The organism is Paraburkholderia rhynchosiae, from assembly GCF_002879865.1.
GTDB classification, from domain to species: Bacteria; Pseudomonadota; Gammaproteobacteria; order Burkholderiales; family Burkholderiaceae; genus Paraburkholderia; species Paraburkholderia rhynchosiae.
In genome coordinates this window covers 172285-229955 of the sequence record NZ_PNXY01000002.1, presented here as the reverse complement: position 1 = coordinate 229955, position 57671 = coordinate 172285, and the positions used below count along the sequence as shown (strand labels likewise).

General features: G+C 63.2%; 51 protein-coding genes. 10 read left to right on the top strand and 41 right to left on the bottom strand.

What is annotated here, in order from left to right; all coding sequences use genetic code 11:
• The first annotated feature begins 192 nt into the window (after positions 1-192).
• Positions 193-2541 carry a Tex family protein gene (locus C0Z16_RS03340; protein ID WP_102630800.1) on the top strand — a complete coding sequence of 783 codons (2349 nt, stop codon included), beginning with the start codon at positions 193-195 and terminating at the stop codon, positions 2539-2541.
• A gap of 145 nt (positions 2542-2686) precedes the next feature.
• On the opposite strand, the gene C0Z16_RS03335 is transcribed toward C0Z16_RS03340, so the two are convergent.
• The 17 genes from C0Z16_RS03335 to ndk form a co-directional block, all read right to left on the bottom strand.
• Positions 2687-4573: a potassium transporter Kup gene (locus C0Z16_RS03335; RefSeq protein ID WP_102630799.1), complete on the bottom strand. Its 1887-nt coding sequence runs from the start codon at positions 4571-4573 to the stop codon at positions 2687-2689.
• A 312-nt stretch (positions 4574-4885) separates the two neighbouring features.
• The gene (locus tag C0Z16_RS03330) at positions 4886-5476 is read right to left on the bottom strand and encodes a phosphoribosyltransferase (RefSeq protein ID WP_102630798.1); all 591 of its coding nucleotides are present in this window, start codon (positions 5474-5476) and stop codon (positions 4886-4888) included.
• Between the two features lie 3 nt (positions 5477-5479).
• A complete protein-coding gene (locus tag C0Z16_RS03325) occupies positions 5480-6826 on the bottom strand; it encodes an adenylosuccinate synthase (RefSeq protein WP_102630797.1) in 1347 nt (448 codons plus the stop codon).
• Between the two features lie 228 nt (positions 6827-7054).
• Complete coding sequence (locus tag C0Z16_RS03320) at positions 7055-8206, bottom strand: ATP phosphoribosyltransferase regulatory subunit (RefSeq protein ID WP_102630796.1); 1152 nt, start codon at positions 8204-8206, stop codon at positions 7055-7057.
• Between the two features lie 234 nt (positions 8207-8440).
• The gene (locus C0Z16_RS03315) at positions 8441-8632 is read right to left on the bottom strand and encodes a DUF2065 domain-containing protein (protein WP_102630795.1); all 192 of its coding nucleotides are present in this window, start codon (positions 8630-8632) and stop codon (positions 8441-8443) included.
• Between the two features lie 42 nt (positions 8633-8674).
• Positions 8675-9580 carry a protease modulator HflC gene (gene hflC, locus C0Z16_RS03310; RefSeq protein ID WP_102630794.1) on the bottom strand — a complete coding sequence of 302 codons (906 nt, stop codon included), beginning with the start codon at positions 9578-9580 and terminating at the stop codon, positions 8675-8677.
• A gap of 12 nt (positions 9581-9592) precedes the next feature.
• Positions 9593-10966 carry an FtsH protease activity modulator HflK gene (gene hflK / locus C0Z16_RS03305; protein ID WP_102630793.1) on the bottom strand — a complete coding sequence of 458 codons (1374 nt, stop codon included), beginning with the start codon at positions 10964-10966 and terminating at the stop codon, positions 9593-9595.
• Between the two features lie 49 nt (positions 10967-11015).
• Positions 11016-12203 carry a GTPase HflX gene (gene hflX / locus C0Z16_RS03300; protein ID WP_102630995.1) on the bottom strand — a complete coding sequence of 396 codons (1188 nt, stop codon included), beginning with the start codon at positions 12201-12203 and terminating at the stop codon, positions 11016-11018.
• Positions 12204-12260: 57 nt separating this feature from the next.
• On the bottom strand, positions 12261-12497 hold the full coding sequence (gene hfq / locus C0Z16_RS03295; RefSeq protein WP_006051315.1) for an RNA chaperone Hfq: 237 nt from the start codon (positions 12495-12497) through the stop codon (positions 12261-12263).
• 143 nt (positions 12498-12640) lie between these two features.
• Positions 12641-13978 (bottom strand): ribosome biogenesis GTPase Der, encoded by a 1338-nt coding sequence (gene der, locus C0Z16_RS03290; RefSeq protein ID WP_102630994.1) that lies wholly within the window; start codon positions 13976-13978, stop codon positions 12641-12643.
• Between the two features lie 459 nt (positions 13979-14437).
• Complete coding sequence (gene bamB / locus C0Z16_RS03285; RefSeq protein WP_102630792.1) at positions 14438-15583, bottom strand: outer membrane protein assembly factor BamB; 1146 nt, start codon at positions 15581-15583, stop codon at positions 14438-14440.
• Positions 15584-15659: 76 nt separating this feature from the next.
• Positions 15660-16289 carry a YfgM family protein gene (locus C0Z16_RS03280; protein ID WP_102630791.1) on the bottom strand — a complete coding sequence of 210 codons (630 nt, stop codon included), beginning with the start codon at positions 16287-16289 and terminating at the stop codon, positions 15660-15662.
• 66 nt (positions 16290-16355) lie between these two features.
• A complete protein-coding gene (gene hisS, locus C0Z16_RS03275; protein WP_102630790.1) occupies positions 16356-17696 on the bottom strand; it encodes a histidine--tRNA ligase in 1341 nt (446 codons plus the stop codon).
• Between the two features lie 20 nt (positions 17697-17716).
• Complete coding sequence (gene ispG, locus C0Z16_RS03270; RefSeq protein ID WP_102630789.1) at positions 17717-19033, bottom strand: flavodoxin-dependent (E)-4-hydroxy-3-methylbut-2-enyl-diphosphate synthase; 1317 nt, start codon at positions 19031-19033, stop codon at positions 17717-17719.
• Positions 19034-19119: 86 nt separating this feature from the next.
• Entirely contained in the window at positions 19120-20184 is a 1065-nt protein-coding gene (locus C0Z16_RS03265; RefSeq protein WP_102630788.1) for a helix-turn-helix domain-containing protein, read from the bottom strand.
• Positions 20185-20398: 214 nt separating this feature from the next.
• A complete protein-coding gene (gene rlmN, locus C0Z16_RS03260) occupies positions 20399-21550 on the bottom strand; it encodes a 23S rRNA (adenine(2503)-C(2))-methyltransferase RlmN (protein ID WP_102630993.1) in 1152 nt (383 codons plus the stop codon).
• A 160-nt stretch (positions 21551-21710) separates the two neighbouring features.
• Complete coding sequence (gene ndk / locus C0Z16_RS03255) at positions 21711-22136, bottom strand: nucleoside-diphosphate kinase (protein WP_006051306.1); 426 nt, start codon at positions 22134-22136, stop codon at positions 21711-21713.
• A 312-nt stretch (positions 22137-22448) separates the two neighbouring features.
• Between ndk and C0Z16_RS03245 the strand changes: the two genes are divergently transcribed.
• On the top strand, positions 22449-23147 hold the full coding sequence (locus C0Z16_RS03245) for a Bax inhibitor-1/YccA family protein (protein ID WP_027799620.1): 699 nt from the start codon (positions 22449-22451) through the stop codon (positions 23145-23147).
• 134 nt (positions 23148-23281) lie between these two features.
• Here C0Z16_RS03245 and C0Z16_RS03240 read toward each other — a convergent pair whose 3' ends face one another.
• From C0Z16_RS03240 to C0Z16_RS03195, 10 genes are all read right to left on the bottom strand, one after another.
• A complete protein-coding gene (locus tag C0Z16_RS03240) occupies positions 23282-24055 on the bottom strand; it encodes an MBL fold metallo-hydrolase (RefSeq protein WP_102630786.1) in 774 nt (257 codons plus the stop codon).
• 7 nt (positions 24056-24062) lie between these two features.
• Positions 24063-25202 (bottom strand): outer membrane protein assembly factor BamC, encoded by a 1140-nt coding sequence (gene bamC, locus C0Z16_RS03235; protein ID WP_102630785.1) that lies wholly within the window; start codon positions 25200-25202, stop codon positions 24063-24065.
• A gap of 125 nt (positions 25203-25327) precedes the next feature.
• On the bottom strand, positions 25328-26266 hold the full coding sequence (gene dapA / locus C0Z16_RS03230) for a 4-hydroxy-tetrahydrodipicolinate synthase (protein ID WP_102630784.1): 939 nt from the start codon (positions 26264-26266) through the stop codon (positions 25328-25330).
• 43 nt (positions 26267-26309) lie between these two features.
• On the bottom strand, positions 26310-26906 hold the full coding sequence (locus tag C0Z16_RS03225; RefSeq protein ID WP_102630783.1) for a class I SAM-dependent methyltransferase: 597 nt from the start codon (positions 26904-26906) through the stop codon (positions 26310-26312).
• A gap of 26 nt (positions 26907-26932) precedes the next feature.
• Complete coding sequence (locus C0Z16_RS03220; RefSeq protein WP_102630782.1) at positions 26933-28135, bottom strand: tryptophan--tRNA ligase; 1203 nt, start codon at positions 28133-28135, stop codon at positions 26933-26935.
• A gap of 6 nt (positions 28136-28141) precedes the next feature.
• On the bottom strand, positions 28142-28804 hold the full coding sequence (locus C0Z16_RS03215; protein WP_102630781.1) for a site-2 protease family protein: 663 nt from the start codon (positions 28802-28804) through the stop codon (positions 28142-28144).
• A gap of 47 nt (positions 28805-28851) precedes the next feature.
• Positions 28852-29487 (bottom strand): L-threonylcarbamoyladenylate synthase, encoded by a 636-nt coding sequence (locus C0Z16_RS03210; protein WP_102630780.1) that lies wholly within the window; start codon positions 29485-29487, stop codon positions 28852-28854.
• 152 nt (positions 29488-29639) lie between these two features.
• Positions 29640-30470, bottom strand: coding sequence for a 3',5'-nucleoside bisphosphate phosphatase (locus C0Z16_RS03205; protein WP_102630992.1), 831 nt, complete (start codon positions 30468-30470; stop codon positions 29640-29642).
• A gap of 113 nt (positions 30471-30583) precedes the next feature.
• Positions 30584-31468, bottom strand: a complete 885-nt coding sequence (locus tag C0Z16_RS03200) for an alpha/beta fold hydrolase (protein ID WP_102630779.1) — start codon at positions 31466-31468, stop codon at positions 30584-30586.
• Between the two features lie 95 nt (positions 31469-31563).
• A complete protein-coding gene (locus C0Z16_RS03195) occupies positions 31564-32475 on the bottom strand; it encodes a ferritin-like domain-containing protein (RefSeq protein ID WP_102630991.1) in 912 nt (303 codons plus the stop codon).
• A gap of 341 nt (positions 32476-32816) precedes the next feature.
• Between C0Z16_RS03195 and C0Z16_RS03190 the strand changes: the two genes are divergently transcribed.
• The 3 genes from C0Z16_RS03190 (at position 32817) to C0Z16_RS03180 (ending at position 34958) form a co-directional block, all read left to right on the top strand.
• The gene (locus tag C0Z16_RS03190; RefSeq protein WP_102630778.1) at positions 32817-33341 is read left to right on the top strand and encodes a gamma carbonic anhydrase family protein; all 525 of its coding nucleotides are present in this window, start codon (positions 32817-32819) and stop codon (positions 33339-33341) included.
• Between the two features lie 65 nt (positions 33342-33406).
• A complete protein-coding gene (gene hslO, locus C0Z16_RS03185) occupies positions 33407-34357 on the top strand; it encodes an Hsp33 family molecular chaperone HslO (protein WP_102630777.1) in 951 nt (316 codons plus the stop codon).
• A gap of 220 nt (positions 34358-34577) precedes the next feature.
• Positions 34578-34958, top strand: a complete 381-nt coding sequence (locus C0Z16_RS03180) for a hypothetical protein (RefSeq protein ID WP_102630776.1) — start codon at positions 34578-34580, stop codon at positions 34956-34958.
• A gap of 148 nt (positions 34959-35106) precedes the next feature.
• On the opposite strand, the gene ftsB is transcribed toward C0Z16_RS03180, so the two are convergent.
• The 9 genes from ftsB to C0Z16_RS03135 all read right to left on the bottom strand — a co-directional run bounded on the left by ftsB (position 35107) and on the right by C0Z16_RS03135 (position 46457).
• Entirely contained in the window at positions 35107-35538 is a 432-nt protein-coding gene (gene ftsB, locus C0Z16_RS03175; RefSeq protein WP_102630775.1) for a cell division protein FtsB, read from the bottom strand.
• Positions 35539-35655: 117 nt separating this feature from the next.
• Positions 35656-36939 carry a phosphopyruvate hydratase gene (gene eno / locus C0Z16_RS03170; RefSeq protein WP_020065521.1) on the bottom strand — a complete coding sequence of 428 codons (1284 nt, stop codon included), beginning with the start codon at positions 36937-36939 and terminating at the stop codon, positions 35656-35658.
• Between the two features lie 117 nt (positions 36940-37056).
• On the bottom strand, positions 37057-37911 hold the full coding sequence (gene kdsA, locus C0Z16_RS03165) for a 3-deoxy-8-phosphooctulonate synthase (protein ID WP_102630774.1): 855 nt from the start codon (positions 37909-37911) through the stop codon (positions 37057-37059).
• Positions 37908-39581: a CTP synthase gene (locus C0Z16_RS03160; protein WP_102630990.1), complete on the bottom strand. Its 1674-nt coding sequence runs from the start codon at positions 39579-39581 to the stop codon at positions 37908-37910. Before C0Z16_RS03160 ends, kdsA begins: the two co-directional genes overlap by 4 nt.
• 121 nt (positions 39582-39702) lie before the next feature.
• Positions 39703-40506, bottom strand: a complete 804-nt coding sequence (locus C0Z16_RS03155) for an alpha/beta fold hydrolase (protein ID WP_102630773.1) — start codon at positions 40504-40506, stop codon at positions 39703-39705.
• Positions 40507-40736: 230 nt separating this feature from the next.
• Positions 40737-43463 carry a DNA internalization-related competence protein ComEC/Rec2 gene (locus tag C0Z16_RS03150; RefSeq protein ID WP_102630772.1) on the bottom strand — a complete coding sequence of 909 codons (2727 nt, stop codon included), beginning with the start codon at positions 43461-43463 and terminating at the stop codon, positions 40737-40739.
• A 118-nt stretch (positions 43464-43581) separates the two neighbouring features.
• Positions 43582-44370 carry a TatD family hydrolase gene (locus C0Z16_RS03145; protein WP_102630771.1) on the bottom strand — a complete coding sequence of 263 codons (789 nt, stop codon included), beginning with the start codon at positions 44368-44370 and terminating at the stop codon, positions 43582-43584.
• A 97-nt stretch (positions 44371-44467) separates the two neighbouring features.
• On the bottom strand, positions 44468-45211 hold the full coding sequence (gene lolD / locus C0Z16_RS03140) for a lipoprotein-releasing ABC transporter ATP-binding protein LolD (RefSeq protein WP_175130664.1): 744 nt from the start codon (positions 45209-45211) through the stop codon (positions 44468-44470).
• Positions 45204-46457, bottom strand: a complete 1254-nt coding sequence (locus C0Z16_RS03135) for a lipoprotein-releasing ABC transporter permease subunit (protein WP_102630769.1) — start codon at positions 46455-46457, stop codon at positions 45204-45206. The genes lolD and C0Z16_RS03135 overlap by 8 nt, the downstream gene beginning before the upstream one ends.
• A 379-nt stretch (positions 46458-46836) precedes the next feature.
• Between C0Z16_RS03135 and C0Z16_RS03130 the strand changes: the two genes are divergently transcribed.
• From C0Z16_RS03130 to C0Z16_RS03110, 5 genes are all read left to right on the top strand, one after another.
• Positions 46837-48051, top strand: a complete 1215-nt coding sequence (locus C0Z16_RS03130; protein WP_102630768.1) for a regulator — start codon at positions 46837-46839, stop codon at positions 48049-48051.
• A gap of 37 nt (positions 48052-48088) precedes the next feature.
• Positions 48089-49795: a single-stranded-DNA-specific exonuclease RecJ gene (gene recJ, locus C0Z16_RS03125; protein ID WP_102630767.1), complete on the top strand. Its 1707-nt coding sequence runs from the start codon at positions 48089-48091 to the stop codon at positions 49793-49795.
• A gap of 163 nt (positions 49796-49958) precedes the next feature.
• Positions 49959-51063, top strand: a protein-coding gene (gene prfB / locus C0Z16_RS03120; protein WP_102630766.1) for a peptide chain release factor 2 whose coding sequence is annotated in 2 segments (ribosomal slippage) — positions 49959-50039 and positions 50041-51063 — 1104 coding nt in all. Because the reading frame shifts where the segments join, the coding sequence is not laid out codon by codon here.
• Positions 51064-51219: 156 nt separating this feature from the next.
• Positions 51220-52746 carry a lysine--tRNA ligase gene (gene lysS, locus C0Z16_RS03115; RefSeq protein ID WP_102630765.1) on the top strand — a complete coding sequence of 509 codons (1527 nt, stop codon included), beginning with the start codon at positions 51220-51222 and terminating at the stop codon, positions 52744-52746.
• A 243-nt stretch (positions 52747-52989) separates the two neighbouring features.
• Positions 52990-53766 (top strand): glycine zipper 2TM domain-containing protein, encoded by a 777-nt coding sequence (locus tag C0Z16_RS03110; RefSeq protein ID WP_102630764.1) that lies wholly within the window; start codon positions 52990-52992, stop codon positions 53764-53766.
• A gap of 97 nt (positions 53767-53863) precedes the next feature.
• Here the strand turns inward: C0Z16_RS03110 and iscX are convergent, their stop codons facing one another.
• The 5 genes from iscX to iscA all read right to left on the bottom strand — a co-directional run bounded on the left by iscX (position 53864) and on the right by iscA (position 57576).
• Positions 53864-54061 (bottom strand): Fe-S cluster assembly protein IscX, encoded by a 198-nt coding sequence (gene iscX / locus C0Z16_RS03105; RefSeq protein ID WP_007181290.1) that lies wholly within the window; start codon positions 54059-54061, stop codon positions 53864-53866.
• Between the two features lie 15 nt (positions 54062-54076).
• Entirely contained in the window at positions 54077-54418 is a 342-nt protein-coding gene (gene fdx / locus C0Z16_RS03100) for an ISC system 2Fe-2S type ferredoxin (protein WP_102630763.1), read from the bottom strand.
• A 150-nt stretch (positions 54419-54568) separates the two neighbouring features.
• Entirely contained in the window at positions 54569-56440 is a 1872-nt protein-coding gene (gene hscA, locus C0Z16_RS03095; protein ID WP_102630762.1) for a Fe-S protein assembly chaperone HscA, read from the bottom strand.
• A 96-nt stretch (positions 56441-56536) separates the two neighbouring features.
• Positions 56537-57064 carry a Fe-S protein assembly co-chaperone HscB gene (hscB, locus tag C0Z16_RS03090; RefSeq protein ID WP_102630761.1) on the bottom strand — a complete coding sequence of 176 codons (528 nt, stop codon included), beginning with the start codon at positions 57062-57064 and terminating at the stop codon, positions 56537-56539.
• A 188-nt stretch (positions 57065-57252) separates the two neighbouring features.
• Entirely contained in the window at positions 57253-57576 is a 324-nt protein-coding gene (iscA, locus tag C0Z16_RS03085) for an iron-sulfur cluster assembly protein IscA (RefSeq protein ID WP_102630760.1), read from the bottom strand.
• Between the last annotated feature and the right edge of the window lie 95 nt (positions 57577-57671).

The window sequence follows — 57671 nt, the reverse complement described above, 5'->3', positions numbered from 1 at the left end:
TGGCAACGTCGTAGAGGGTCAACGGAACATGCCCGAAATTCTATCACCCCCTGCGGTTGAGCCCTTTGGCATTTGTGGCAAAATGCCCCGCTCTAGCCACCTGGTCGCAGCGCGCACGCACTGCGTGCCCGGCGCCACGAGGCGCCGCCGGCGCACGGCCCTTGACCGAGTCCGCAGGAACCCCAAGACCTTATGACGGAAACCGTAGCACTCAAGATCGTACAGCGCATCGCCGCCGAACTGTCCGTCCAGCCGCGCCAGGTCGCGGCCGCCGTGCAACTCCTCGACGAAGGAGCGACTGTTCCGTTCATCGCCCGCTACCGTAAGGAAGTGACCGACAACCTCGACGACACGCAGTTGCGTAACCTGGAGGAACGCCTGCTGTATCTGCGCGAACTGGAAGACCGGCGCGCGTCGATCATTGCGAGCATCGACGAACAGGGCAAGCTCACCGACGAGCTGCGTACCGCGATCGAGGGCGCCGACAGCAAGCAGGTGCTGGAAGACCTGTATCTCCCGTATAAGCCGAAGCGCCGCACGCGCGCGCAGATCGCTCGCGAAGCCGGTTTGCAGCCGCTCGCCGACGCGCTCTTAGGCAATCCGCTGCTCGACCCGCAAACCGAAGCCGCCGCATACGTGGATGCCGAAAAAGGCGTCGCTGATGTGAAGGCCGCACTCGACGGCGCGCGCGACATCCTCTCCGAGCAGTTCGGCGAAACCGCTGATCTGCTCGGGAAACTGCGCGATTACCTGTTCAATCAGGGCGTGGTGTCGTCGAAAGTGGTCGAAGGCAAAGAAACCGCTGAAGAAGAAAAATTCCGCGATTACTACGACTACGCGGAAACGATCCGCACGGTGCCGTCGCATCGCGCGCTGGCGCTGTTCCGCGGCCGCAATGCCGGGGTGCTGATGGTCAAGCTGGGCCTCGGCGAAGAGCTCGACGCGCAGGTGCCGCATCCGGGCGAAGCACTGATCGCGCGCCACTTCGGCATTGCGAATCAGAACCGTCCCGCCGACAAATGGCTTTCCGACGTCTGCCGCTGGTGCTGGCGCGTGAAGGTGCAGCCGCACATCGAAAACGAACTGCTGACCAACCTGCGCGACGAAGCCGAACATGAAGCGATTCGCGTTTTCGCGCGAAATCTGAAGGATTTGCTGCTGGCCGCGCCGGCCGGTCCGAAGGCCGTGATCGGTCTCGATCCGGGCATGCGCACCGGTGTGAAGGTCGCGGTGGTCGATCGGACCGGCAAGGTGCTTACCACGGATGTGATCTACCCGCACGAGCCGCGCCGCGACTGGGACGGCTCAATCGCGAAGCTCGCGCGAATCTGCGCGCAGACGCAGGCCGAGCTGATCAGCATCGGCAACGGCACGGCGTCGCGTGAAACGGACAAGCTCGCGAGCGAACTGATCGCGCGTCATCCGGAATTCAAGCTGCAAAAAATCGTCGTATCCGAAGCGGGTGCGTCGGTGTACTCCGCTTCGGAACTCGCCGCGAAAGAGTTCCCGGACATGGACGTGTCGCTGCGTGGCGCGGTGTCGATCGCGCGGCGTCTGCAAGACCCGCTTGCCGAACTCGTGAAGATCGAGCCGAAGGCAATCGGCGTCGGCCAGTATCAGCACGACGTGAACCAGCGCGAACTCGCGCGCTCGCTCGACGCGGTGGTCGAAGATTGTGTGAACGCGGTCGGCGTGGACGCGAATACGGCGTCGGTTGCATTGCTCGCGCGCGTGTCCGGATTGAACGCCACGCTGGCTCGCAACATTGTCGATTATCGCGATGCGAACGGTCCGTTCCCGTCGCGCGAACATCTGCGCAAAGTGCCGCGTCTCGGCGACAAGACGTTCGAGCAGGCGGCCGGCTTTCTGCGTATCAACAACGGCGAGAATCCGCTCGACCGCTCGTCCGTGCACCCGGAAGCCTATCCGGTCGTCGAACGGATGCTCGCGAAAATCAGCAAGCATGTCGGCGAAGTGCTCGGCAATCGTGAGGCGCTGCGCGGCCTGTCGCCGAGCGAATTCGTCGACGATCGTTTCGGTCTGCCGACCGTGCGCGACATTCTGCTCGAACTCGAAAAGCCGGGCCGCGATCCGCGTCCGGAGTTCAAGACGGCAACGTTCCGAGAAGGCGTCGAAAAAGTCAGCGATCTGACGCCGGGCATGGTGCTCGAAGGTGTGGTTACGAACGTCGCGGCTTTTGGCGCGTTCATCGACATCGGCGTGCATCAGGACGGTCTGGTGCACGTGTCGGCCATGTCGACGAAGTTCATCAAGGACCCGCACGAAGTCGTCAAGGCCGGACAGATCGTCAAGGTGAAGGTGCTGGAAGTCGATGTGAAGCGCCAACGCATCGCGCTGACCATGCGTCTGGACGACGAGTTCGGCGCGGCCGCGGTGCGCAGCGGCGCCGGTGCGCAGCAGGACCGCGGCAACTTCGGCCGCTCGGGCGGCAATGGACGCGGCGCACCGCAACAGCGTTCGCGCGAGCCGGAAGCGGGCGGCGCAATGGCCGCTGCATTCGCCAAGCTCAAGCAGAAGTAAGCGGCGAGTGCGTTCGGTGCGTGAAGCGCCTATGCACTGAACGCGGGCGCTTGAACACCCGGCAGCAAATAGAAAACCCACGCATTGGCGTGGGTTTTTTTCTGGCCGCGGACCTTGCGATGCGCGAGCCAACCGGCTCGCGCCGTCAGATTTCGATCTTCGTCCCCAACTCCACCACCCGGTTCGCCGGGATGCTGAAGAAGTCCGTCGGTTTCGCGGCGTTCTGATGCATCCATGCGAACACACGTTCACGCCACACCGACATGCCTGGCAATTGTGTCGGCACCACCGTCTCCCGCGCGAGGAAGAACGACGTGTCCATCAACTCGAAGGTCATGTCGTGCGTGCGGCCGATTTCGGTGAGCACGGCCTTCACGTCCGGCGTTTCGTTGAACCCGTAGGCCGCCTTGACGAGATATAGGCCACCGTCGATGTTCCTCACTGTCACCCGCTCCGCGTCGTTCACATACGGAATATCGCGCGTGACAAAGGTCAGGAAGATGGTGCGCTCATGCAGCACCTTGTTGTGCTTCAGGTTATGCAGCAGGCTGACCGGCACGAGCGAATCGCTGCCGGTCAGATAGATCGCGGTACCTGAAACACGATGCGGCGGATGCGCGAGCAGGCCCTGCAGGAATGGCATCAGCGGAATACCGTCGGCAGCCGTGCGTTCCTTGACGATCATCCTGCCCTTGAACCAGGTCATCAACAGGAAGAACAGCAATGCGCCGATGCCGAGCGGCAGCCAGCCGCCCTCTTCTACCTTCAGCAGATTGGCGCCGAAAAATCCTAAGTCGATCGTAATGAATACGGCGATGATCAGTCCAACCAGGAATTTGTTCCAGTTCCACACCTTCACCATCACGACGCAAGCGAGGATTGTGGTGATGACCATGGTCGCCGTCACCGCGATGCCGTATGCGGCCGCGAGATTGTCGGAGCTCTTGAACGCAATCACGATGCACAGAATGATAAACAGCAGCATCCAGTTCACCACCGGCACATAAATCTGGCCGATCGCCAGTTCCGATGTGTGCAGGATCTTCATACGCGGCACATAGCCGAGTTGAATCGCCTGGCTCGTCAACGAATACGCGCCCGAGATCACCGCCTGCGAAGCGATCACGGTCGCGACCGTCGACAGCACGACCAGCGGTAGCAACGCCCACTGCGGCGCGAGCAGGAAGAACGGATTTTCGATCGCTTTCGGGTCGTGCATCAGCAGCGCGCCCTGGCCGAAATAGTTCAGCACCAGCGACGGCATGACCAGCACATACCAGCCCATGCGGATAGGCTTCGCACCGAAGTGGCCCATGTCCGCGTAGAGCGCCTCGGCGCCTGTCAGGACCAGCACGACCGAACCGAGTACGACGTACGCTTGCAGCACGTGCGCGGCCATGAAGCTGTACGCGTAATACGGGTTCAGCGCGCGGATCACGTTCGGCGATTGCACGATATGCCAGAGCCCGAGCGCAGCGAGCACCACGAACCACAGCAGCATGATTGGACCGAACAGCCTGCCGACCGTGGCCGTGCCGTGCCGCTGGATCCAGAACAGCAGCACGAGAATCACCATGGTCAGCGGTAATACGAGATGCGACAGATGAGGCGCCGCGATCTGCAGACCCTCGACTGCGGAAATCACCGAAATAGCGGGCGTAATCACCGCGTCGCCATAAAACATGCAGGCGCCGAAGATGCCGAGCATCATCAGCAGGCCGGCCATTTTCGATTTCTCGTCGAGCGAACGCAGCGCCAGCGCCATGAGCGCCAGCACGCCGCCCTCGCCGTTGTTGTCTGCACGCATCACGAACAACACATACTTGATGCCGACCACGATCACGATGGCCCAGAACAGCAGCGAAATCACGCCGAGAATGGATTGATCGGTCAGTGGGATGCCATGCGACGGGCTGAAGGCTTCTTTCAGCGCATACAGCGGGCTCGTGCCGATATCGCCGAATACCACCCCGATCGCGGCGATCGCGAGGGACGGCAGTGGCTGTTTGTGCACGTGATTGTTATCTGTCATAAACGCGAGGAAATCCGTTCCCAGGGCGGAAAAAACGACCGCTATTCTAAACTGCCCGCCTGACGCCGCCCGGCTTGTTGTGGATACACCACGTGGATGGTCCGCGCAGTGTAGCACTGCGATATGTGCGCGTCTGCTGTGCGAATCGCTCTGCGGTGAATGTCGTTCCACGCTGGCGAAACGCAGCGCGTGTCAATGCCGGCGCATAAAAAAACGGAGCCCAATCGGGCTCCGCTTCAGATGCGCTGTATTAGCACGGCGCGGCACTGGGTGTTGCGATATGACGCAATGCCCGCGACGTATGCATGCCCATCAGTTTTCCGAGGACTCCTGCGCTTGGGCCATGCCGCGCTTGATCCACGCGCCGAGGTTGTGCGGACGAACCGTGTCCCACTCCTCGAACGGCTGATGAATCCACGGGTTGGTCGGCAGATACTGCACGTGATAATCGGGCTTCACCTTCGAACAGCCTTTGTACCAGAGCACCGCCGAACGCACCGCCGTGATCGCCGGATAGCGCTCCTTCAGATGCTGCTGAACACGTGCGAGCGTCACGCCCGAATCGACCAGGTCGTCGACCAGCAGCACGTTGCCGTGCAGTTCGCCGCGCGTCATCGTGATGTATTGCGCGATGTCGAGTTCGCCCTGCTCCGTGCCCGCTGCTTCGCGATACGAACTCGTGGCGAGAATAGCTAGCGGCAGATCGTAGATGCGCGAGAGCTGGTCGCCCACGCGCAAACCACCGCGCGCGAGGCACAGGATCTTGTCGAATTTCCAGCCCGATTCATGCACGGCCATGGCCAGTAATTCGATCAGCCGGTGATACTCGTCCCAGCCGACCCACAGGTTCTTGTCGTCGTTGCGCGGATCTTTCATCGCAATCATGGGTACACCTTGCACCATCGCTTAAACCTTGAACGGATGACGAAGCAGGATGGTCTCGTCGCGATCCGGACCGGTCGACACCATGTCGATAGGAATGCCCGCCACTTCCTGAACGCGCGACAGATACGCACGTGCGTTCGCCGGCAGCTTGTCCCATTCCTTGATACCCACGGTGCTTTCCTTCCAGCCCGCGAAGGTTTCGTACACCGGCTCGCAGCGCGCGACTTCCGATGCACCGCGCGGCAACAGATCGACCCCCTGGCCGTCGACCATGTAGCCGACGCACAGCTTCACTTCTTCGAGACCGTCGAGCACGTCGAGCTTCGTCATGCACAGACCCGACACGCCGTTGATCTGGATCGAGCGGCGCAGCGCGGCGACGTCGAGCCAGCCGGTGCGGCGAGGACGGCCGGTGACCGAGCCGAATTCCTTGCCGACGGTAGCCAGTTCGAGGCCGATGGCTTCCTGACGGGCAGCGTTGTCAGCGTCATACAGTTCGCTCGGGAACGGGCCGGAACCCACGCGCGTGCAGTACGCCTTCGTGATGCCAAGAATGTAGTTCAGCTTTTGCGGACCGACGCCTGCGCCGGAAGTCGCCGCGCCCGCGACGCAATTGCTCGATGTGACGAACGGATAGGTGCCGTGGTCGATGTCGAGCAGCGTGCCTTGCGCGCCTTCGAACAGCAGGTTGCTGCCTGCGGCGTTCGCGTCGTATAGACGGCGGGATACGTCGGTGACCATTGGCTTCAGACGGTCCGCGTAGCTCAGCATTGTGTCGAGCGTTTGCTGGAAGTCGACAGCGGCGACGCCCAGGTACTGCGTCAGCACGAAGTTGTGATAGTCGAGGTTTTCGCGCAGACGTTCGGCGAACGTGGCCGGCTCGAACAGGTCCTGTACGCGCAAGCCTCGGCGCGCCACCTTGTCTTCGTACGCCGGGCCGATGCCGCGGCCAGTGGTGCCGATCTTGCTCGCGCCACGGCGCGCTTCGCGGCCCTGGTCGATGGCAATGTGGTACGGCAGAATCAGGGTGGTGGCTTCTGAAATGAACAGGCGCTTCTGAACGTCGACGCCGGCGGCTTCGAGCTCGCCGATTTCCTTGAACAGCGCTTCCGGCGACAACACGACGCCATTGCCGATGTAGCACGCGACGCCGGGATGCATGATGCCCGACGGAATCAGACGCAAGATGGTCTTCTTGCCGCCGATGATGAGCGTGTGACCTGCATTGTGACCGCCCTGGAAGCGAACGACGCCTTGAGCGTGGTCCGTCAGCCAGTCGACGATCTTGCCCTTGCCTTCATCACCCCACTGGGTTCCCACGACGACGACGTTGCGCCCGGGGTTCACATTCACTGCGCTGGCAGACATGTTGTTTCGTAAGCTGGTTAAAAACGTATTCTACCTATCTTCGCGAGAGCTTCCGGAATTTTTCCGTTTCCGCTCAACGGTATGCACGTTATGGTGGGTATGGCGAAAGAAGCGCGGCGGGTGGCCGCGCCGTGTTCGGCGACGCATGCATGGTGCGTGCGACGCCCCGTGATATGCCGGCAGAAAAGCCGTCGGGCGGGTCCTGTCGGAGCGCGCTCAGGGACATGCTCAGGAGCGCGGTTCGACGGTCCATGCGCCGTTGCGCTCGACCAACACGCGGTCGAACGCGAATTCATCGAGATCGTGCTCGTGGCCAGGCAGCGCCTGGATCACCACTTCGCCGGCATCGCGTAATGCGGCGACGCTCACGCGCAGCGCGTCGTCATGCTGCCAGGGTGCGAGAATCGCGCTGCTTCGCGCTTCGACCGGCGAGATGCGCGCCACTTCGCGAAGATCGAGCGAAAAACCGGTCGCCGCCCGTGCGCGGCCATATGCCTGGCCGACGTGGTCATAACGGCCACCGCGCGCGACCGCGTTCGGCACGCCGTCCACATACGCCGAGAACATCACGCCGCTGTGGTACGCGTAGCCGCGCAAATCCGCGAGATCGATCATCACTTCGGCGCCTTCCACCTGGCTCGCGAGGAATGCCAGATCGTCGAGCGCCCGCGCGATGGCCGGCTCATTCGGCAAGCGCGCGCGCGCCTCCTCGAGCACGGAGGCGTCGCCGTAAAGCGAGGGCAGCGAGCGCAACGCATCGCGTGTGACGGCCGTAAGATCCGCAGTCAATTCAACGAGACGCGGCACGTCCTTGCCCGCCAGCGCGTCGTAAAGCGATTGTCCCAGGTCGGCGGCCGCCGGTTCCGCGTCGATCAACGCGGCGAGCACGCCCGCGTGACAGAGATCGAGCCGCACTTTGGCAAGGCCCGCGAGACGCAGCGCGTCGAGCATCAACTGCTGGATTTCCAGATCGGCTTCGAGACCGGCGTGGCCGTAGATTTCCGCACCGATCTGAATCTGTTCGCGCGTGGCATGCAGGCCGCGCGGCCGCGTATGTGCAACGTTTCCGGCGTAGCAAAGACGCGTGACGCCCTGGCGATTCAGCAAGTGCGCATCGATACGCGCGACCTGCGGCGTAATGTCGGCGCGCAGGCCCAGCGTGCGACCGGACAACTGATCGACGAGTTTGAACGTGCGCAGATCCAGATCGTGCCCGCCGCCCGTCAGCAGCGACTCGATGTATTCGATCAGCGGCGGCATGACCATCTCGTAGCCGTACGAGCGGAAACGGTCCAGCAAATGGCGCCGCAATTCTTCAATCTTGCGGGCCTCCGACGGCAGCACGTCGGCAATATTCTCGGGAAGTAACCAGGTCGACATCGATACAGTCCTACGACGTTGAACACGGCGGCTGGATGCGCCGGTAAGTGAGTGTGAATGGCGGGCGACGGCTCGATTCTGGCGATTGCGGCAGGCGTTGGGACCTCCGCCATAACATCGACCGGCGAGCATAGACAGGCCTTGTTGCCAAGCGCGCGCCTCCCGGCACGCGAGCAAGGCGGCCGCCAGTACCGCTCGAGTCTTGCCGCGCGGCCTCAGCGCCAGCCAGCAGCGTCAAGTCACGACAAACAGCAGAATCAGTCCGAGCAGCATCACGATCAGGCCGCCAACGCGAATCTGATGCGTGGGCCGTTCCGCTATTCTACGGAACGTGTCGCGCCAGGCGCTCGGAAAAACGAACGGGAACATCCCCTCGATAATCAGCATCAACGCGATCGCGAGCAGTAACGAGCCGACTATATCCATGCGAAAGAAGGGGCCGCGATGCGAATGCCGCGGCGTTCCGGGTTATTGGTGTTTGCGCGGTGCCGCGGAAGCGTCCGGGGCGGGGCCGCCGGTCGGGCTACGCATGAAGCGGAAGAACTCGCTGCTCGGATCGACCACGATTACGTCGCCTGGCTTGAAGGTGTTCCGGTACGCCTGCATGCTTTGGTAAAACTGATAGAACTCGGGGTCGCTGCCGTAGGCCTGCGCGGCGATTTCCGCAGCTTTCGCGTCGCCCTCGCCCTTGATGGTTTGCGCCTGACGGTAGCCGTCCGCGAGAATCGCCTGCTGCTGATCGACGGCGTCCGCCTTGATCTTGTCGGCTTCGGCGGCGCCCTTCGCGCGTTCGTCGGCTGCGGCCTGCTGACGGTCGGCGATCATCCGCTTGTAGACGGAGTCCGCCATCGACGCCGGGAAATCGACGCGCGTCAACTGCACGTCCACCACCGAGACGCCGAGCGACGCTGCCGTCTTTTCCATCGCCCCGCGCGCTTCGTCGGCGAGTGTCTGCTGTTTGGCCAGTGCATCGGACAGCGTGTACTTGCCGAATGCGTCGCCGAGGGCACCGCGCGCGACGAGCGCGAGGCGGTCCGGCAGACTTTGCACGTCGCCCTTCGTTTCGGCGAGCAGTTTCAGCGGATCGGTCACGCGATATTTGACGACCGGGTTTGCCAGCAAATCGTTTTTATCCGACGTGACGTAGCGGTCTTCGTCCGGCGCGTCGAGCGACTGGATGCGGTTATCGACCAGCGTGAGCGTTTGCAACGGCGGCGGCAACTTCACGTGCAGCCCCGGGCCGAGTAAGGCCGGCGCCGCGTCGCCACGCGATGACAACACCGCCATATGACGCTGGTCGACGACAAATACCATCGACGAAGCAGCGAACAGCACGATGACGAGTGCAATGACGAGCGCAATGATCTTGTTCATGTTGTGCGCTCCTTATTGAACGTCGTCTTCACGCATACGACTGCGGAAGGAGTCGCGCGAGCGCAGCGGGTCGCTGCTGGCTGCTGCGCGGCTGGCGGGCGTGGCGACGGCGGCGGGCGCGGAAGCGGTGGCCGCTGCTGCGGCGGACGGCGCACCCGAACTGGCGGCTTGCGGCGCGCCTGCGACAGCCGCACCCGATGCGGCGGCATCTGCCACGCGCTGGCGAGTCTGGTCGACCAGTTTGTCGAGCGGCAGATACAGCACATTGTTGCCGCTCCTGTTATCCACAAACACCTTGGTCGTATTCGAATAGATGTGCTGCATGGTTTCCAGATACATGCGCTCGCGAATCACAGCGGGCGCTTTCGAGTACTGCGCGTAAACCTCTTTGAAGCGCTCGGCGTCGCCTTGCGCCTCAGCCACCGTTTTGTCGCTGTACGTTTTCGCGCTGTCGATCTGGCGCGCGACGTCGGCCTGCGCACGCGGCAGCAGTTCCGCGGCGTACGCCTGCGCATCGCGCCTGGCACGCTCGTTCTCCTGACGAACCTTGGCGGCGTCGTCGAACGCGGCCTGGACCTTGTCGGGAACCTGCACGCCCTGGATCGTCACACCGGTCACGGCGAGGCCGGATTGATATTCATCGAGCGATTGCTGGATGGCCGCGATCAGCTGCGGGCGAATTGTTTCGCGATCCTGATAAAGGATGTCACTGGTGCTGCGGGCGCCGACGATGCCGCGCACCGCCGCTTGTGCGGCCTGCATCACGCTCTGATCGGGATCGACGCTGCGGAACAGATAATCGGTCGGCTTGCGCACCTTGTACTGAACCGCAAAGCGCACGTCGACGATATCCGCGTCGTGCGTGAGCATGGACGCGTCCTTCACGTTGGCAAGACGCACGGGATTGTTGCGGCCGATTTCCACCTGGCGAACCTGACCGATATTGACAAGCTCATGCGCTTCGAACGGATACGGCAGGCGCCAGTGCACGCCCTGTCCCGCCGTGTAGCGATACTTGCCGAACTGCATCACGACGCCGGCCTGGCCGTCCTGCACGACGAACACGCCGCTGCCGAGATAGATCGCGATCAGCACGCCGATCACGATGCCTACGCCGATGCGCGCGCCACGACCATTGTCCGGACGGCCTCCGCCCACGCCGCCGCCCTTGCGGCCGAACATACGGCTCAACCGGCGGTTGAAATCCCGCCACATCTCGTCGAGATCGGGCGGACCTTCACCGTCCTTGGTCTGCGGACGCTTGGGTTCACCGGGACGCTGGCGCTCACCGCTACCATTGCCATCGCCACGGCCCCAGCGCGGATCGTTCAGTGAAAGCATGGCGCGCATGCGCAGCCAGATACTCCGCTCGTTGTAATCGTTCACCTGTGTTCGTTCACCAGAGTAGACAGCGGGTCAGTGCAATTGGAACGGGTCAGTGCCCGAGTTCTGTGACCTTGCGGTCGTCGCGTGGTGCCGCCGACCGGTCTTCTTCCGAGGAGCCCGGCAGCGTGTCGGGAAGAGGTTCGGCAGTAGCGATCTCAGCGATGGCAGCGCGCAATGTGTCCAGCCCTTGCCCCGTGCGCGCGCTCAAAAAGACGCGCGAAATATTACCATACTCATCCCGCTCGACCGCGTCCCCACGGGCCGCCAACTCGGGCACCGCGTCGATCTTGTTGAACACGAGCACCTGCCGGATCGTGTCCGCGCCGATTGCGTGCAACACCTCGTTCACCTGGTCGATCTGATCGAGACGCACCGCGCTCGACGCGTCGACGACATGCAGCAGCAGGTCGGCGTGAATCGTTTCCTCGAGCGTGGCGCGAAACGCCGCGACCAGTTGGTGAGGCAACTCGCGAATGAAGCCGACGGTATCCGACACCACCACCTGCCCCGCTTCGTCGCCGAGATAGACGCGCCGGGAGGTCGTGTCGAGCGTGGCGAACAACTGGTTGGCCGCATACGCCTGCGCCTTGGTCAACGCGTTGAAGAGCGTGGACTTGCCCGCATTCGTATAGCCGACGAGCGACACCGACATGGTTTGATTGCGTGAACGCTGGCGACGCTGCGTGCCATGCTGACGCCGCAGTTTTTCGAGCCGCGTCTTGAGCGCCTTGATGCGTTCGCCGATCAGCCGGCGGTCGGTTTCGAGCTGCGTCTCACCTGGACCGCGCAAGCCGATACCGCCTTTTTGCCGTTCGAGGTGGGTCCATGCGCGGATTAGCCGCGTCGACAGATACTGCAATTGCGCGAGTTCCACCTGCAGCTTGCCTTCATGGCTGCGGGCGCGCTGCGCAAAAATATCGAGGATGAGACTCGTGCGGTCGACCACGCGCCGATTAAGCGCTTGCTCCAGATTGCGCTGCTGGGCAGGCGCAAGAGCATGATTGAAGATGACGAGTTCGATGTCGTTCGCCTCACACGCAAGACGCAGTTCCTCGGCCTTGCCGCTGCCGACGAACATCTTCGCATCGGGACTGGCCCGGCGCCCAGTGAGGGTGACTAGAGGATTCGCGCCCGCGCTTTGTGCGAGCAGGCTGAGTTCTTCGAGACTGGCTTCGAAATCGATCTTACCGAAGTCGATGCCGACAAGCGCTGCATTGATCAAATTGGAGGGTATCAAAATGAGGCGGCCGGGAGTAATCGCCAACGGGCGACGTTACGCCGGCCGCGACGGGGGTTAGGACTGTTCAGAATCCGGGTGGAAATTCACCGGACGGGCTGGCACGACAGTCGAGATTGCGTGCTTGTAGACCATCTGGGTGACCGTATTCCGGAGCAACACGACGTACTGGTCGAACGATTCGATGTTCCCTTGAAGCTTGATGCCGTTGACCAGGTAGATCGACACCGGCACATGCTCTTTACGCAGTGCGTTCAAAAACGGGTCTTGTAACAATTGCCCTTTGTTGCTCATAGCAAACTCCGTATTTTTTTGCAGGTTGACTAAATTGACGACGGAAGAAAAAGGTATCCGCCGTCAACCGCTACACTATAGCCGATTTTCGTTTTTGCGCGAGGGCCCTGCCTGATCGGCCAAACCCAACACACACGCGGGTTTCAGCCTTTGTCCGCGTAAGGGTTCGTCGACGATCTGAACTCTATTCGCAATGGAGTCCCGGTCAGCTTGAAAGTTTCACGGAAGCGGTTTTCAAGGTAGCGTTTATACGTTTCGGTGATCGCGTCGAGCGCGTTGCCGTGAATCACAATGATCGGCGGATTCTGTCCGCCCTGGTGCGCGTAGCGCAATTTCGGCCGCACCGGACCACGGCGGCGCGGCTGCTGGAACTCCACTGCATCGATCAACGCGCGCGTGAGCTTCGGAGTGGGCAGCTTGGCCATTGCCGCGGCGTATGCGTCGTCGACCGAACGCATCAGCGGACCGATTCCAGTTTTTTCCGCAGCGGAAATGAAATGGAATTTGGCGAAGTCGAGAAATTTTAGTTTGCGTTCGAGGTCCGCTTTGGTGCGCTCGCGCACATGGGAGTCGAGCCCGTCCCACTTGTTCACGCCAACCACCAGCGCACGACCCTGCTCCACCACGAAGCCGGCGATATGCGCGTCCTGCTCCGAGATGTCCTGACGCGCGTCGAGCAGCAGAATCACGACATTCGCGTCCGAAATCGACTGCAGCGTTTTCACCACCGAGAACTTCTCGATCGCTTCGAACACCTTGCCGCGACGGCGCAAACCAGCCGTATCGATCAGCGTGTACGGCTTGCCCTGGCGTTCGAAGTCGACGTAGATCGAATCGCGCGTGGTTCCTGGCATATCAAACGCGATCACGCGCTCTTCGCCGACCAGCGCGTTGATCAATGTCGACTTGCCGACGTTCGGGCGGCCGACGATCGCGATCTTCACGCCGCGCGCTTCCTTTTCGTCGTCGCTCTCTTCTGGCTGTCCCGCGTATGCGACGTCGAGCGCCTCGTTGATCATTTCCGTCACGCCGTCGCCGTGCGCCGAGGAAATCGCACGCGGATCGCCGAGGCCGAGTTCATAGAAGTCAGCGGCGACTGTGCTGTACTTCATCCCTTCCGCCTTGTTGACGACGAGAAAAATCGGCCGGCCGGTCTTGCGGAGGTAGTCGGCAATCGATTTGTCTTGCGGCGCAAGACCATTGCGCCCGTCGACGATGAACACGACGATGTCCGATTCCTCCACCGCCTGGCGCGTCTGGCGCGCCATCTCGTGCAGAATGCCGTCTTTCGCGACAGGCTCGAAACCACCGGTGTCAACAACCAGGTACGGACGCTCGCCCGTGCGCCCTTCGCCGTAATGGCGATCGCGCGTCAGGCCGGGCAAATCGGCAACGAGTGCGTCACGCGAGCGCGTGAGGCGATTGAAGAGCGTGGATTTCCCCACATTGGGGCGCCCGACGAGGGCAATAACGGGTTTCATCAGATGTTGTTCACGGTGAAACGCGGATCGGAAGCGACCGTCCGCGTAGCGACGCCATTGCGCCGCTACACGGCAGCGTTTGACGAAAATTATCACGAATTCGGCCAGCCCCGGACGCGCTGTCCATATGCGCGCCGAGGTGGACGGGGGTTTGGCTGTATGCGCAGCGCCATCTGGCTGCGAGATTAAGTCTTCCTGCGGGGCGGCTCGCTCGCCAGTTGCATGACGCGTCTTGCGATGCCGCGCTAAGGTGGCGCCGCAAGCAGCCACCATGGCCACGTGGGCCGTCTTTCTGTCCGACTTGCCGGACCAGCCAGTCCGGTGAAATTCTTTTTACTTACTCTGCAGGGCTATGTGCAGCGCCGCCTGCGCTGTGCGGTAAAAGCTGTACTGCGCACGCTGCATAAAAGCGCGCGGCCGGCAAAGCCGGCCTGCACGCTCGACAACCTTCCTGCGCAATCAGCGCGGGCGATAGCCGTACAGATCGCCGTCGCGCGTTTGCACGACGAGCGTCTCTCCGGCCAGCACCGGCGCCGCGGTAATTGCGCTGCCGTCGGTCTTCACGCGCGCGACCAGCGTACCGTCGTCGCGCGACAGGAAGTGCACGTAGCCCTGATAGTCGCCCAGCACCGCAGCGTGGCCGAGGATGAACGGCACGCCGAGTTCGCGATTCTTGAGCTTGTCGTTCTTCCACAGCGGCGCACCGTTCGTGACGTCGAACGCCGACACCACCGACCAGTCGTCGGCCGCCACGACCGCGCGGTCATCCTGCGCGAGACCGCTTGCGCTCGAGAATGCTTTTTCCCACAGCGCGCGACCCGAGTTTGCGTCGAAGCAGCCAATCTGACCTTGGAACGTGACTGCGCAGGTTTCCGAACCGACCAGCGTGGGCGGCCCCGTCACGTCGTTGATACGCTCGACTTCCGTCACGCCCTTCGGATAGGAAACCGGCGTTTGCCAGTAATTCTCTCCCGTCTGCAGATTGATCGCGGCGAACGCGCCACCCGGGAATCCGGCCAGCACAGCCGCGTCGCCCGCGAAGGTCATACCCGACGACACACGCAGATTCAGCGGCACGGCGCGGTTGCGGTAGTTCCATTTCTGCTCGCCAGTTTGCGCGTTGAACGCGACGATCTGGCCGTCGACGGTACGCACGACCACGAGACCGTTGCCGACCAGCGGCGGCGAGATGATCTCGCCCGGCGCCTTGGCTGTCCACAACTGCTTGCCATCCGCGCCGAGCACGTAGACGTCGCCCTTCAAGCCGCCGACCGCCGTCAGCGTGCCGTCGCTGCCGACACCGGCGGAGATGTCGTCGTGCAGCTTGACTCGCCAGATGTCCTTACCGGTTTGCGCGTCGATCTTCGCAACCGAGCCATTGGTACCGGCCGCGTATACCGCGTCGCCGACCGCGACCGGCGAGAACAGATAACGTCCTGCCTTGCCTACGCTCGTCTTCCAGGCTTGCTGAACGTCGAGCACGGGTTTGAACTCGGTGAGCGGCGTCGGCACGCGGCGCTCGTCTTTCGTGGATGAGCAAGCCGCGAGAGCGAGGACGGTCATCGCACAGACAACGGGCACAGCGTAACGTTTCAGCAGATTCATCGGTGGACGAAGCATTCAGGAAATGGGTTAAAGAAAGACCGGTTGGTCGTTGCAGGCGGCGCGCTGCAGACAGCGCTTAGCCGCCCAGCGCGTCCAGCTTGAACTGGATCAACTGGCGCTCCGAAGTGTCGCTTTTCGGCAGCGAATCGATCGCGAGCTTGTAGGCGGCGCGCGCGTCGTCACGCTTACCCTGCGCGGCGAGCAGATCGCCGCGGCCGTTCGCCACGATGCCTTTGAACGCATCGGACTGCGGCTCGGCGAGCAGTGCAAGACCCTGGTCGTAAGCCTTTTCGTCGAGCAACAGCGAAGCAAGGCGCAGCTTGGCGATCTGCTTGAACTCGTCGTCCTTCGCGTGATCGATGGTCCATTGCAACTGGGCCTTTGCCGCGGCTTCGTCGCCGGTGGCGTAGAGCGCCTTGGCCGCTCCCAGCGCGGTCATTTGCGCGTACGCGGTGCGGCTGAACTTGTCTTCCATGTCCGCGGCGACGCGCGTGATCTTCGCCTTGTCGCCCGATGCCACGGCCTGCTGCACCTGGTCATACAGCACAGCGGCTTCCGCCGCCTGGCGCCGCTGCCAGAAATTCCAGCCGTTCCAGCCGGCTGCGGCGACCAGCACCACCAGCACGATCCACGTGGTTGCATTACCCCACTGCGCCCACCAAGCCTTCAGACCTTCAATCGATTCTTGTTCGTCGTGGTAACTCATTGCCCGGCGATTTCCTCATTCTTGCTACTTGTGCGTGTCGAACCAAGGGGCTCGACGACATCGCGATCAGTCGTCGCCGTCTTCGGCGGTTGCAACCATCGCATTGATTAGAAATTCGGTCAAGTCTTCGGCGGGCACGTTATGTTGCTCGTTTTTACCGCCGTTAGCATTGGTATCTCGCAGCGGTTTGACCCCGACCGTGCCGTTGGCGATCTCATCGTCGCCGAGCACTACCGCAAACGCGGCGCCGCTCGCGTCGGCACGCTTCATTTGCGATTTGAAGCTCGCCGACTGACCGTCCGCGCTGCAATGCAGGATGACGTCCAGACCCGTGTCGCGCAGCCGCTCGGCAATGATGAAGGCCTGCTCGCGCGCGGCGTCGCCCTGATGGACCACGTAGACGTCGCAACCTTCATCTTCCGGCACGAGTTGATCTTCCTTCAGCAACTCGAGAATTCGCTCGATGCCCATTGCCCAACCGCAAGCCGCCGTGGGCTTGCCGCCGAGCTGCTCGATCAGCGGATCGTAACGGCCGCCCGCCGCGACGGTGCCCTGCGCGCCGAGCTTATCGGTCACCCATTCGAACACAGTCAGATTGTAATAATCGAGGCCTCGCACGAGACGTGGATTGATTTTGAACGGAATGTTGTTCGCCTTCAGAATGCGCTGCAAACCTTCGAAGTGGGCGCGCGATTCCTCGCCGAGGAAATCGATCAGCTTCGGCGCGTTCTGCGCGACTTCCTGCAGCGCCGGATTCTTCGTGTCGAGCACGCGCAGCGGATTCGTGTAAAGACGCCGCTTCGCGTCTTCGTCGAGCACGTCCATGTGCTTTTCGAGGTACGCAATCAATTCGACGCGATGCGCCGCGCGCTCTTCCGCGAGGCCGAGCGAATTGATTTCCAGCTTGATGCCCGTCAGGCCGAGGTCGTCCCACAGGCGCTGGCACATCATGATGATTTCAGCGTCGGCATCCGGGCCGGCGAAGCCCAACGCTTCCACGCCCACCTGATGAAACTGGCGATAACGGCCGCGCTGCGGACGCTCGTGCCGGAACATCGGACCGATGTACCACAGGCGCTTCGGGCCGTCGTACAGCATGTTGTGCTCGATAGCCGCGCGCACCACCGCTGCCGTGTTTTCCGGGCGCATGGTCAAATTTTCACCGTTCAACGCGTCGGTGAAGCTGTACATCTCTTTCTCGACGATGTCGGTCACTTCCCCGATACCGCGGGTGAACAACTGCGTGTGTTCGACGATCGGCGTACGAATATTCTGGTATCCGTACGAACGCAGCATCGACTTGACGGTGGTTTCAAAAAAATCCCACAGCCCGGCTTCCTGCGGAAGGATATCGTTCATGCCCTTCACGCCGGACAGCTTTTCGAGCTTTTTCTTCTGTTCAGTCATCTGTATTCGATAGCCGATGTTTAGTTGAGTGCCTCGGCGCGGCCATAGCGGCGCTCGACGTAGTCACTCACGATTTGCTGGAATTCTTGCGCGATGTTATCGCCGCGCAGCGTCTTGACCTTCTCGCCGTCGATGAATACCGGCGCGGCCGGATTCTCGCCCGAACCCGGCAGGCTGATGCCGATGTTCGCCTGCTTCGACTCGCCGGGACCGTTGACGATGCAGCCCATCACCGCGACGTGCATCTTTTCGACGCCAGGATACTGATCGCGCCACGCCGGCATCTGCGTGCGCAGATATGTCTGAATTTGCGATGCCAGTTCCTGGAACAGCGTGCTGGTAGTACGGCCGCAACCCGGGCATGCAATCACCATCGGGGTGAAAGAGCGCAGGCCCATGGTCTGCAGGATTTCCTGACCGACGATGACCTCGCCGGTACGCGACGCGCCCGGCTCCGGCGTGAGCGAAATACGGATCGTGTCGCCGATGCCCTGCTGCAGCAACACCGACAACGCCGCCGTCGACGCAACGATGCCCTTCGAGCCCATGCCCGCTTCCGTCAAACCGAGATGCAGCGCGAATTCGCAACGGCGCGCGAGTTCGCGGTACACGGCGATCAGATCCTGCACGCCGCTCACTTTGCACGACAGAATGATCTGCTTGCGCGACAGGCCCAGTTCCACAGCGCGCTCCGCCGAGCCGATGGCCGACTGGATCAGCGCTTCGTACATGACGCTTTGCGCTTCCCACGGCGTGGAACGTGCCGCGTTTTCGTCCATCATCCTGGCGAGCAGGTCCTGGTCCAGACTGCCCCAGTTCACGCCGATGCGCACCGGCTTGTCGTATTTCACCGCCGCTTCGATCATTTGCGCGAATTGCGTGTCGCGCTTCGCGCCGTGGCCGACGTTGCCCGGATTGATCCGGTACTTCGACAGTGACTCCGCACAAGCCGGGTAATCGCGCAGCAGTAGGTGGCCGTTGTAATGGAAATCGCCGACCAGCGGCACGGAAACGCCCATGCGGTCGAGCTGCTCGCGCACCGCCGGCACGGCCGCGGCCGCCTCCGGCGTGTTCACCGTGATGCGCACCAGTTCCGAACCGGCTTGCGCCAGTTCCTTGATCTGAATAGCGGTGCCGATGGCGTCCGCGGTATCCGTGTTGGTCATCGACTGGACGCGCACGGGCGCGTCGCCGCCAATCGTGACGAGCTGTCCGCCCCAACGGACGTCCACCGCATGCGACTTGCGCCGCGCCGCATGGCCGCCGAACACCGGCTCGTTTGACACAATTTTGCTACTGGATTGGGATTGAGCTTCGGATTGCATCGAAAGACCCATTTACGCCACAGGCGCCATGTAAAAAATGTGGCGCCTGAATTGAAAAAGCGCCGCGGTCCGGTCGGCCGCGGCGCATACCGTCTGTATCAAGGCAGCGCAAAGCGCGCCACGTTACCTTTCGCCGCCGCATATTTCGACGGATCGACCGGCTGACCGTCGAGTGTCAGCGACTCCAGACCGGCCCTGTTGCCGACCGTGACCTTGAAAGGCGCTTCGCCCGTCACTTCCTTCGTATCGCCTGCATGCACGAGGCCGGAGAATACTTCCTTGCCGTTCTTACCGCGCACGCTGAACCAGGTATCCTGGGTCACGCGCAACGCGACGATTGCCGAACCCGCAGCCGGTGCTGCGACTGCCGCAGACGCTCCAGCGACAATAGCCGGAGCGCTCGCAGCAGCCGCCGCCGTGACGGGCGGCGCGGAAGCCGGCGCGGTGCCGGCCGCGAGCGGCACGGCCATCGGCGTGGCCGACCCGGCGCTCTGCGCCGCGGCCTGCGTTTCAGGCTCGGACGCCGCCTCTTGCGCGGTTGCCTCCGAGCCCGCCGACGGGCCTTGCGCGACGGCGCCCGAAGCGCCAGTAGCACCACCCGCGCCACCATCGGCGCTCGCTTTCAGACGCGCAAGCCATGCCGTCGAATCGCCGCCATTGGTATGCCACATGGCGAGCGCGATCACCGCGACAATCACCGCTGCAACGCCCCACAACCACGAACGGCTTCTTTGCGCTCCACCACCGAGCGACAGCGACACGCGGCCGCGCGGCAAGTCGGTGCCCGAGGACGCAGGCATCGAAAGATCCGGCGCAGGCACGCCCTTCTCGCGGCGCAACGCCTGCGTGAACGGCGTAGGATCGGCGCCAAGCATCTTCGCATAGCTGCGCACTACGCCGAGCGCAAAGGTCGTATCCGGCAAATGGCTGATGTCGCCGGATTCCAGCGCACGCAATTTGGCGGGCGCTACTTTGAGACGAGCCGATACGTCTTCGATCGACAAGCCCTTGGATTCCCGCAGTTGCGTCAAGCGCGCGCCGACCGCGGCCAGCGAGTCCAGGCCCGGCTGCACAACAGGCTGCACCACCGCCCGTGCGACTGGCGCCGGGCGGCCTTCGTTCGTGTCTGTGTCATGCGGCTGCGGGTGCTGCGGCTCACTCATCCCAAATCCTTTCGCGTCGATTCTTTTTTCACTCGTGCAACCGGACCGGTCCAAACCTCATGTCCGAATCGCAGACCGTTTATAACAAAATGCGCGGCCTCATGTGCCGCTTCCGATCGATTCTGCAAACTTTCTTTTCAATCGCCGGTGGCGCGACGCGCGTTTGAGCATTTTCCGGTACCTCGTCCGAATGCCCACACGCGCCGCCTTCCGGCTACACGGCACGAACCTCGATGATCTTCGCCGCCTTCCCGGTGCGCTCAGCGAGACGCGTGCGGTCTTTCACCGCACCGGCCAACTGACCGCAGGCAGCGTCGATATCATCGCCGCGTGTTTTGCGCACTGTGGTGACGACGCCCGCGTCCATCAACACTTGTGCAAACCGCTTGATCTGTTCCTGCTTCGAACGGACGAGGCCCGATTCGGGGAACGGATTGAACGGAATCAGATTGAACTTGCACGGGACGTCGCGTGTGAGGGCCAGCAGTTCGCGCGCTTGCGCTTCACTGTCGTTCACGCCATCGAGCATGCAATATTCGAATGTAATGAAATCGCGCGGCGCGACTTTCAGATAGCGCTGGCAAGCCGCCATCAATTCGCGCAGCGGATATTTTTTGTTCAAGGGCACCAGCATGTCGCGCAGCGGATCGCTCGGCGCATGCAACGAAACAGCCAGCGCAACGGGCAAGTCGGCGCCGAGCCGGTCCATCATGGGGACAACGCCCGAGGTTGACAACGTGACGCGCCGGCGCGACAGGCCATAGGCGTTGTCGTCCAGCATCAGACGCATGGCGGGCACGACCGCGTCGTAGTTCAGGAGCGGCTCCCCCATGCCCATCATCACGACGTTCGTGACGACGCGCTCGCCCTTGCCGTCACCGCCCGTGGCACGGCCGCCAGCCACCCCGCGCGACGCACGCAGCGCGAACTCAGCCATGCGCAACTGGCCGATGATTTCGCCGGTTGTGAGGTTGCGGGAAAAACCCTGCTTGCCGGTCGAACAGAAACGACAGTTCACCGCGCAGCCCGCTTGCGACGACACGCACAGCGTGCCACGCGTTTCCTCGGGGATGAAAACAGTTTCGACTGCGTTGCTGTTGCCGACGTCGATCAGCCACTTGCGTGTGCCGTCGGTGGAAATATGGTCACTGACAATGCCGGGCATCGAAATCGTGGCGCGGCCTTTGAGCTTTTCGCGCAAGGACTTCGCGAGATCGGTCATGCCGTCGAAGTCGGCAGCGTTGTACTGGTGGATCCAGCGCTGCAATTGCTTGGCGCGAAACGGCTTCTCGCCCAGGCTGTCGCAGTAAGCGACGAGCCCTTGGGCGTCGAGATCGAGAAGGTTGACGGTGGGACTGCTCGTCATATCGAATCCTGCCATTTCAGTGCGAGACTGCGTTCATGCAACAAGCTGCATGAACGCAATGCCGTTCGCGCCCATTCCTGCTGCTTTTACCTTACTACTTTGCCCGGCGATTCGTGCGATAAAACGGATCGGCTGCACCGACCGCCGAGGCAGTCGAGCATTAACGCGAGTACACGTTCACTTGCGGGAAGAAGAACGCGATTTCAACTGCAGCCGTTTCGGCTGCGTCGGAACCGTGAACTGCGTTTGCGTCGATGCTGTCGGCGAAGTCAGCACGGATCGTGCCCTTTTCCGCCTTCTTCGGGTCCGTTGCACCCATCAGGTCACGGTGCTTCAGGACGGCGTTTTCGCCTTCGAGCACTTGCACGACCACCGGGCCCGAGATCATGAATTCGACCAGGTCCTTGAAGAACGGGCGTGCGGCGTGCACGGCGTAGAACTTTTCAGCGTCGGCACGCGACAGATGGACCATGCGCGAAGCCACGATCTTCAGACCAGCGTTTTCGAAACGGCTGTAGATCTGCCCGATCACGTTCTTGGCCACTGCGTCCGGCTTGATAATCGACAGGGTGCGTTCGATCGCCATAAAAACTCCAAAAAATTAAGAGGTTACAGATTCAAATGAATCCGCTATTGTAGCATGTTCCCGTGTATGATTGCGATTGACCCCTTACAACACTGAAAGACTCCGGGCAGGAGTTTCTGAATACTGGTAGCGTAGGCCGTGTGGATACTTTCAAGGTATTTGAGGGTATTGAAACTCCCAGCCACCGCGCCAATCTTAGGAACGAGTAGTCCGCGACCGGCGCTGAAATTGCCTCCGGCACGGCCCACTGCAAGAGCGCTGGACAACCCGCTGACAACATCACGCAACACGCTTCTGACGTAAGGAGAGACCATGAACGATCATCCGTATAGCTTTGGCCGCACTGGCGCGGTTAGCACAGTCGAAACGCGCAACCGCGTGCTGCGAAACACCTACTGGCTGCTCGCGCTGTCAATGATTCCGACAGTGCTCGGCGCCTGGGTAGGCCTCGCCACCGGTTTCTCGCTTTTCGCCGCCACAAGCCCGGCCATGAGCATGCTGGCGTTCTTCGCGATCGCCTTCGGCTTCATGTTCGCCATTGAGAAAACGAAAGATAGCGCCGCCGGCGTGTTCGTGCTGCTCGGCTTCACGTTCTTCATGGGCCTGATGCTGTCGCGCATCCTGGGCTTTGTGCTGGGTTTCTCCAACGGCCCGTCGCTCATCATGCTCGCCTTCGGTGGCACTGGCGTGATCTTCGCCTCTATGGCAACGATCGCCACCGTCAGCAAGCGCGACTTCTCGGGTCTCGGCAAGTGGCTCTTCATGGGCGTGATCGTGCTGCTGCTGGCGTCGGTCGCGAACGTGTTCCTGCATCTGCCGGCGCTGATGCTCACGGTTTCCGTCATGGCAATTGTGATTTTCTCGGCCTACATGCTGTTCGACGTCCAACGCGTCGTGAACGGCGGTGAGACGAACTACATCACGGCTGCGCTCGCTATTTATCTCGACCTGTACAACGTCTTCGTCAACCTGCTCGCGCTGCTCGGCATCTTCGGCGGCAACCGCAACTAAGCCTGACGTTTCTCGAACCAGGGCGCGGCACTGTAACCGCCGCCCTTGTAGAAAAGCCCATAACGATCAATCGTTATGGGCTTTTTTCGTTGCGCCGCCGTTTCTGGCGACTCAGCACCCGCCGTACGGAAAACTCACAGGCTCAGCCAGGCAAAACCTTCGGCTTGGGAAGCCACCACGACTTCGGTCGGTGCCGCGCCCAGCACGCCTGCCATGGCGGCCTGCGCCAGTTCGGGCAAATTGTTCTGCTGACTCAAATGCGCGGCAACCAGATGGCGCAGATGCGAGCGATCGAGCGAGGCCAGAATGTCCGCCGCCGCGTCGTTGTTCAAATGCCCGTGATTGCCGCCGATGCGCGCCTTCAGCGATTGCGGATAGCGGCTGCCGGCCAGCATCCGCACATCGTGATTGCATTCGAGCACGAGCGCGTCGCAGCCACTCAACACCGAACTGATATGCGGCGTGGAGGTGCCGACATCCGTCAGCACGCCAAGGCGGCTCGCACCGTTCGAGAATACGTATTGCAACGGCTCGCGGGCATCGTGAGGGACCGTGTACGGAAGAACGCTGAGGTCGCCGATCGCCACCGCCTCGTCGCCCCAAAGCACTTGCAGGTCGACGTCGGCTTCATCGGCGCCCACCGCGCGGGCGGTGCCCCAGCTCATATACAGCGGAATCGACCACTTGCGCGCCAGCGTCAGCGCGCTGCCAATGTGGTCGCTATGTTCATGGGTGACGACAATAGCGTCGAGACCTTCCACGCTCGCGCCGAGCCGCGTCAGGCGCCGCTCGACTTCCTTCGCCGAAAAACCGCAATCGAGCAGCACGCGCGTGGTGGTCGCGCCGCTTTGCGCTTCCACCAGCAATGCATTGCCTTCACTGCCGCTGCCAAGACTTGCGAATCGCACAGCCCGATTAGTTCAGTTGCGCGTGCAGGAGCGTCACGATGCGCTGCGCGTCGGACGAATTGTCGATCTGCCCGTTAGCGTCAAGCACTGCGACTTGCGTCACGGCATCGCCCTTCGAGCGCACGTTGACGAGAAACTCCTGTCCGGGTTTCTTCGACGAATTGCCGCTGTAAAACAGCTTGCCCAGGAGCCCTTCCTTCTTCAGCTCCTGCATCGAATCCGCGTAGCGCACGTAGTAGATGCCCTTCGCGCGATCGCGGTTGTCGACGGTGAAGTTGGTGCGGTCGAGCGCAAGGCCCACGCGCAGCCATGCACGGTCGAACGATTCCTGCAGATCGAGCGTCGATGTGCCTGCGCTCTTGTCAAGCGTGGCCGGCGCAGCGGCCGGGCGCGCTTCGGTCAGCAGTTGCTTCGACTGCTTTTCGGTCAGGCCGAATTTCTGCATCAGCTTGGTCAGGAACAGCGCTTCGAGCGCCGGATCGCGCGGACGCTCTTCCCAGCGCGACGAGGTCTTGTCCTGCCCCGTCAGCACTTCTTCCATGGCGCTATGCGTGACGGAAATGTCCGTCGTCTCTGACGGACCACGCGACACGAGCGTGCGGAAACTGTCCCGGGTACCCGAGGAATACGCGAAGTCGATCACCTTGCCCACGGTACGGCGGAACCAGTCGTCCGGAATATTGGCGCGGTTTTCAGCCCAGTCGGTCACCATGATGCCGGTAGCCGGCGCGTCGGTTTTCAGCGCGAAGCCGTTTTCCTGCCAGAACTCCTGCAACTGCGGCCACAGTTGTTCCGGCGAGCGGCCGTCGACCACCAGCCAGCGGCGGTCGCCGTCACGCTCGATGTGCATGCCGTACGGATCCTGCGCGGTCGGCTGGCCTTCCGTCGAGTTGCCGGCAGCCGTAACCGCGCGCTGCGTGGCGCCGCCCAAGGCCAGTGTGGCCGGCGGCGCGACGTAGCGCTGATCGGTCGGCGTGGTGGTCAGATCGCCGGGGACAGCGAGCGGCGGCGCGCTGCCCGCGCCTTTGTAATTCACGCGATCGGACGCAAACCAGTCGTTCAGGGTGTCACAGCCGGCGAGCGTCACCAGGGCAAGCGTCAGCGCCGCCATGCGGGTTGCGTGGAGGGAAAGTGCGGAACGTTTCATGAGGTCCTTCGTGATACTGGAACGCGGTGCCTGGTTCTGTGTGCCGGGAACGTGGGCTGGATCGACGTCGGTTAAGGGAATGCCGGTGGGCGGAGTGAGCGCTGACGGGTACGCGGGCGACCCGCTTATCCCAGCAGGCCCGCTTCGCGCAGCGCGCCACGCACCACTTCGTGGTATTGCGCGTCGAGCGGCGTAAGCGGCAGGCGGATTCCGCCCTGCACACGACCCAGCTGCTGCAGTGCCCATTTCGCCGGAATCGGATTCGATTCGATGAACAGGTTCTTGTGCAGCGACAGGAGCTTCAGATGAATCTCGCGCGCGGTCTTTGCGTCCGCCGCAAGCGCGGCTTTGCACAGTTCGCTCATTGCGCGCGGCGCGACGTTTGCCGTGACCGAAATATTGCCGTGGCCGCCAAGCAGCATCAGCGCGACCGCCGTAGGATCGTCGCCGCTGTAGATGCCGAAATGCGCGGGCGCCGACTTGATCAGATGCGCGGCGCGATCGATATTGCCGGTCGCTTCCTTCACACCGATGATGCCCGGCACCTGCGCGCAACGCAGAATGGTCTCGTTGCTCATGTCCGCGACCGTGCGGCCCGGCACGTTATACAGGAGGACCGGCAGATCGACCGTTTCCGCAATCTTCACGAAATGGCGATAGATGCCTTCCTGGGTCGGCTTGTTGTAGTACGGCACGACCTGCAGCGTGGCGTCCGCGCCGACTTCCTTCGCCTGGCGCGTGAGTTCGATGGCTTCGGTGGTGGAGTTGCCGCCCGAGCCCGCGATTACTGGCATCCGGCCCGCGGTGTGCTCGACCGCGGTTTTGACCATCAGCACATGTTCTTCGACAGACAACGTGGCCGACTCGCCACTCGTGCCGACGACGACGAGCGCATTAGTGCCCTCCGCGACGTGCCAGTCGATCAGTTTGCGAAATGCCGGCAGATCGAGGCTGCCGTCTTCAAGCATTGGGGTAATGATGGCAGGAATGCTGCCGCGAATCTGAACGCCGTCGTTGCCGGCCGGGTTGCCGCGCGGGTTGCCGGATTGATTGCCGTTAGTCATGAAACGCCATGAATTTGATCAGGTAAACCGCGATTGTAGCGGATTAGCCAGCCAACTCGTAACAAGGCGGGGGCGCCGCCTGCGCGGGGTTGTCTGAGCGCTCCGTCTCCAGAATCGCGCAGATGCGCTGGACGTAAGCCGGGCGTGGCTGCGCGAGAAAACCGTCCTGAAACGCGACGACCCGCAACTGGCCGCGCACGACGTCGAGCAGTTCGCCGGGGGCGAGCAGGAACGCGGTATTAGAGGGTTTGCCGACCGTTTCGTTTCCTTGCGCGAAGGTCTCGTAAACCAGTACGCCGCCGGGCGCGAGCGAACGGATCAGTTGTGGAAAGAGCGGCCGGTGCAGATAGTTGGTGACGATCACCGCGGCAAACTTTGCGTCCGCAGGCAACGGCCAAGGCGCGCGCTCGATGTCGGCCGCGACCGGTGTGACGAGCGGCGCGTCGGCGAGCGTGTTCAGCGCCGCCGCGTCGCGGTCGATTGCCGTCACCGGATGACCCAGCGACGCAAAAAACCGCGCGTGCCGCCCCGCGCCCGACGCCACGTCGAGCACGGCGCCGCCTGCCGCGACCAGATGCGCCCAATGACGCACCCAGCGCGACGGCTCGCCCAATCCATGCATGGCAGCGGCGGTGCTCATGGCGCTCGTGTCTGCGGCCCGACCGGTTAGTTGTACGACAGACCCATCGCCTCGCGCACCTCGCGCATCGTTTCCGTGGCGAACCTGCGGGCCTTGTCGCAGCCATCGGCGACGATGGCACGCAGCAGCGATGGGTCGTCCATATACTTCTGCGCACGCTCGAGCATCGGCTGCTGTTCGCGCAGAATGCCTTCGATCACCGGCTGCTTGCATTCGAGACAACCGATGCCCGCCGAACGGCAGCCCTTCTGGACCCACTCGTGCGTGGTTTCGTCGGTATAGACCTGATGCAGTTGCCACACGGGGCACTTGTCCGGATCGCCCGGATCGGTGCGGCGCACGCGCGCCGGATCGGTCGGCATGGTGCGCACTTTCTTCGTGATCGTCTCGGCGTCTTCGCGCAGACCGATCGTATTGCCGTACGACTTCGACATTTTCTGACCGTCGAGGCCCGGCATGCGCGACGCTTCGGTCAGCATGGCTTGCGGCTCGACCAGAATGATCTTGCGCGAGCCTTCGAGGTAGCCGAACAGACGCTCGCGGTCGTTCATCGACAGGCTCTGCGATTCCTGCAACATGGCGCGCGCCTGTTCGAGCGCTTCGTCGTCGCCTTCCTGCTGGTAGGCGTTGCGCAACTCGTGATAGAGCTTCGCGCGCTTGCCGCCGAGCTTTTTCGCGGCTTCGTTCGCCTTCTGTTCGAAGCCCGGCTCGCGGCCGTACAGGTAGTTGAAACGGCGCGCAATTTCACGCGTCATTTCGACGTGCGGCACCTGATCTTCGCCGACCGGCACGAGCGAACCGCGATACAGCAGAATGTCCGCCGCCATCAGCACCGGGTAGCCAAGGAAGCCGTAAGTGGACAGGTCCTTGTCCTTCAGCTTCTCCATCTGCTCCTTGTAGGTGGGCACACGTTCGAGCCAGCCGAGCGGCGTGCTCATGCCGAGCAGCAGAGCCAGTTCGGCATGCTCAGGCACCTTGCTCTGGATGAACAGCGTGGCCTGCGCCGGATCGATGCCGGATGCAAGCCAGTCGATCAGTACGTCCCACACATTCTTTTCGATCACCTCCGGCGTTTCGTAGTGGGTCGTCAGCGCGTGCCAGTCGACCACACAGAAGAAGCACGGGTATTCGGACTGCAGCCGCACCCAGTTTTTCAGCACGCCGTGGTAGTGGCCGAGGTGCAGCGACCCGGTGGGCCGCATGCCGGAGAAGATACGGTCTGGGAACATGGTTATTTAGAAAAGCGAAACAAGTGGAGTCAGGATTGCAGTGATCGCGCTGTAACCGAGCGTGACGAGCGGGCTTAACCAGTAACGCGTCAGCGTGCCCGTCATGACGAGCGCCATGACGATGAAAAAGCCGTACGGTTCGAGGCGCGACAGCGTGATGGCTTGCCGCGGCGGCAACAGCGCCATCAGCACGCGGCCGCCGTCGAGTGGCGGCAGCGGAAACAGATTGAGCACGCCGAGCACCAGGTTCACCCCGACGCCCGCTCCCGCCATGCGCGTGAAGAACGGTTCGTCGACGCTCATAACCGCGAGCCCGACGCCCACCAGACCCCAGATGAGCGCTTGCACGAAGTTGCAGGCCGGGCCCGCCGCGGCAACCCACAGGCTGCCCCAACGCGGATTGCGCAGGTTGCCGAAGGCGACCGGCACCGGCTTCGCGTAGCCGAACATGAACGCGCCGCTGGTGGCGAAGTAAAGCAGCAAGGGAATTGCAATCGTGCCGAGCGGATCGATGTGCCGCATCGGATTGATGGAAACGCGGCCGAGCACGTAGGCCGTGTTGTCGCCGAGCCAGCGCGCGACGTAACCATGCGCGGCCTCGTGCAGCGTGATTGCGAAAATCACCGGCAGTGCGTAGACCGCGATGGTTTGTACCAGGGAAGAATCCATAACTCGCTATTGTAACAATGCGATTGCGTGCATCTGTCCGCTTTCGCTCAAGCCGTCTCTTCGAGACCGAATGGCGCGAGAGAACCGCGCCCTGCCCGCACCAGCACCGGCTCCTCGCCGGTCAAATCGATCACCGTGGACGGCTCGCACACGCATGCCCCGCCGTCGATCACGAGATCCAGTTGTTTTTCGAGCCGCGCACGGATTTCCTCGGGATCGTTCAGCGGTGTGGTTTCGCCCGGCAGGATCAGCGTGGAGCCGAGCAGCGGCTGGCCGAGTTCGCCGAGAATCGCGAGCGTGATCGCATGCTCCGGCACGCGCAGGCCGATCGTCTTGCGTGACGGATGCGACAGACGTCGCGGCACTTCCTTGGTGGCTTGCAGCACGAATACGTACGGACCCGGCGTCACAGATTTGATCAGCCGGTATTGCCGGTTGTCCACCATCGCGAAGTTCGCCAGTTCCGACAGGTCGCGCACCAGCAGCGACAGCAGTTGCTTTTCATCGAGCCCGCGAATCCGGCGCAGGCGCTCGACCGCGTTCTTGTCGTCGAGATGACAGGCGAGCGCGTAGCTCGAATCCGTCGGCAACGCGACCACGCCGCCATCGTTGATGATCTGCACGGCCTGTTTGATGAGGCGCGGCTGCGGGTTATCTGGATGAAGCCGAAAGTATTGGGACATGGCGGCTAACGATGGCTAAGGATAAACGGCAAGTGAGGTGGAGCAACCGGCTGAGCAAGGGCTGAGCGGCTGCCGCACCGGACGCGCGGCACGAGAGCGCGCGCGAACGCACGGCCCTCGCGCGTGACGTGCCGCGTCGGCACGGCGCAGGCTCACAGCCAGCGTTCCCAGACGGGCTTGAGATCGGAAGGAAGCGGCGGCAGCGCGCCGAGTTCGACGCGGCCTTCGCCAGGGGCATGGAAGTCCGACCCGCGCGACGCCTCGAAGCCGAAGCGGCGCGCGACGTCGGCGTATTCGCGGTATTGATCGGGGGTGTGGCTGCCCGTCACGACTTCGATTGCCTTGCCGCCGAGGTCGATGAATTCGGCGAAAAACGCGTCGAATTCGACCGGCGAGTATGCATAACGCCCCGGATGCGCGACGATCGCCTCGCCGCCCGCAGCCTTGATCCAGCCGACGGCGTCGGCCAGCTTCGACCAGCGGTGCGGCACGTAGCCAGGCTTGCCGTCGCCGAGATAGCGGTTGAACACGTCTTGCGTGGAACTGGCGTAACCGCCTTCGACCAGAAAGCGCGCGAAATGCGTGCGCGAGATCATGTCCGGGTTCGACACATATTTCAGCGCGCCTTGATAGGCGTCCGGAATGCCAAGCGTGGCTAGTTGCTCGCCGATCGCTTCGGCGCGCGCGGCGCGCCCGTTGCGGGTGCGCGCGAGACCGTCGATGAGCACCGAACTGGTGGGATCGACGCCGAGCCCGACGATGTGCACCGTACGCGCCGCCCACGTCACCGAAATTTCGACGCCGCTCAGGTAGCCCATGCCGAGTTCCTCGGCGGTGCTGCGCGCTTCGTGCTGGCCGGCGAGCTCGTCGTGATCGGTCAGCGCCCACAACGTCACGCCCCCGGCATGCGCACGGCGCGCGACATCGGCCGGCGCGAATTGGCCGTCGGAAACGGTGGAGTGACAGTGGAGATCGGCGTTCATCATCATGTGGAGAAGGTTCTGCGAGCATTTTACTGCAACGCAGTAAGTGAACGCAGAGCAATCTCGCGCCGCCAGGTTGGGCCGCTGAGGTTTCTGCCGACTCTCCGCCGACGTTAGGCGCAGAATCGCTCGATCAGCGCCGCCACCTGCTCCGGCTGGTCGTGGTGCACCATATGCCCCGCTTCGTCGATGATGCTTTCGCGCCAGTCGGGGAACGCCTGAAACCGCGCCTTGAATTCGTCGAGCGGAATCTCGCCGGCAATGGTCGCGAGCGTCTGGGAGTTCGCGGCCTCCACGTGCAGCACTTTCGCGCTCACCTTACGCCACACGGCCATTACCTCGTCCAGACGGTACAGCGTCGGCCCGCGCAGCTTGTGCGCCGGGTCCGCGAGCAGCATGAAACGCCCGTCGCCGTCCGGCTTCGACCAATGCTTCGCAAGGAACTCCGCGCGTGCCGGCGCCAGGCGCGGGTTCGTCTTGATGAGGCGCCCGGCGACCTCGTCGAGCGACGCGTAGCGCTTCAGTTGCGGCGGATCGCGCAACTCGTCGAGCCAGTTTTGCAGACGTTTCGGCGCCTGAGCCGCATGCGAAGGCGCGAGTCCGAAGCCTTCAAGGTCCACCACGCGCCGCACGCGCTCCGGCCGCGCGCCCGCATACAGGCACACGATGTTCGCGCCGAGACTATGGCCAACGAGATCAACCTGGCCGGTCGGCGCATAGTGGTCGAGCAAAACGTCGAGATCGGCGAGGTAGTCGTGGAACCAGTAGTGGCCGCCGCCGCTTTGCGCGACCGGCCAGTCCGACAGGCCGAAGCCGCGCAAGTCCGGCGCGATGACCTGCCAGTCGCCGCTCAGCGCATCGACCACGAACTGGAACGAAGCCGCCACGTCCATCCAGCCGTGCAGCATGAACAGCATCGGCGCCTCGGGATTGCCCCAACGCCGTACGTGCAAACGGACGCCGCGCACGGCGACGAACTCAGACCGGGAAAGGTTCATGATTGGATGCGCCAAAAAAGAATGGTCGTTCGATTATAACGAGATAATTGGACGACGCGCGCGCGGCGGATTGCAAAAGGAACCTCCGTCTTTGCTCAGTCGGTAGTACCGGATGGCGCTGTCTGCTCGCCGTCGAGACCGGCGAGCGCCGTCAGTTCGGCAAGCTCGGCCTCGTCGAAACCGGCGTCGCGGCGCGCTTCAAAATTGAACGGACCACGCAATTTCGGCGCGCGATACTGCTCGGCAAGGCGCGTGTAGGTGACGTGCGAGTCGAGGCCGCCGTTGTCGCACAGATGGCGAAACCAGCGATTGCCGATCAGCACATGGCCGATTTCGTCGCGCAGAATCACGTCGAGAATTGCCGCCGATGCGTGGTCTCCCGCCTGTTGCAGACGCGCGCGGATGGGCGGCGACGCGTCCAAACCGCGGGCTTCAAGCGTGCGCGGAACCAGCGCCATGCGCGCGAGCACGTCGCCGCGAGTCCGCTCGCACATATCCCAGAGGCCGTCGTGGGCTGGAAAGTCGCCGTATGCGTGGCCGTATTCCGCGAGCCGCGCGCTCAGCAGCGAAAAGTGGTACGCCTCTTCGGCGGCGACCTTAAGCCAGTCGGTATAGAAGGCGGCGGGCATGCCGGGGAAGCGCCACACGGCGTCGAGCGCGAGGTTGATCGCGTTGAACTCGATGTGCGCGAGCGCGTGCAGCAGGACCGCCCGCCCTTGCGGCGATTGCATGTTGCGCCGCCCGAGCTTGCGCGGCTCGACGAGTTCCGGCCGGGCCGGCCGGCCCGGCAGTTCAGGCGGTTCATCGAGTTCGAGGTCTGCGGGGCACGGCAGGCTGCCGTCGAGCACGGCCGCATACAACGCGCGCGTCGCGCTCGCCTTGGTGGCCGGGTCGGCTTCGCGTAACGCGCCCAGCGCTGCGGTGCGCGCACAGAGCGGCGGGCTGCCGGTAGCAGGCGCGGACCGAGCGGACGGCGCCGAGGGAGCGGGAGAAACGGCGGGCATCATCGGAAGGGAATTGGAGAAAGGCACTGGAAGTTGGAATGTTAGCGGCGCAGGTCGCGGACGGTCCGACACGACGATAGTGTTGTGTTTGCCCGAGAGCCTCCGCTGCGAATCTTCGTCGCGGGACCGCATGGTCGCTCGAACGGTCAGCGGATGCCAGGAGCAATTCGAACAGCCACAACTGCCCCGCTTCTCGTCTGGCACCACCGCGCCAAGCGGCATAACCACACAACCGTTTACAATACTCGATTCGACAATCCGCGGCGTCCGACGAGCCGTCAAACGACGCACCACACAGGCCCGCGGCCCATCGCGCCCCCGACGACCGATCAAGAAGAGACACCGTGACCATTTACAAGCTTGGCGACGCCGCCCCAACCATCCACGAAAGCGTATTCGTCGCGGATTCGGCGACCATCATCGGCAATGTGACGCTGGAGGAAAATTCCAGCGTCTGGTTCGGCGCGACGCTTCGCGGCGACAACGAGCCGATCACGCTGGGCGCGGGTAGCAACGTGCAAGAGAGCGCGGTTCTGCACACCGACCCCGGCTTCCCGCTGACGATCGAGCCGAACGTGACCGTCGGTCACCAGGTGATGCTGCACGGCTGCACGATCAAGGAAGGCTCGCTGATCGGAATTCAGGCGGTGGTCTTGAATGGCGCGGTAATCGGCCGCAACTGTCTGGTTGGAGCGGGCGCGATCGTCACCGAAGGCAAGGTGTTTCCCGACAACTCGCTGATTCTCGGCGCGCCCGCCAAAGTGGTGCGCGAACTGACCGAGACGGATATCGCCAACATGCAGCGCGGCACGGCAAGTTACGCCGAGCGCCGCGAGTATTTCAAGGCGCAGCTCGTGCGCATCGGCTAATCAGCCGGCGCGCACGGCACTGCATGGCATCTCGCCTTGCCGCGCCATTCGACAGAGGAAAAGTTGTGAGCGACCAGTTGCAAAAATTCATGTTCAGCGCGGCGCCCGTGCGCGGCGAAATCGTTTCGCTGCGCAATACGTGGCAGGAAGTGCTGACCCGCCGCGAGTATCCGGCGCCCGTGCGGACGATTCTCGGCGAAATGATGGCCGCATGCGCGCTGCTGTCGGCGAATCTGAAGTTCGACGGCACGCTGGTCATGCAGATTTTCGGCGACGGCCCGGCCAAGATGCTGGTCGTGCAATGCAGCTCCGATCTTTCGATGCGCGCCACCGCCAAGCTTTCCGGCGACGAAGGCAGCACGATCAGCGAGACCACCTCCATGGTCGAACTGCTCAACGCTAGCGGTCACGGCCGCTGCGTGATCACGCTCGATCCGCACAACAAGAAGCCGGGCCAGCAACCGTACCAAAGCATCGTGCCGCTGTCGGGCGTGGATGGTCCGCTCAATTCAATGGCCGAAGTGCTCGAGCACTACATGCATCACTCCGAGCAGCTCGACACGCGTCTGTGGCTCGCAGCGAATTCCGAACGTGCGGTCGGCATGCTGCTGCAAAAGCTGCCGGGCGACGGCGGCATCGTCCCGCATCCGGGCGAACTCGACGCGGATACGTGGGAACGCGTCTGCACGCTCGGCGGCACGCTGTCGCAAGACGAGTTGCTGAAGGAAGAACCGGAAACGGTGTTCCGCCGGCTCTTCTGGCAAGAAAACGTCCAGCATTTCGAGCCGGCCACGGCGCGTTTCGAATGCACCTGCTCGCGCGAGAAAGTCGGCTCCATGCTGAAAATGCTCGGCCGCGAGGAAGTGGACGGCGTGATCGCAGAGCGCGGCCACGTGGAGATTCATTGCGAGTTCTGCAACCAGCGGTATGAGTTCGACCCGGTCGACGTGGCGCAACTTTTTGTCGCCAACGCACTCTCACAAGGTGTAACGCCGGCCGCTGGGCAGCGTCACTAAAAACGGTTGGCTGGCCGCGGTTTCCGCGCTTGCGGCGACGTCCGGCGACGAGTCAGCCAATCAGCCGTCCTCTGTTAGCGCACTCAATCACGCGCCGTCCCGCATCTTTTCAGCGGCATGGGCGGCGCGGTATCGTTGATGTCGCGCGACCTTGCTTTGAGTCGTTGGCGATGCATGCAGCGCATGTTTTACTTAGGTATCCGACCGATCGAGACCGAACATGAGCATTCCTACTTCGTTGCTACGTCCCGCGCGCGCACTTGGCCTTTTGACGGCATTCGCCGTGACCACCGCGTTGACGGGCTGCATGATGGACCCGCCGGGCCCCTCGCCCATCTATAGCCGGCTACCCGCGGATCAGTCGGGCATGGCTGGCACAGCGCAACCGCTCACGCCGGCCGAGCGCCAGCGTTACGACGCAATCGATCAGCAGGTCATGGCCGAACAAAACCAGGCAATTGCCGCTGAAAACGCCGCGCAGGCATGGTCGCGCTACTACGCGCCGCCCGTCAGTGTGTACGGCAGCTATTACGGCGGTGGATGGGGGCACGGCTGGGGCACGGGTGTCGGCGTCGGTTACGGGCCGTACTGGGGCTGGTGATATTTGTGCGGACGAAGGCCAGCGGATGCCACCATCTTGCCGCGCAACCACAATGCTGAACGCTTGCGATGAAAAAAAGCGCGGTTTTCACCGCGCCTTTCTTTCGCCCTCTCACTGAACCGCCGCTAACCCGCGATCGTCGCCGGATTTAGTGCGCGGGCTTCTTGTCCTTTGCCGGCTTGCCGCCATGCTTGCGGTCGGGCTTCGCACGCGATTCCGGATTCGGCACCACATGCAGCGGCGCAGCCGATACTTCCCCGCGAGTCGAGGTGGAAGCCGAAGGTGCGTTCGCCGTCGGCAACGGTGCGTTCGGTGAGACGAACTGCACGAACACTTCGCCGTCCTTGACCATGCCCATTTCGTAGCGGGCGCGCTCTTCGACGGCAGCCGTGCCGTTCTGCAAGTCCTGCACCTCACCCTGAATGCGCTCATTGCGCAGCTTCGAATCGGCGTTCTTTTGCACCTGCTGCGCGAGTTGCTGCTGCAGCTCGTGCACGCGCAACCACCCGCCATGGCCCCACCAGAGCGGGTACTGGATCAACGCGAGCAGAACGATCAGGACAGCAGTGACGAGCCGCATGAAGTAAGCACAATAGATACGCGCCGCCCTGCGCTGTACGCAGGGCGGCGAGGGTCAATCAGACACGAAGAAATACCGGCTCATCGGTCAGCGCTGGAAACAGGCAACAAACCACCATTAGCGCAGATTGTAGAAGGCCGACTTGCCCGGATAGCTGGCGATATCGCCGAGGTCTTCTTCAATGCGCAGCAACTGGTTGTACTTCGAGATGCGGTCCGAACGCGAGAGCGAACCGGTCTTGATCTGACCGGCGTTGAGGCCGACGGCGATGTCCGCAATCGTCGAGTCTTCCGTTTCGCCCGAGCGGTGCGAGATCACAGCCGTGTAGCCCGCGCGCTTGGCCATTTCGATGGCCGCGAAGGTTTCCGTCAGCGTGCCGATCTGGTTGATCTTGATGAGGATCGAGTTCGCGATGCCCTTCTCGATGCCTTCCTTCAGGATGCGCGTGTTGGTCACGAACAGGTCGTCGCCCACGAGCTGGATTTTCTTGCCGAGCTTATCGGTCAGGAGCTTCCAGCCTTCCCAGTCGCTTTCGTGCATGCCGTCTTCGATCGACACGATCGGGAACTTGTCGGCGAGCGTGGCGAGATAGTCGGTGAATTCCGCCGACGACAGTTGCAAGCCTTCGCCAGCCAACTGGTACTTGCCGTCGTGGTAGAACTCGCTGGCCGCGCAGTCGAGCGCGAGCAGCACGTCTTCGCCCGCGCGGTAGCCGGCTTTCTCGATGGCTTGCAGGATGGTCGACAGACATTCGTCGTTGCTGCCGAAGTTCGGCGCGAAGCCGCCTTCGTCGCCCACCGCCGTGCTCATACCGCGGTCCGACAGGATTTTCTTCAGCGCGTGGAACACTTCCGCGCCGCAGCGCAGTGCTTCGCGGAAGGTCGGCTGGCTGACCGGCACGATCATGAATTCCTGGATGTCCAGGCTGTTGTTCGCGTGCGCGCCGCCGTTGACGATATTCATCATCGGCACCGGCAGTTGCATTGCGCCCGAGCCGCCGAAGTAGCGGTACAGCGGCAAGCCTGCTTCTTCGGCGGCTGCCTTCGCGACGGCCATGGAAACAGCCAGCATCGCGTTCGCGCCGAGGCGCGACTTGTTGTCGGTGCCGTCGAGTTCGAGCAGCGTCTTGTCGAGGAAAGCCTGCTCGGAAGCGTCGAGGCCCATGATCGCTTCGGAGATTTCGGTGTTGATGTGCTCGACGGCCTTCAGCACGCCCTTGCCGCCGTAGCGGCCGGTCTCGCCGTCGCGCAGTTCGATCGCTTCACGCGAACCGGTGGACGCGCCCGACGGCACCGCGGCGCGGCCCATCGTGCCCGACTCGAGCAGCACGTCGCATTCGACGGTGGGATTGCCTCGCGAATCGAGAATCTCTCGACCGATGATATCTACGATAGCACTCATGGTTTCCTCAAGAAATGACGTTGAATTCTTTACTGCGACACTTGTCGACCGGAGTTAGCGCTGACGCGCTTAGGCGAGCGGCTCAAGACGCGAGCCGACACGCCGCAAACACCTGAATCAGTTGAAATCGCTTTCGAGAAACGGCGCGCGCTTGACGGCCTGATCCAGCGTGACGAGCGTCTCCAGCAGATCGGCCATGCGGTGAAGCGGCACCGCGTTCGGGCCGTCCGATTTGGCCTGCGCGGGATTCGGGTGCGTTTCCATGAAGAGACCCGCGACGCCGACCGCCACCGCTGCACGCGCCAGCACCGGCACGAATTCGCGCTGACCGCCTGAGCTCGTGCCCTGCCCGCCCGGCAACTGCACCGAGTGCGTGGCGTCGAACACGACCGGCGCATGAGTTTCGCGCATGATCGCGAGCGAGCGCATGTCCGACACCAGATTGTTATAGCCAAACGACACGCCGCGCTCGCACGCCATAAAGCGGTCTTCCGACAGACCGGCTTCACGTGCTGCGTCACGCGCCTTGTCGATCACGTTCTTCATGTCGTGCGGCGCGAGAAACTGGCCTTTCTTGATGTTGACCGGTTTGCCGGAACGCGCGCACGCGTGAATGAAGTCCGTTTGACGGCACAGGAAAGCCGGCGTTTGCAGCACGTCGACCACTGAAGCGACCTGTTCGATCTCGTGCTCGGCGTGAACATCCGTCAGCACCGGCAGACCAAGCTGACGCTTCACTTCCGACAGAATGCGCAAACCTTCGTCCATGCCCAAGCCACGAAACGACTTGCCGCTGCTGCGATTGGCCTTGTCGTACGACGATTTGTAGATGAACGGGATGTTCAGCTTCGCGCAGATTTCCTTCAGCCGGCCCGCCGTGTCGATCGTCATCTGTTCGGATTCGACAACACAGGTGCCTGCGATCAGGAAAAACGGCTTGTCGAGCCCGATTTCGAAATCGCCCAGTTTCATGCTTTCTCCCCGACTTCGTTCCCAACGCGCGACTGCTGACGTGCGAGTGCTGCCTCGACAAACGACTTGAACAGCGGATGGCCGTCACGCGGCGTGGACGTGAATTCTGGATGGAACTGCACGCCGACGAACCACGGGTGCATGCTGCGCGGCAGTTCCATCATTTCCGGCAGATCTTCACTCGGGGTACGTGCGCTGATGATAAGACCGCCGCCCTCGAGCTGGGGCACGAAGCGGTTATTGACTTCATAACGGTGACGATGGCGTTCGTTCACGTCGCGGCCGTAGATTTCTTCGGCCATCGTCCCGGGCTTGATCGGACAACGCTGCGAGCCGAGGCGCATCGTGCCGCCGAGATCCGATTCCTCGGTACGCTTTTCGACGCGGCCTTCGCGGTCGTACCACTCGGTGATCAGCGCGACCACGCGATTTTCGGTTTCCTGATCGAACTCGGTGCTGTTCGCGTTCTTCAGACCGACGACGTCGCGCGCAAATTCGATCACGGCCAGCTGCATGCCCAGGCAAATGCCGAGATACGGCACCTTGGCCTCACGTGCATAGCGGATCGCGGCGATCTTGCCTTCGGTGCCGCGACGGCCGAAGCCGCCAGGCACGAGCACCGCGTCGAGATGCTTGAGACTTTCGACGCCTTGCGTCTCGATCTCTTCGGAATCGATGTACTCGATGTTCACGCGCGTCGACGTATGCATGGATGCATGGCGCAGCGCTTCGATCAGCGACTTGTACGACTCGGTCAGATCGACATATTTGCCGACCATGCCGATGGTGACTTCGTGCTGCGGATTCTCGAGCTTCTCGACGAGGTCGGACCACATCGACAGATCGGCGGCCTTCGGCGTGAGCTTGAGCTCCTCGCAGATGATCGCGTCCAGACCCTGGTCGTGCAGCATCTGCGGGATCTTGTAGATGCTGTCCGCGTCCCACACGGAGATCACGGCGTCTTCGGGCACATTCGAGAACATCGAAATTTTCGCGCGCTCGTCGTCTGGAATGCGGCGGTCGGCGCGGCACAGCAGCACGTGCGGCGAAATACCGATCTCGCGCAGCTTCTGCACGCTGTGTTGCGTGGGCTTGGTTTTCAGTTCGCCGGCAGTGGCGACCCAGGGCACCAGCGTGAGGTGCACGAAGCACGCGCTGTTGCGGCCCATGCGCAGGCTCATCTGACGTGCGGCTTCGAGAAACGGCAATGATTCGATGTCGCCCACCGTGCCGCCCACTTCGACGATCGCGACGTCTGGCTCGCCACAGGTGGCCGAGGCTGCGCCACGTTCGATGAACGCCTGGATTTCATTCGTGATGTGCGGAATGACCTGCACAGTCTTGCCGAGATAATCGCCGCGGCGTTCCTTGCGGATCACCGATTCGTAGATCTGGCCCGTGGTGAAGTTATTGGCCTTGCGCATCTTCGTGCTGATGAAGCGCTCGTAGTGGCCGAGGTCGAGATCGGTCTCCGCTCCGTCTTCCGTCACGAACACTTCGCCGTGTTGGAACGGGCTCATCGTGCCGGGGTCGACGTTGATGTAAGGATCTAGCTTGAGAAGGGTGACTTTAAGACCGCGCGATTCGAGGATCGCGGCGAGGGAAGCGGCGGCAATACCCTTGCCGAGGGAAGATACTACGCCGCCGGTGACGAAAACATATTTGGTCATCGCTGGATGCTCGCGGGAAAAACGGATTATACCGTAAAGCAGGGTCTCAACCCCAGCAAAATGCGAGCGGCCCGTGCACGCATACGCGCCGCCGAAACCAACGGTGACGGCGTGCGCCGCGTCAGGCGGGGCGTTCCAGTTCGCGCAACATCCGCTGCACGGCACGCGCGGTTTCAATCGGCTTTTCCATTGGAAAGAGATGGCTGCCTTCGATCCATTCCACATGGCCGCCAGTCGCACGGCGTGTGGCGCGCAAACCCACCTGGCGGATTTCCCTCGACCGCGTGCCGGCGATGAATCCCACGGGCACCGGCGCGCCGCGAGCGAGGCGCGAGCCGAGCGTATGCGGCAAGGTCCGATAGATCTGATACTCGATCCGGCGATCGAACGCGAGGCTTCGCGAGCCGTCGTGCGAAACCTGCGGAATGCCGAACTCGATGTAGTCGGACAGCATGCGCTCGTCCCAGCGCGCAAATGCAGGCTTCGAATGAAAGTGCCGCCATGCCTCGTCGCGGCTCGCCCAGTGAGTGCGGCGCGTACGCGTGGCGGCCGCGGGCGAGAGCCGCTCGTCGAGCCCGGTCCACTGCGACACGCGCAGTATGCTGCTGCGCCAACCGTCGATCACCGGCGAGTCGAGCATCACCACGCCCCTCACCCACTGCGGTTTTTTCAGCGCGGCCATCAGCGACACGTAACCGCCCAGCGAATGTCCGACGAGCCACACGGGTTGCTCGTAGGTGCGGCCTATCTCGTCGACCAGTTGCTCGACGAGATGCGGCCAGTCCTGCGTCACCGGATAGCGCGAGTCGTGCGCAATGCGTTCGATGTGGCGCACTTCGTAGTCGTCGGCGAGTTCCGCGAAGATCGTCCGGTAAGTCGACGCCGGAAAACCGTTGGCGTGCGAAAAGTGAATGATGTTTTTCAACTGCGGCTGTCTCCGTTCTGTTTTTTTCGCACGGCGGGTGACGCTATGTGAATGTCTTGCAAGTGCTACTGGATGTTGTGTGGTGTGCTGCGGTTGTCTCGCGAATGTTGTAGAGTGCCCTCCCAGCGCTCACTAAGCCGCTTGCAGCGCGCCTCATTTCCCGGCCACCTACTTCGTCCGCGCGTTCTTTTGCGCTCCTTCGAATCTATGCAGCCGTGCTCTGAATCGGTTCAACGATCCATCCAGTAACGCCGGTGCGTGTCGCGATAACGCTCGATTGTCAGTGCGGCGCCGGGCGCATGCGGACTTCGTCGCGCCGCAAAGTCCGGATCGATGAGAACGCGCACCGCGCCGTCCGTATCGCTGCGTCCAAGCTCGATATGCCGCGCCGAATAGCGCGCCAACACTCCCGCACTGGGATGATGAAACCGGTTGCGATAGCCTACCTGAAATAGCGCGATGAGCGGGTCGATAGAATCGAGGAACGGTTCGGTCGACGAGGTCTTGCTGCCATGATGCGGGACGACGAGCACCTGAGCACGCAGCATGTCGCGATCGCGCGAGAGCAGAATGCGTTCGGCCGGCGCCTCGATGTCGGCGGTCAATAGCGCTGCAAGACGTGTGTCGTTCGAATCATTACGCGACTCATTGGCCGACTCATTGGCCGACTCATTGGCCGAGTTACTGTCGGACTTACCGTCCCATTCACTGCCCGACTCACTACGCGTTGCACCACCCACGGCCGACGCCAAACCCACGCGCGGCAACGTGCTCACGCTCAGGACGCAGCAATGCGCGTTCGGCTTGCCTTGCAGCGGCCCGGCATCGGGCCAGAGCATCGCGAACTGGACACCGTCCCACTGCCAGCGCTGCCCCGCCGCGCAAGGCAGCGTCTGCGCGCCGCGTTGCCGCGCGTTGGCCCACAGTGCATTGGCGGGCGCGAGAGCCGCGACCATCTGACGAACCTCGATTGCATCGAGTACCGCCGGCGCGCCGCCCGAGTGATCGGAGTCGGCGTGACTGACGATCAGCGTATCCAGCACCTTCACGCCGTGCGCCTGTAAAAACGGCACGACCACTCGCTCGCCCGCGTGTGTCGATTCCGGTCCCGGACCGGTGTCGAACAGCAGCACATGATGTGCCGTCTCTACCAGCACCGACGTACCCTGGCCGACGTCCAGCGCGGTCAGCCGGAAACTGCCGTGCGGCGGCCCGGACGGCCCCGGCGCGAGCAGCGGCAGCCACGTCAGCGGCGCGGCCCAGCGCAGCGGCCAGCCGCGCGGCGCGAGGCACCAGAGTACGCCGACCGCGGCGGCGACAAGTGTCCATATGTCCGGTTGGGGCAGCCACCAGAGCACCCAACGAGGCCCTGACATCGATTGCAATCCGGCGATCATCACGCCGAGCAACGCATGCGCGATCCGCAATGCGTACGCATCGAGCGGCGCGGGCAACACGACGCCCGCGAGCACCGACGGCGTAACGAGCAGGCTCACCCACGGAATGGCAAAGGCGTTCGCGAGCGGCCCGATCAGCGGAATCTGCGCGAACCAGTAGACGGTGAGCGGCGCAAGCGCGACCGTCACCGCGAACTGCACATGCGCGGCGCCGCGCAGCCGTTCGCCGACGGCGCGAATGCGTCGCCATGCATCGGCTCGCAGGCGCGACAGTCTGCCGGGCGCGTCGCCACTTTGGTCGATCTCATGCGTATGTTGCTCGTGATTCTGCACACGCGGCCGCCCCGAAATCGCGAAGAGAATCGCCGCCACCGCGCAGAACGACAACCAGAATCCTGCCGACACCACCGCCCACGGATCGATCAGCAGCACGAGTCCGAGCGCCCATGCGAGCACGACCGAGCGCGCGATATTGCGCCCGCTCGCATACGCGAGCGCGACGACGCCCGCCATCCACAACGCGCGTTGGGCGGGCACATTGAAGCCGGCCAATGCGGCATGCAGTGCGGCGAACAACGCCCCGCCCGTCACTGCGACGATTTGCGCGGGTAGCCACAGTGGCCAGTTCCGACCGATCCATCCGGAGCGCCGCCAGAATGCGCCCGCCAGCCAGGCCGCGAGACCCGCGGCAAAGCCAATATACAGACCCGAAATCGCCACCAGATGACTCGTGCCCGTGGCGCGCATCAACTGCCAGTCGGCGGCGCTGACTTCGTCCTGCGCGCCGATCGCGAGCGCCACGACGATGCCGCGATGCGGGGCGCTCGCGAGCACCGTGTCGATCCGTGCCCGCAGCGCCGCGCGCCAGCGGTCCACGATCACGCCGACGCCGCGCGCATTTCCTCGCAAACGTACCGCTTGAGCGGCCGCGCTCACATAGCCGGTGGCCCGCACATTGCGTGCGAGCAACGCGGCTTCGGCATCGCGCACGCCAAAGTTCGCATTGCCGTGCGGCCGTTTGAGACGCACACGCAGACGCCAGCGCTCGCCGGGTTCGAGCGGCGGCGGCGGCGCTTCGTCGGCGATCCACGATAGTTGAATCACCCGTGGAAAGATGAGCTGCGCCGGCGAGTCCGGTTCCACGGCAAGCGTCTCGACCGACTCGACATCGAAGAGAAAACGCGTCCCCTTGTCGTCCCGCGCGGGCAAGCCTTTGATGCTGCCAATCACATCGATGTCGCGGCCTTCCCATGCGGGCGGCAAGCTCGCCGCGAGCCGTATTTCCGCGCGCCACGCGGCAAAGCCGAAGCCGGCGCACATCGCCGCGCACCAGAGCGCGCTCCAACCGGCGAATGAACGCAAGCGTCGAAGCCAGGAACAGGCGTCCGCCGTGTCGCTGTCACGTTCGACCGAACCGCAGCCCCGCAAACTCCATACTGCAGCAGCGAACGCCGCAAAGCCCAGCGACACCACGGCACACCAGCCGCTCCAGCCCGGCAACACCGCCTGTTGCTGAAGCCAGATGACACCCAACGCAAACCCACACCACCATGCACGCATCCGTCCTCCGCTCACCAAGCACCGGACGAGGCGACGCACCGCGCACAACGCGCAGGCGTCAGCATGCCGCCGGACGTGGGTCTCGCCCGGCGCGAACCACTCAGATCAACGTGAACGATTATGCAGAGGAAAGTGCGAGCCGCGGCAGTGCCGCGAGCGCGTTAGCCGTTGTGCCTAGGGCGGCTTCGTCGACGGCCATGCCGCGCAGTTGGGCGAGACCCGCGCCAATGCCGGGAATCTGCTCGGGCGAGTTGCGCTGCCTGTAGATCCATGAAGGTGGGATGTCGGGCGCGTCGGTCTCGACGACCAGTGCGTCGAACGGCAATTGCTCCGCAAGCCGGCGAATCTGTCGCGCGCGCTCAAACGTCAGATTGCCGCCGAAGCCGAGATGCATGCCCTGATCGATATAGGCCTGCGCCTGCTGGAAGCTGCCGTTGAATGCATGTGCGATGCCGCGATGAATCTGGTGCCGACGCAGCCCTTTGATTACCTGATCCTGCGATTTGCGCACGTGGCAGATCACCGGCAGATCGAATTCGCGCGCAATCTGCAGTTGGCCGTTGTAGAAGAATTGCTGCTGGGCGTCGTCGAGACCGTCGACGAAATAATCCAGCCCTATCTCGCCGATGCCGATAAAGCGCGGGTCGTCGAGGCTTGCCTGAATTTCCATCCGGAGCAGTTCAAGATCGTGTTCCTGCGCGGACGGCGTGAAGAGCGGATGAATGCCGAGCGCGTAAGCGCCACCGTCGACGCGATGCGCCAACTCGCGCACGGCTGCAAAGTTCTGGCGGCCGATGGCCGGAATCACGATACGCCCCACGCCCGCGCTCTTCGCCGCCGCCGCGACATGCTCGCGGTCGGCGTCGAATTCAGAAGCATCGAGATGGCAGTGCGTATCGATCCACATGACTTGCCTCGCTAACACAGCGGATTAAGAAGGCAACATCGAAGCCAAAACCTAGAGCCACGCCGAGCCCCGCAACGGCTCATTCCGCGTCGCGCCTCTACACCGGCACTGGCGGCTCTTCGTGCAGAACGCCTTCGCGCAGCCGCATGATGCGGTCGCAGCGCCCGGCCAGTTCCGGGTCGTGCGTGACGATCACGAAACTCGTTTCGAGCGTTCGCGACAATTCGAGCATCAGGTTGAAGACGGTGTCAGCAGTGCCCCCGTCCAGGTTGCCGGTCGGTTCGTCGGCGAGAACGCACGCCGGCTTGGTGACCAGCGCCCGCGCGATCGCCACACGCTGACGCTCGCCGCCCGACAACTCGCCCGGCCGATGTTTAGCGCGATGCGCCATGCCGACGCGCTCCAGCACCGTGAGCGCGTCGCGGCGCGCGGCTTCGGTCGTCATGCGGCGAATCCGCAGCGGCATTGCGACGTTGTCCAGCGCGGAAAACTCCGGCAGCAAATGATGAAACTGATACACGAAACCAAGCGCGCGATTGCGCAACTCGTTGCGCTCGCGTTCCGAGAGCTTCGTGAACGGCTTGCCCATCACCGAGACATGGCCGGCTGACGGATCGTCGAGCCCGCCGAGCACGTGCAACAGTGTGCTCTTGCCCGAACCCGACGCGCCGACGATCGCGAGCTTCTCGCCCCGCCGCACGTTCAGTTCGGTGTTGTTGAGCACCTGCACATTCAGACCGCCCTGCACGAACGACTTGGAAATGCCGGTCGCTTCCAGCACGTAGGGATGCGGCGTCATTTCCTGAGCGGGCATGGGTAAAGTAGCGGAACGGTCATTCATAGCGCAGCGCCTCCGCCGGACGGACCTTGGCACCGCGCCAGCTTGGGTAGAGCGTCGCCACTGCCGACATCACGAATGCGATGATGCCGATTCGAGCGACGTCGGCGGGAATCAGTTCGGACGGCAGTTCGCTGATGAAATACACGGACGGCGGCAGGAACTGCACGCCGATCATATGTTCGATCATCGGCACGAGCCACGGAATGCTCCACGCGATCAGGCAACCCAGCGCGACGCCGGTTGCCGTGCCGATAAAGCCGATCGTCACGCCCTGCACGACGAAGATTTTCATGATCGAACCCGGCTGCGCGCCGAGCGTGCGCAGAATCGCGATGTCGGCCTGCTTGTTGGTCACGGTCATTACCAGCGACGACACCAGATTGAACGCCGCCACCGCAATGATCAGCGTGAGGATGATGAACATCATGCGTTTTTCGATCTGCACGGCCGAGAACCAGGTCTTGTTCTGCTGCGTCCAGTCGCGGATGTACAGGTCGCCCGACAGACTGCGCGCGAGCTGATGCGCGACTTCCGGCGCGCGCTGCATGTCCGTCACGCGTAGCCGCACGCCCGTCGGCGCAGGGAGCCTGAACAGCGCCTGCGCGTCCTTGATGTTGATCAGCGCGAGCGTGCTGTCGTACTCGTAATGCCCCGACTCGAAGATGCCCACGACTGTGAACTGCTTCAGGCGCGGCAACATGCCGGCCGGCGTGATCGTGCCTTCGGGCGCGACCAGCGTGATCTTGTCGTTGACCGCCACGCCCAGGTTCGTAGCGAGGTCCGCGCCCAGCACGATGCCGAAGTCGCCCGGCACGAGATCCGTCAGCTTGCCGCCTTTCATCTCCTTACCGATGTCGGAAACCTGCGGCTCGAGCGCCGGCTCGACGCCGCGCAATGCGACGCCGCTCACGGCGTCCTGGCGCGTGAGCAGCGCCTGCGCTTCGACATACGGCGCCGCGCCGATCACTTCCTTTTTCTGGCGCGCTTCCTGGGCGGTGAGCTGCCAGTTCGGCATCGAGCCGGTCGGCGAAAAGATTTCGACGTGCGCGAGCACCGATAGCATCCGGTCGCGCACCTCTTTCTGGAAGCCGTTCATCACGGACAGGACGACGATCAGCGCCGCCACGCCGAGCGCGATGCCCGACATCGAAACGAGCGCAATGAAGGAGATGAATCCGTTGCCGGTCGTGCGTTTGCCGGCGCGGGTGTAGCGCCAGCCAATCTGCCATTCGTAGGGAAATTTCAAGCGAGTCCTTTTCTGCGTTCTTCGGCTACCCGGGTGGCAACGGCGCGCCGTTGCGTCTGCCGTTGCATCGCAAGCGCGGCCCGAGTGTCCTGATCCTTGGTGTCGCGGCAATGCGGATGGTTCCGGTCTGACGTCGCGGCGCAAACCCGCCCCCCCCGCACTGCCCATGCCGATGCCGCCACGGTCAACCAAGCGCGAAGTTTGCCATACAATGCCGCGCTGCCGCGCAACGGGGCTGCCCGGCAACTGCCCGGGATCGCCGGGTTGCCGGGTCCGCGGGACTTGCCCGGCCGCAGGGCTTGCCACCGCTGCCGCCGCACAATGTTGATCCGCGCCAACCGGCCGCGCCTATCGAAAGCGCCGCGCGCTTTGCCCTACAATGCGCAGCATCATGCACCCCAACCGCCTCCATCTTCTGCTTCCTTTCGCGCTGCCCGCCGCAGCCGACGCCGCCACCGCCCTGCACGACATCCGCAGTCCCGCCCTTGACCGGCTCGTCGCGCGCGCGACGCTGGTGGAGCGCGTGATCGGCGAGGATTTTCAGCGCACGCTGCCGCATGAACGCTGGATCGCGCGTCAGTTCGGCGCTTTATCAATCGGCGCAAGCGGCGCAAGCGGCGCAAACGGCTCAATCGGTGCGGCTGCCGCCGACGAAGCGCCGCTCGCGCCCTACATGCTGCGCGCCGACGGCGGCGAGCCTGGCGACGCGACCTGGGCCTGCGTCCAGCCGGTGCATGTGCGCATCGCGCACGACCATCTGGTGCTGATCGATCCGGCGTCGCTCGAACTGTCCGATGAAGAAGCGAGCGCGCTGCTCGCGGTGGCCCGCCCTCTGATCGAGGAACTCGGCGTGCGCATCGAGGCGCCGAAGCCCGCGCGCTGGTATCTGTCAGGCGACGGCTTCGGCACGCTGGCCGGTGCGTCGCCGTTGCGCGCGAGCGGCCGCAACATCGAAATCTGGCTACCGCACGAAGCGCATTCCGGCGAGCGTTCGCGCGCGTGGATGAAGCTGCAGAACGAAGTGCAGATGGCCTGGTTCGAGCATCCCGTTAACGAAGCGCGCGAAGCGCGCGGCCTGCCCGCCGTCAATTCGATCTGGTTTCACGCGCAAGGCGCGGCGCGTTCCGTGCACAGCCCTTTCACGCGCGTGTTGTCGGACGCCGCCGCGACGCGCGGCCTTGCGATGACGGCCGGCGTGCCAGTCGACGCGCCGCCCGCTTCGTTCGCGGCGCTGTCTTCCCTGGTAGACCGTCCAGGCGGACACGTAAGCGGCGCAACGGCAAACCGCTCGAGCGGCCGCGCGAATCGCAAGCAACCCAACGCTGCAAGCCACGCGCAAAACAGCACGCTCGTCGAGCTCGACCCGTTCTCCGCGCCGTATATCGAACAGGACTGGGCGCGCTGGAACGCAGCCTTCGCGGCATTGCAAGGCGACTGGTTCGAACCGGCGCTCGAAGCGCTGCAATCCGGCGCGCTTGCCGAACTCGGCCTGACCTTGTGCGGCGACACCGGCTCCGTCACGCTCAGCATCACACGCGGCGATTTGCGCAAATTCTGGCGGCGGCGCGTGCTCGCCTCGCTCTTCATCGAATGATCGATTGCATGACCGACCATACAGACGGCCTTTCAGAATGACTCGAATCGTTACGCGCGCCTCTTCTCCCGTCGACGCTGAAATTCTCGTCCGCCACGGCCTGCATCCGGTACTCGCGCGCCTGTATGCGGCCCGCGGCGTGTGCCTGCCCGATGAGATCGAAACCGGACTCGCGCGCCTCGTGCCGCCCGCCGCGCTGAAGGGCTGCGAAGACGCCGCCGTGCTGCTGGCAGACGCGATCCAGCAAAAGCGCCGCATGCTGGTCGTCGCCGATTACGACTGCGACGGCGCCACCGCCTGCGCGGTCGCGGTGCGGGGCTTGCGCATGTTCGGCGGCCAGATCGACTATCTGGTGCCGAACCGCTTTGAATACGGCTATGGCCTCACGCCGGAGATCGTTGCGCTCGCCGCGCGCAACGCGTCCGGCAAGCCGGAACTGCTGATCACGGTCGACAACGGCATCGCGAGCGTGGATGGCGTCGAAGCGGCGAACGCGCTTGGCATCGACGTGCTCGTCACCGATCATCACCTGCCCGGCGACGAACTGCCCGCCGCGCGCGCGATCGTCAATCCGAATCAGCCGGGCTGCGAGTTTCCGAGCAAGTGCATCGCGGGTGTCGGCGTGATGTTTTACGTGCTGCTTGCACTGCGCGCGCAATTGCGCCGGCGCGGCGCGTTTGGCGACGGCTTTCCCGAACCGCGTCTCGATGGCCTGCTCGATCTCGTCGCGCTCGGCACCGTCGCGGACGTCGTGAAACTCGACGGCAACAACCGTGTGCTGGTCGCGCAAGGCTTGCAGCGCATCCGCAAGGGAAAGATGCAGCCCGGCATCGCCGCGCTCTTTCGTGCCGCCGCGCGCGACGCCCGCAGCGCGTCCGGCTTCGACCTGGGCTTCGCGCTCGGGCCGCGGCTGAATGCGGCGGGACGTCTGTCGGACATGTCGCTCGGAATCGAATGCCTGACAACCGACGACGTCGGCCGCGCATGGGAACTCGCGCAACAACTCGATACGATGAACCGCGAGCGCCGCGAGATCGAAGCGGGCATGCAGCAACAGGCGCTCGACGACCTCTCGGCCATCGATCCCGACGGCGCGGCCACCATCACGCTGTTCAACCCGGCATGGCATCAGGGCGTGATTGGGATCGTGGCGGGACGGCTGAAGGAGAAATTCCACCGGCCGTCGTTCACGTTCGCACTCGCCGACGACAGCGGCCAGCTCGTCAAAGGCTCCGGGCGCTCCATCGCGGGCTTTCATCTGCGCGACGCGCTCGATCTGATCTCGAAGCGCGAGCCAGGCATGATCGTCAAGTTCGGCGGCCACGCGATGGCCGCTGGCCTGACGCTCGCGACCGCCGACGTGCCGCGCTTCACGGCGGCGTTCGAAGCGGTCGGCCGCGAGTGGCTGACCGACGACGCGCTGTCGCGCACCGTCGAAACCGACGGCGAACTGGAAGACGCGTACTTCACGCCGCAGTTTGTCGAAATGCTCGATGCCGCCGTCTGGGGCCAAGGTTTTCCGGCACCTGTGTTCTCGGGCGAATTCGACGTCGCGTCGCAGGCTCTCGTGAAGGACAAGCACCTGAAGCTGCAACTCGTGCGCGGTCGCCAGCGCTTCAACGCGATCTGGTTCAATCACACCGACACGCTGCCCGCGCGCACCACCGTCGCATACCGGCTCGCGAGCGACACGTGGAACGGCGTCTCGCGCGTGCAGTTGATCGTTGAGCACGCGGCGAGCTAGAGCGCTTGTAACGGCTCCTGGGACGCCGCACCGCGGACCTGCCGCGGCGTCGAAAATCTCCGCAAAATCAACCCCGAACACGCGCCGGCTCGCTGAACAGCCGTCGGCGCGGCACGCCGATCGGCTATAATTTCCCCTTTTTACGAAGCCACAAAAGATCGACATGGAAGCGGAACGTCTCAACGCGATCGAAGCCTCTCTGGCGGACCTGCGCACGCGCGCGGCCGACCTACGGGGGTATCTTTGACTACGACGACAAAGCACTGCGTCTAATCGAAGTCAACCGGGAACTCGAAGACCCGGACGTCTGGAACGACTCGAAACACGCCCAGGCGCTCGGCCGGGAAAAGAAACTGCTCGACGACACCGTCGGCAAACTCACGTCGCTTCACAACGACTTGCGCGACGCGCAAGACCTGTTCGACATGGCGCGTGAAGAAGGCGACGACGAAACGCTGATCGCCTGCGAAGCGGATGCGCAGGCGCTCGAACAGCGCGTTGCCGACATGGAATTCCGCCGCATGTTCGCGAACCCGGCCGATCCGAACAACGCGTTCCTGGATATCCAGGCGGGCGCGGGCGGCACCGAAGCGTGCGACTGGGCGTCCATGCTGCTGCGTCAGTATCTGCGGTATTGCGAACGCAAGGGCTTCAAGACCGAAGTGCTGGAGCAGACCGACGGCGACGTCGCGGGCATCAAGAACGCCACGATCAAGATCGAAGGCGAATACGCTTACGGCTTCCTGCGCACCGAAACCGGTGTGCACCGCCTCGTGCGCAAGTCGCCGTTCGACTCGTCGGGCGGCCGTCATACGTCGTTTTCTTCGGTGTTCGTGTATCCGGAAGTCGACGATTCGATCGAAGTGGACATCAACCCGGCCGATCTGCGTATCGATACATACCGTGCGTCGGGCGCGGGCGGTCAGCACATCAACAAGACCGATTCCGCCGTGCGTATCACGCACATGCCGTCCGGCATCGTCGTGCAGTGCCAGAACGACCGCTCGCAGCACCGCAACCGCGCCGAAGCAATGGCCATGCTGAAATCGCGCCTGTACGAAGCGGAAATCCGCAAGCGTCAGGCCGAGCAGGACAAGCTCGAAGCCGGCAAGACCGACGTGGGTTGGGGTCATCAGATCCGCTCGTACGTGCTGGACAACAGCCGTATCAAAGATCTGCGCACCAATGTCGAAATCAGCAATACGAAGAGCGTGCTCGACGGCGATCTCGATCCGTTTATCAGCGCGAGCCTGAAGCAAGGCGTCTAAGTGCAACCGGCGCGGCATGCAAGGCCGCGCCGTATCTTTTTACCGCCTGAGGTCTTTCACCGACTGGCTGTCCGCAAGCGGGCCACCGCAATATGAGCGCTGAATGCGGCTCACCGGTTGCGGTCACCGAATGCGGACCACGAATACCAAACCATCATGAACGAACCGATCCAACCGAACCTCGTGCCCGAGCTGGACGACAACAAGATCATCGCTGAGCGCCGCGAAAAGCTGCGCGAGCTGCGTGAGCAAGGCGTCGCCTATCCGAACGATTTCCGTCCCACGCATCACGCGGAAGATCTGCAATCGCAGTTCGAGCACACCGACAAGGAAGCGCTCGAAGCGAACCCCCTCGAAGTCGCGATCGCCGGCCGCATGATGCTCAAGCGCGTGATGGGTAAGGCGAGCTTTGCGACCGTGCGCGACGGCTCAGGTCAGATCCAGTTCTTCATCACGCCAGCCGATGTGGGCCAAGCCACGTACGACGCTTTCAAGAAGTGGGACATGGGCGACATCGTCGCAGCGCGCGGCGCGCTGTTCCGCACCAACAAGGGGGAACTGTCGGTGCGTTGCACCGAACTGCGCCTGCTGTCGAAATCGCTGCGTCCGCTGCCGGACAAGTTCCATGGTCTGTCGGACCAGGAGATGAAGTACCGCCAGCGCTACGTCGATCTGATCGTCACGCCCGAAACGCGCAAGACGTTCGTCGCGCGCACCAAGGCGATTTCGTCGATCCGCAAATTCATGGCCGACGCCGACTTCATGGAAGTCGAAACGCCAATGCTCCATCCGATCCCGGGCGGCGCGACGGCCAAGCCGTTCACCACGCACCACAACGCGCTCGATATGCAGATGTTCCTGCGCATCGCGCCGGAGCTGTATCTGAAGCGGCTGGTGGTCGGCGGCTTCGAGCGCGTGTTCGAGGTCAACCGTAACTTCCGCAATGAGGGCGTCTCCGTGCGCCACAATCCGGAATTCACGATGATCGAGTTCTACGCGGCCTACACCGACTACAAGTGGGTGATGGACTTCACCGAGCAGCTGATCCGCCAGGCCGCGATCGACGCATTGGGCACCGCGACGATCACCTACCAAGGGCGCGAGCTGGATCTGGCGAAGCCGTTTCACCGTTTGACGATCACCCAGGCCATCCAGAAGTACGCGCCGCAGTACACGAACGAGCAACTGGCCGATAGCGCGTTTCTGCGCACGGAGCTTAAGAAGTTCGGCGTGGATGCGTCGCAGCCGCAGTTCCTGAATGCGGGCGTGGGCTCGCTGCAACTGGCGCTGTTCGAAGAGACCGCCGAGTCGCAATTGTGGGAGCCGACGTACATCATCGACTATCCGCTCGAAGTGTCGCCGTTGGCACGTGCATCGGACAAGGTCGAGGGCATCACCGAGCGTTTCGAGCTGTTCATTACCGGCCGCGAAATTGCCAACGGCTTCTCGGAGCTGAACGATCCGGAAGACCAGGCCGCGCGCTTCAAAAAGCAGGTCGACCAGAAAGACGCGGGCGACGAAGAAGCCATGTTTTACGACGCCGACTATATTCGCGCGCTCGAATACGGTATGCCGCCGGCGGGCGGCTGCGGTATCGGCATCGACCGTCTGGTCATGATGCTGACCGACAGCCCGAGCATCCGCGATGTGATCCTGTTCCCGCATCTGCGCCGCGAAGACTGAGCGTTGCGCGGTGTGTTTTCAGAAACGCCCGGCCCCTTCAGGCCGGGCGTTTTGGTTTGGGCGCCAGTGCGGCAAAGCGAGTGCAGCGACTGCCAGGGTTGTAACCATCCGTAAGAGCTGCGCTGCGGGGCGCGCGTCGGCAATGGGTTTTCGGCAAATCGTTACAATTTGAAACGTTGAATGGATCGATTTCCGGGAGGCTTGGTCTTATTAAAAGTCACTCTGCCGTAGACGGAGGCCAATATGGATAAGCCCAACACGCAACCCGCCACGCACGTGGCGCAGCCTGCATCGTCCGCACCTCAGCGGCGGCTGCATCCGCTCGTCGCGACCGCTGCGGGTGCTGTCATTATCGCGAGCCTCGTCGCCACCGCGGCGATGACTGGGATGTTCCCGAAAGCGTCCAGCAACGGCGCGCCGACCAACCAGACCCAAACCGCGCAAGTTTTGCCACAAACCGGCCAGCCCGTTGTGGTCGATTCCGCTGCGCCGGCTAACCCGTCGGCGCAGCAGAGTTCCGGACAGATTGTGCAGCAGTCCGCGCCGCAGCAAGCCGAACCGCAGCCGCAACGTGCACCGGCCCCCTCTCCCGCGCAGCAACAGTACACTCAACAGCAATACGCGCAGCAGCAACAGGCACAGCCCGCGCCGCAATACGCGCAACAACGGCCGGCGCAACCTGCCCATTGCTCGACGTGCGGTACAGTCGTCGCGATTTCGGCGGTGCGCCAGGAAGGTCACGGCACGGGCCTTGGCGCAGTAGGCGGCGCGGTGGCCGGCGGCGTGGTCGGCAATCAGTTCGGCAGCGGCGGCGGCCGCACCGCGATGACTTTGCTCGGCGCGCTCGGCGGCGGCCTGGCCGGCAATTCAGTCGAAAAGCATATCCGCAGCAGCACCTCGTATTCGGTGCGCGTGCGGATGGAAAACGGCAAGACGCGCTACTTTACGTATCACGAGGCGCCCCCCTTCCAGCAGGGACAGCGCGTCCGGGTCGAGAACGGCACACTCGTCGCAGGCTAGGTGCTGCGAGCGCGATTCTCGCGCGCATTAAAAAGGCGATTCCAATGGAATCGCCTTTTCTTTACCGCAGCCGCCTGAGCGTAGCGGCCCGGCAAACTCAGTAATCCGCGTCTTCAATCCATGCAGCCTGAATCGCCTCGAGGATCTTTTCGTTCGACCGGTTGGGATCGTCGTCGAATCCTTCCAGTTCGGTGACCCAGCGGTGCAAGTCGGTGAAGCGCACTTGCTGCGGATCGATGTCCTGGTGCTTGTCAGTCAGGGCCATCGCGATGTCTTGCGTATCGGTCCACTTCATGGCTGCGTCCTCCTGTTAGTGGTTTTCCTTCGCGTGATTGATCGAGTAACGCGGGATTTCGACGACCAGGTCCTGCTCGGACGGCACGATCGCCTGGCACGACAGGCGCGAAGCCGGCTCGAGCCCCCACGCCTTGTCCAATAGATCGTCCTCGTCTTCCTCGGACGGCGTCAAGGCGGCGAAACCCTCACGCACGATCACGTGACAGGTCGTGCATGCGCACGACTTCTCGCAGGCATGCTCGATTTCGATGCCGTGATCGAGCAGGCTGTCGCAAATGCTCTTGCCGGGCACGGCATCGATCACCGCGCCTTCCGGGCACAGTTCAACGTGAGGCAGCACAACGATTTGAGGCATACATTTTCCGTTTGGGTCTGAGGCGCGGCCTCAAACAGGCTTCGCACCATTTTACTGGCGACACGCGGAGTTTTTAAGTCCGCGCGGCGCGCTTCCATTTTTTGCGGCGGCCGTCGGTTATCGATGCTGTCGACGCTAGCGGCGCGAGTTTCAGATCTCGTCGAGCTTGCGGCCGGCCAGCGCCCGGCGAATGCCCTTGTTCATGCGGCGGGCGGCGAATTCGTCGGTGCCCTCGGCGAGCGTTTTCGTCGCGGCTTCGATAGCGTCGACGTCGTCGCTTTGCGCGACTGCACGCAAGCCGTTCAGCAGCGCGTCCAGTTCCGCGCGCTCGCTGTCGTCGAGCAGTTCGGCGTCGGCGGCGAGCGCCGCGTCGGTCGCTTCGATCAGACGCCGCGCTTCGACTTGCGCCTCGCGCAGCGCGCGGGCGCGCATGTCGACTTCAGCGGTCGAGAAGCTGTCTTCCAGCATTCGCGCGATGTCGTCGTCGGCGAGACCGTACGAGGGCTTCACCACCACCGACGCCTCCACGCCCGAGCCGAGCTCGCGTGCGAACACGGACAACAGGCCGTCCGCGTCCACCTGATACGTCACGCGGATGCGCGCGGCGCCCGCCGCCATCGGCGGAATGCCGCGCAGCTCGAAGCGCGCGAGCGAGCGGCAGTCGCTGACCAGCTCGCGCTCGCCTTGCACGACGTGGATCGCCATCGCGGTCTGGCCGTCCTTGAAGGTGGTGAAATCCTGCGCGCGCGCGACTGGAATCGTCGAATTACGCGGGATGATCTTCTCGGTCAGGCCGCCCATCGTCTCGACACCCAGCGACAGCGGGATCACGTCGAGCAACAGCCAGTCGTCGCCGTCCGCGCCACGGTTGCCCGCGAGCAGATCGGCCTGGATCGCAGCACCGAGCGCGACAACCTGATCCGGATCGAGATTCGTCAGCGGCGGCTGGCCAAAAAACGATTCGACCGCGCGGCGAATCACCGGCATGCGCGTCGCGCCGCCGACCAGCACGACGCCCTTGATCTCTTTCGTCGTCACCTTGGCATCGCGCAGCGCCTTTTTCGTCGGGCCGAGCGTGCGTTGCACGAGCGCCTGAGTGATGGCCTCAAAAGTGGCCTCCTCGATCGTCAGATCGACCGTGGTGCCGTTCGAGAGCGTCGCGGCGAGGGTTGCTTCAGGCGCGTCCGACAACGCCTCCTTGGTCGTGCGCACGCTGTCGAGCAGCAGACGTACATCTTCCGGCGCGAGCGAATGCGGCGCAATGCCCGCCTGCTGCAGCACGTGGCGATACAACGCGTGGTCAAAATCGTCGCCGCCGAGCGCCGAGTCGCCGCCCGCCGCGAGCACTTCGAACACGCCCTTGGTGAGTTTCAGGATCGACAGGTCGAACGTGCCGCCGCCGAGGTCATAGACCGCGTACAAGCCTTCCGAGCCGTTATCGAGGCCATAGGCAATCGCGGCCGCGGTCGGCTCGTTCAGGAGGCGCAGCACGTTCAGACCGGCTAGGCGCGCGGCGTCCTTGGTCGCCTGGCGCTGCGCTTCGTCGAAGTAAGCCGGCACCGTGATCACCGCGCCGACCAGTTCATCGCCGAGCGTGTCTTCCGCGCGCTGGCGCAGCGTCGCAAGAATTTCCGCCGACACTTCGACCGGGCTCTTCACGCCGTCAACGGTACGGATCTGCACCATGCCGGGTGCGTCGATGAAATCGTAGGGCGCGTTTTCGGCGCCCTCCACTTCCGCCTTGCCGCGTCCCATGAAACGCTTGACCGAGACGATCGTGTTGCGCGGATCGGTTGCCGCTTCAGCCTTGGCCGTGCGGCCGATGCGGCGGCCGCCCTTTTCGAGGTAGCGCACCACCGAGGGCAGCAGCACGTGACCGTCTTCGTCGGGCAGCACGTCGGGCACACCGCTGCGCACAGCGGCGACGAGGGAGTTGGTCGTGCCGAGGTCGATACCGACCGCCAGACGCCGCTGATGAGGCGCCGGCGCCATGCCGGGTTCGGAGATTTGCAGTAAGGCCATCTGGATCTTCTCGGAGCCCCAGGCCCCGTCCTGAATTTGCGTTGCTGGATGTAATGCCAAAGCCGCGCTCGCGCTGAGGCAACGCGGCTGCCCAGGCTAGTTCTCGAGCCGCTCGATCTGCGCGCTGATTTCCGCCGCCACGCGTTCGATGAACATCAACTGTCGCACCGCTTCGCCCGCCGCCTGATTCGCACCGCTGTCGAGCAACGCGCCGAGCTTGTCGAAACGCACGCGCTCTTCGTCGCGCAATTCGATGAGCAAAGCGTCGAGCGCGTCGATGTTCTTCGCGGCGGCGGCGTCTTCAATGCCTTCGCGCCATTCCATCTGCTGCATCAGAAACGCCGGTTCCATCGCCGTATTGTCGTGCGCGCCAACGTCGATGCCGCGCAGATGCAACAGATACGTCGCGCGCTTCAACGGATCGCGCAGCGTCTGGTACGCCTCGTTCGTGCGCGTCGCCCATTGCATCGCGATGCGCTTTTGCGCGTCGCCGGCCGCCGCGAAGCGGTCGGGATGCACTTGCGCCTGCACCGTGCGATAAGCGTGATCCAGTGCAGCCGGATCGAGCGCGAATTGCGCCGGGAGACCAAACAGGTCGAAGTGGCTATCGTTCAGCGAGGCCATCGAATAAGAAATTCCGTTCAGCAAAGCGCACTGCAATGCAGTCTCGCAGTGCAATCTATAAAGACGGCTCAGAACATGGCTGAGAGCATGGCTGAAAAGCGCGGCAAGGGCCTGGCAGCAAATCCGCTGAGCAAACTAAAAAGGCGGCCCGCGCCGCCTTTTGTCCGCCGCACGCGGAAGTGTTCGAGTTAGACGCGGAACGACTCGCCGCAGCCACACTCGTCTTTCACATTCGGGTTATTGAACTTGAAGCCTTCGTTCAGCCCTTCGCGCGCAAAGTCGAGTTCGGTTCCGTCGATATAAGCGAGGCTCTTGGGGTCGACAATGATCTTCACGCCGTTGCATTCGAACACCTCGTCCTCGGGCGCGAGTTCGTCCACATACTCGAGCTTGTAAGCCAAGCCGGAGCAGCCGGTAGTGCGCACGCCCACACGCAGGCCCACGCCTTTACCGCGACGGGTCAGATACTTCTGGACGTGCTGTGCTGCCTTCTGGGTCAACGTAATTGCCATAGCGTTTCTCATTGCGCGGTGCGTGTCGACGCACCGCTACCCTGCCTGCATCAAATGCCGCTCATGCCTGACGGCGCTTTTTTCATCGCGCCGCC

What these genes read in the sequence shown, in the direction of transcription:
- der (WP_102630994.1), bottom strand. Translation starts at nt 13,978, where the DNA reads ATGAAACCCGTTATTGCCCTCGTCGGGCGCCCCAATGTGGGGAAATCC.
- fdx (WP_102630763.1), bottom strand. Translation starts at nt 54,418, where the DNA reads ATGCCTCAAATCGTTGTGCTGCCTCACGTTGAACTGTGCCCGGAAGGC.
- C0Z16_RS03220 (WP_102630782.1), bottom strand. Translation starts at nt 28,135, where the DNA reads ATGTTCCCAGACCGTATCTTCTCCGGCATGCGGCCCACCGGGTCGCTG.
- C0Z16_RS03200 (WP_102630779.1), bottom strand. Translation starts at nt 31,468, where the DNA reads ATGAACCTTTCCCGGTCTGAGTTCGTCGCCGTGCGCGGCGTCCGTTTG.
- C0Z16_RS03150 (WP_102630772.1), bottom strand. Translation starts at nt 43,463, where the DNA reads ATGCGTGCATGGTGGTGTGGGTTTGCGTTGGGTGTCATCTGGCTTCAG.
- C0Z16_RS03340 (WP_102630800.1), top strand. Translation starts at nt 193, where the DNA reads ATGACGGAAACCGTAGCACTCAAGATCGTACAGCGCATCGCCGCCGAA.
- C0Z16_RS03280 (WP_102630791.1), bottom strand. Translation starts at nt 16,289, where the DNA reads ATGAGTTACCACGACGAACAAGAATCGATTGAAGGTCTGAAGGCTTGG.
- C0Z16_RS03325 (WP_102630797.1), bottom strand. Translation starts at nt 6,826, where the DNA reads ATGTCTGCCAGCGCAGTGAATGTGAACCCCGGGCGCAACGTCGTCGTC.
- hfq (WP_006051315.1), bottom strand. Translation starts at nt 12,497, where the DNA reads ATGAGCAACAAAGGGCAATTGTTACAAGACCCGTTTTTGAACGCACTG.
- C0Z16_RS03210 (WP_102630780.1), bottom strand. Translation starts at nt 29,487, where the DNA reads ATGTCCCAATACTTTCGGCTTCATCCAGATAACCCGCAGCCGCGCCTC.
- C0Z16_RS03160 (WP_102630990.1), bottom strand. Translation starts at nt 39,581, where the DNA reads ATGACCAAATATGTTTTCGTCACCGGCGGCGTAGTATCTTCCCTCGGC.
- lolD (WP_175130664.1), bottom strand. Translation starts at nt 45,211, where the DNA reads ATGAATGACCGTTCCGCTACTTTACCCATGCCCGCTCAGGAAATGACG.
- hflC (WP_102630794.1), bottom strand. Translation starts at nt 9,580, where the DNA reads ATGAACAAGATCATTGCGCTCGTCATTGCACTCGTCATCGTGCTGTTC.
- C0Z16_RS03215 (WP_102630781.1), bottom strand. Translation starts at nt 28,804, where the DNA reads ATGGATTCTTCCCTGGTACAAACCATCGCGGTCTACGCACTGCCGGTG.
- C0Z16_RS03335 (WP_102630799.1), bottom strand. Translation starts at nt 4,573, where the DNA reads ATGACAGATAACAATCACGTGCACAAACAGCCACTGCCGTCCCTCGCG.
- bamB (WP_102630792.1), bottom strand. Translation starts at nt 15,583, where the DNA reads ATGAATCTGCTGAAACGTTACGCTGTGCCCGTTGTCTGTGCGATGACC.
- C0Z16_RS03205 (WP_102630992.1), bottom strand. Translation starts at nt 30,470, where the DNA reads ATGAACGCCGATCTCCACTGTCACTCCACCGTTTCCGACGGCCAATTC.
- C0Z16_RS03195 (WP_102630991.1), bottom strand. Translation starts at nt 32,475, where the DNA reads ATGATGCCCGCCGTTTCTCCCGCTCCCTCGGCGCCGTCCGCTCGGTCC.
- recJ (WP_102630767.1), top strand. Translation starts at nt 48,089, where the DNA reads ATGACTCGAATCGTTACGCGCGCCTCTTCTCCCGTCGACGCTGAAATT.
- C0Z16_RS03180 (WP_102630776.1), top strand. Translation starts at nt 34,578, where the DNA reads ATGAGCATTCCTACTTCGTTGCTACGTCCCGCGCGCGCACTTGGCCTT.
- ftsB (WP_102630775.1), bottom strand. Translation starts at nt 35,538, where the DNA reads ATGCGGCTCGTCACTGCTGTCCTGATCGTTCTGCTCGCGTTGATCCAG.
- ndk (WP_006051306.1), bottom strand. Translation starts at nt 22,136, where the DNA reads ATGGCGATCGAACGCACCCTGTCGATTATCAAGCCGGACGCAGTGGCC.
- lysS (WP_102630765.1), top strand. Translation starts at nt 51,220, where the DNA reads ATGAACGAACCGATCCAACCGAACCTCGTGCCCGAGCTGGACGACAAC.
- rlmN (WP_102630993.1), bottom strand. Translation starts at nt 21,550, where the DNA reads ATGACGAGCAGTCCCACCGTCAACCTTCTCGATCTCGACGCCCAAGGG.
- eno (WP_020065521.1), bottom strand. Translation starts at nt 36,939, where the DNA reads ATGAGTGCTATCGTAGATATCATCGGTCGAGAGATTCTCGATTCGCGA.
- hscB (WP_102630761.1), bottom strand. Translation starts at nt 57,064, where the DNA reads ATGGCCTCGCTGAACGATAGCCACTTCGACCTGTTTGGTCTCCCGGCG.
- iscX (WP_007181290.1), bottom strand. Translation starts at nt 54,061, where the DNA reads ATGAAGTGGACCGATACGCAAGACATCGCGATGGCCCTGACTGACAAG.
- C0Z16_RS03225 (WP_102630783.1), bottom strand. Translation starts at nt 26,906, where the DNA reads ATGAGCACCGCCGCTGCCATGCATGGATTGGGCGAGCCGTCGCGCTGG.
- C0Z16_RS03145 (WP_102630771.1), bottom strand. Translation starts at nt 44,370, where the DNA reads ATGTGGATCGATACGCACTGCCATCTCGATGCTTCTGAATTCGACGCC.
- dapA (WP_102630784.1), bottom strand. Translation starts at nt 26,266, where the DNA reads ATGACTAACGGCAATCAATCCGGCAACCCGCGCGGCAACCCGGCCGGC.
- C0Z16_RS03245 (WP_027799620.1), top strand. Translation starts at nt 22,449, where the DNA reads ATGAACGATCATCCGTATAGCTTTGGCCGCACTGGCGCGGTTAGCACA.
- C0Z16_RS03330 (WP_102630798.1), bottom strand. Translation starts at nt 5,476, where the DNA reads ATGGTGCAAGGTGTACCCATGATTGCGATGAAAGATCCGCGCAACGAC.
- kdsA (WP_102630774.1), bottom strand. Translation starts at nt 37,911, where the DNA reads ATGAAACTGGGCGATTTCGAAATCGGGCTCGACAAGCCGTTTTTCCTG.
- ispG (WP_102630789.1), bottom strand. Translation starts at nt 19,033, where the DNA reads ATGGGTCTTTCGATGCAATCCGAAGCTCAATCCCAATCCAGTAGCAAA.
- hscA (WP_102630762.1), bottom strand. Translation starts at nt 56,440, where the DNA reads ATGGCCTTACTGCAAATCTCCGAACCCGGCATGGCGCCGGCGCCTCAT.
- bamC (WP_102630785.1), bottom strand. Translation starts at nt 25,202, where the DNA reads ATGAAACGTTCCGCACTTTCCCTCCACGCAACCCGCATGGCGGCGCTG.
- hisS (WP_102630790.1), bottom strand. Translation starts at nt 17,696, where the DNA reads ATGACTGAACAGAAGAAAAAGCTCGAAAAGCTGTCCGGCGTGAAGGGC.
- C0Z16_RS03320 (WP_102630796.1), bottom strand. Translation starts at nt 8,206, where the DNA reads ATGTCGACCTGGTTACTTCCCGAGAATATTGCCGACGTGCTGCCGTCG.
- iscA (WP_102630760.1), bottom strand. Translation starts at nt 57,576, where the DNA reads ATGGCAATTACGTTGACCCAGAAGGCAGCACAGCACGTCCAGAAGTAT.
- C0Z16_RS03265 (WP_102630788.1), bottom strand. Translation starts at nt 20,184, where the DNA reads ATGAGTGAGCCGCAGCACCCGCAGCCGCATGACACAGACACGAACGAA.
- C0Z16_RS03110 (WP_102630764.1), top strand. Translation starts at nt 52,990, where the DNA reads ATGGATAAGCCCAACACGCAACCCGCCACGCACGTGGCGCAGCCTGCA.
- C0Z16_RS03130 (WP_102630768.1), top strand. Translation starts at nt 46,837, where the DNA reads ATGCGCAGCATCATGCACCCCAACCGCCTCCATCTTCTGCTTCCTTTC.
- C0Z16_RS03315 (WP_102630795.1), bottom strand. Translation starts at nt 8,632, where the DNA reads ATGGATATAGTCGGCTCGTTACTGCTCGCGATCGCGTTGATGCTGATT.